Origin of the sequence: Bradyrhizobium sp. WSM2254 (assembly GCF_000472645.1) — a bacterium.
Lineage (GTDB): Bacteria > Pseudomonadota > Alphaproteobacteria > Rhizobiales > Xanthobacteraceae > Bradyrhizobium > Bradyrhizobium niftali.
The window spans coordinates 1-57,671 of sequence record NZ_AXAB01000018.1 but is presented as its reverse complement, the minus strand read 5'-3'; the positions used below and the strand labels follow the sequence as shown (position 1 = coordinate 57,671).

44 protein-coding genes and 4 pseudogenes (1 of these 48 running past the window's edge) are annotated in these 57,671 nt (G+C 57.8%); 23 read left to right on the top strand and 25 right to left on the bottom strand.

Annotated elements, in window-relative coordinates; genetic code table 11:
• The 3 genes from A3M7_RS0113275 to A3M7_RS51035 all read left to right on the top strand — a co-directional run.
• On the top strand, nt 1–444 hold the 3' portion of the coding sequence (locus A3M7_RS0113275; RefSeq protein ID WP_027544391.1) for an outer membrane protein. 300 nt of this gene lie to the left of the window's left edge; 444 of the gene's 744 nt are visible here — the last part of the coding sequence; its start codon lies beyond the left edge, outside the window; its stop codon occupies nt 442–444.
• A 128-nt stretch (nt 445–572) separates the two neighbouring features.
• The gene (locus A3M7_RS48470; RefSeq protein WP_371090183.1) at nt 573–680 is read left to right on the top strand and encodes a hypothetical protein; all 108 of its coding nucleotides are present in this window, start codon (nt 573–575) and stop codon (nt 678–680) included.
• A gap of 14 nt (nt 681–694) precedes the next feature.
• Nucleotides 695–829, top strand: coding sequence for a hypothetical protein (locus A3M7_RS51035; protein ID WP_256374867.1), 135 nt, complete (start codon nt 695–697; stop codon nt 827–829).
• A 658-nt stretch (nt 830–1,487) separates the two neighbouring features.
• Here A3M7_RS51035 and A3M7_RS0113260 read toward each other — a convergent pair.
• The 4 genes and pseudogenes from A3M7_RS0113260 to A3M7_RS0113250 form a co-directional block, all read right to left on the bottom strand.
• A complete protein-coding gene (locus A3M7_RS0113260) occupies nt 1,488–2,315 on the bottom strand; it encodes a YopT-type cysteine protease domain-containing protein (RefSeq protein WP_049823358.1) in 828 nt (275 codons plus the stop codon).
• Between the two features lie 787 nt (nt 2,316–3,102).
• Nucleotides 3,103–3,345 (bottom strand): annotated as a pseudogene (locus tag A3M7_RS50430) (type IV secretory system conjugative DNA transfer family protein); the annotation flags it as partial.
• A 297-nt stretch (nt 3,346–3,642) separates the two neighbouring features.
• Nucleotides 3,643–3,888, bottom strand: coding sequence for a hypothetical protein (locus A3M7_RS0113255; RefSeq protein ID WP_245284233.1), 246 nt, complete (start codon nt 3,886–3,888; stop codon nt 3,643–3,645).
• A gap of 226 nt (nt 3,889–4,114) precedes the next feature.
• Nucleotides 4,115–5,284, bottom strand: coding sequence for a hypothetical protein (locus A3M7_RS0113250; protein WP_156936861.1), 1,170 nt, complete (start codon nt 5,282–5,284; stop codon nt 4,115–4,117).
• A gap of 996 nt (nt 5,285–6,280) precedes the next feature.
• On the opposite strand from A3M7_RS0113250, the gene A3M7_RS0113245 reads away from it, so the two are divergent.
• The 4 genes from A3M7_RS0113245 to A3M7_RS0113230 all read left to right on the top strand — a co-directional run bounded on the left by A3M7_RS0113245 (nt 6,281) and on the right by A3M7_RS0113230 (nt 12,148).
• On the top strand, nt 6,281–7,219 hold the full coding sequence (locus tag A3M7_RS0113245) for a hypothetical protein (RefSeq protein WP_027544386.1): 939 nt from the start codon (nt 6,281–6,283) through the stop codon (nt 7,217–7,219).
• 1,339 nt (nt 7,220–8,558) lie between these two features.
• Nucleotides 8,559–10,034, top strand: coding sequence for an acetyl/propionyl/methylcrotonyl-CoA carboxylase subunit alpha (locus A3M7_RS0113240; protein WP_027544385.1), 1,476 nt, complete (start codon nt 8,559–8,561; stop codon nt 10,032–10,034).
• A gap of 1 nt (nt 10,035) precedes the next feature.
• Complete coding sequence (locus A3M7_RS44005) at nt 10,036–10,539, top strand: acetyl-CoA carboxylase biotin carboxyl carrier protein subunit (RefSeq protein ID WP_049823357.1); 504 nt, start codon at nt 10,036–10,038, stop codon at nt 10,537–10,539.
• Nucleotide 10,540: 1 nt separating this feature from the next.
• The gene (locus tag A3M7_RS0113230) at nt 10,541–12,148 is read left to right on the top strand and encodes an acyl-CoA carboxylase subunit beta (RefSeq protein WP_027544384.1); all 1,608 of its coding nucleotides are present in this window, start codon (nt 10,541–10,543) and stop codon (nt 12,146–12,148) included.
• Nucleotides 12,149–12,388: 240 nt separating this feature from the next.
• Here A3M7_RS0113230 and A3M7_RS0113225 read toward each other — a convergent pair whose 3' ends face one another.
• From A3M7_RS0113225 to A3M7_RS0113190, 8 genes and pseudogenes are all read right to left on the bottom strand, one after another.
• Entirely contained in the window at nt 12,389–13,585 is a 1,197-nt protein-coding gene (locus A3M7_RS0113225; RefSeq protein ID WP_027544383.1) for an acyl-CoA dehydrogenase family protein, read from the bottom strand.
• Between the two features lie 21 nt (nt 13,586–13,606).
• Nucleotides 13,607–14,401 (bottom strand): ABC transporter ATP-binding protein, encoded by a 795-nt coding sequence (locus A3M7_RS0113220; protein WP_027544382.1) that lies wholly within the window; start codon nt 14,399–14,401, stop codon nt 13,607–13,609.
• Between the two features lie 66 nt (nt 14,402–14,467).
• Entirely contained in the window at nt 14,468–15,799 is a 1,332-nt protein-coding gene (locus tag A3M7_RS0113215; protein WP_027544381.1) for an ABC transporter substrate-binding protein, read from the bottom strand.
• Nucleotides 15,800–15,826: 27 nt separating this feature from the next.
• Nucleotides 15,827–16,873, bottom strand: a complete 1,047-nt coding sequence (locus A3M7_RS0113210; RefSeq protein WP_027544380.1) for a branched-chain amino acid ABC transporter permease — start codon at nt 16,871–16,873, stop codon at nt 15,827–15,829.
• Between the two features lie 3 nt (nt 16,874–16,876).
• Nucleotides 16,877–17,831, bottom strand: a pseudogene (locus A3M7_RS0113205) (branched-chain amino acid ABC transporter permease).
• A complete protein-coding gene (locus A3M7_RS0113200) occupies nt 17,831–18,658 on the bottom strand; it encodes an ABC transporter ATP-binding protein (protein ID WP_371090186.1) in 828 nt (275 codons plus the stop codon). Before A3M7_RS0113200 ends, A3M7_RS0113205 begins: the two are co-directional and overlap by 1 nt.
• 116 nt (nt 18,659–18,774) lie before the next feature.
• Nucleotides 18,775–19,881, bottom strand: coding sequence for a dimethylsulfone monooxygenase SfnG (gene sfnG, locus A3M7_RS0113195; protein ID WP_027544378.1), 1,107 nt, complete (start codon nt 19,879–19,881; stop codon nt 18,775–18,777).
• Nucleotides 19,882–20,550: 669 nt separating this feature from the next.
• Nucleotides 20,551–20,751 (bottom strand): hypothetical protein, encoded by a 201-nt coding sequence (locus A3M7_RS0113190; protein ID WP_027544377.1) that lies wholly within the window; start codon nt 20,749–20,751, stop codon nt 20,551–20,553.
• Between the two features lie 1,506 nt (nt 20,752–22,257).
• On the opposite strand from A3M7_RS0113190, the gene A3M7_RS44000 reads away from it, so the two are divergent.
• The 8 genes from A3M7_RS44000 (at nt 22,258) to A3M7_RS0113145 (ending at nt 30,769) form a co-directional block, all read left to right on the top strand.
• The gene (locus A3M7_RS44000) at nt 22,258–23,574 is read left to right on the top strand and encodes a lysine N(6)-hydroxylase/L-ornithine N(5)-oxygenase family protein (RefSeq protein ID WP_084302114.1); all 1,317 of its coding nucleotides are present in this window, start codon (nt 22,258–22,260) and stop codon (nt 23,572–23,574) included.
• Between the two features lie 152 nt (nt 23,575–23,726).
• The gene (locus tag A3M7_RS0113180; RefSeq protein WP_245284232.1) at nt 23,727–24,824 is read left to right on the top strand and encodes an MFS transporter; all 1,098 of its coding nucleotides are present in this window, start codon (nt 23,727–23,729) and stop codon (nt 24,822–24,824) included.
• 21 nt (nt 24,825–24,845) lie between these two features.
• Nucleotides 24,846–25,625 carry a phytanoyl-CoA dioxygenase family protein gene (locus A3M7_RS0113175; RefSeq protein WP_027544375.1) on the top strand — a complete coding sequence of 260 codons (780 nt, stop codon included), beginning with the start codon at nt 24,846–24,848 and terminating at the stop codon, nt 25,623–25,625.
• A 25-nt stretch (nt 25,626–25,650) separates the two neighbouring features.
• Nucleotides 25,651–25,980, top strand: a complete 330-nt coding sequence (locus A3M7_RS0113170) for a cupin domain-containing protein (RefSeq protein WP_027544374.1) — start codon at nt 25,651–25,653, stop codon at nt 25,978–25,980.
• Between the two features lies 1 nt (nt 25,981).
• On the top strand, nt 25,982–27,565 hold the full coding sequence (locus A3M7_RS0113165; RefSeq protein WP_027544373.1) for a class I tRNA ligase family protein: 1,584 nt from the start codon (nt 25,982–25,984) through the stop codon (nt 27,563–27,565).
• A gap of 11 nt (nt 27,566–27,576) precedes the next feature.
• Nucleotides 27,577–28,707: a PLP-dependent aminotransferase family protein gene (locus tag A3M7_RS0113160; protein ID WP_027544372.1), complete on the top strand. Its 1,131-nt coding sequence runs from the start codon at nt 27,577–27,579 to the stop codon at nt 28,705–28,707.
• 566 nt (nt 28,708–29,273) lie between these two features.
• A complete protein-coding gene (locus A3M7_RS0113150) occupies nt 29,274–30,047 on the top strand; it encodes a phosphoribosylaminoimidazolesuccinocarboxamide synthase (RefSeq protein WP_027544370.1) in 774 nt (257 codons plus the stop codon).
• On the top strand, nt 30,044–30,769 hold the full coding sequence (locus A3M7_RS0113145) for an HAD family hydrolase (RefSeq protein WP_027544369.1): 726 nt from the start codon (nt 30,044–30,046) through the stop codon (nt 30,767–30,769). The genes A3M7_RS0113150 and A3M7_RS0113145 overlap by 4 nt, the downstream gene beginning before the upstream one ends.
• 140 nt (nt 30,770–30,909) lie before the next feature.
• Here the strand turns inward: A3M7_RS0113145 and A3M7_RS46440 are convergent.
• Nucleotides 30,910–31,128, bottom strand: a pseudogene (locus A3M7_RS46440) (IS110 family transposase); the annotation flags it as partial.
• 446 nt (nt 31,129–31,574) lie between these two features.
• On the opposite strand from A3M7_RS46440, the gene A3M7_RS0113140 reads away from it, so the two are divergent.
• Nucleotides 31,575–32,816, top strand: coding sequence for a cytochrome P450 (locus A3M7_RS0113140; protein ID WP_027544368.1), 1,242 nt, complete (start codon nt 31,575–31,577; stop codon nt 32,814–32,816).
• A 239-nt stretch (nt 32,817–33,055) separates the two neighbouring features.
• Here the strand turns inward: A3M7_RS0113140 and A3M7_RS0113135 are convergent, their stop codons facing one another.
• Nucleotides 33,056–33,562 carry an avidin/streptavidin family protein gene (locus A3M7_RS0113135; protein ID WP_049823387.1) on the bottom strand — a complete coding sequence of 169 codons (507 nt, stop codon included), beginning with the start codon at nt 33,560–33,562 and terminating at the stop codon, nt 33,056–33,058.
• A gap of 376 nt (nt 33,563–33,938) precedes the next feature.
• Complete coding sequence (locus A3M7_RS0113130) at nt 33,939–35,021, bottom strand: cytochrome-c peroxidase (protein ID WP_049823354.1); 1,083 nt, start codon at nt 35,019–35,021, stop codon at nt 33,939–33,941.
• A gap of 1,166 nt (nt 35,022–36,187) precedes the next feature.
• Here A3M7_RS0113130 and aepX point away from each other — a divergent pair.
• The 4 genes from aepX to A3M7_RS0113100 all read left to right on the top strand — a co-directional run bounded on the left by aepX (nt 36,188) and on the right by A3M7_RS0113100 (nt 42,053).
• The gene (gene aepX / locus A3M7_RS0113125; RefSeq protein WP_049823353.1) at nt 36,188–37,045 is read left to right on the top strand and encodes a phosphoenolpyruvate mutase; all 858 of its coding nucleotides are present in this window, start codon (nt 36,188–36,190) and stop codon (nt 37,043–37,045) included.
• 160 nt (nt 37,046–37,205) lie between these two features.
• Nucleotides 37,206–38,396, top strand: coding sequence for an aminotransferase class I/II-fold pyridoxal phosphate-dependent enzyme (locus A3M7_RS0113120; RefSeq protein ID WP_027544364.1), 1,191 nt, complete (start codon nt 37,206–37,208; stop codon nt 38,394–38,396).
• A 659-nt stretch (nt 38,397–39,055) separates the two neighbouring features.
• On the top strand, nt 39,056–39,832 hold the full coding sequence (locus A3M7_RS0113115) for a phosphocholine cytidylyltransferase family protein (protein WP_027544363.1): 777 nt from the start codon (nt 39,056–39,058) through the stop codon (nt 39,830–39,832).
• A gap of 1,612 nt (nt 39,833–41,444) precedes the next feature.
• Entirely contained in the window at nt 41,445–42,053 is a 609-nt protein-coding gene (locus tag A3M7_RS0113100; RefSeq protein ID WP_027544360.1) for a CDP-alcohol phosphatidyltransferase family protein, read from the top strand.
• 837 nt (nt 42,054–42,890) lie between these two features.
• Here A3M7_RS0113100 and A3M7_RS0113095 read toward each other — a convergent pair.
• On the bottom strand, nt 42,891–43,595 hold the full coding sequence (locus tag A3M7_RS0113095) for a LuxR family transcriptional regulator (RefSeq protein WP_245284230.1): 705 nt from the start codon (nt 43,593–43,595) through the stop codon (nt 42,891–42,893).
• A gap of 1,298 nt (nt 43,596–44,893) precedes the next feature.
• On the opposite strand from A3M7_RS0113095, the gene A3M7_RS0113090 reads away from it, so the two are divergent.
• From A3M7_RS0113090 to A3M7_RS43995, 3 genes are all read left to right on the top strand, one after another.
• Nucleotides 44,894–45,988: a histidinol-phosphate transaminase gene (locus A3M7_RS0113090; RefSeq protein WP_027544358.1), complete on the top strand. Its 1,095-nt coding sequence runs from the start codon at nt 44,894–44,896 to the stop codon at nt 45,986–45,988.
• Between the two features lie 33 nt (nt 45,989–46,021).
• Nucleotides 46,022–47,191 carry an NAD/NADP octopine/nopaline dehydrogenase family protein gene (locus A3M7_RS0113085; protein WP_027544357.1) on the top strand — a complete coding sequence of 390 codons (1,170 nt, stop codon included), beginning with the start codon at nt 46,022–46,024 and terminating at the stop codon, nt 47,189–47,191.
• A 292-nt stretch (nt 47,192–47,483) separates the two neighbouring features.
• Entirely contained in the window at nt 47,484–48,263 is a 780-nt protein-coding gene (locus A3M7_RS43995; RefSeq protein ID WP_049823352.1) for a class I SAM-dependent methyltransferase, read from the top strand.
• Nucleotides 48,264–48,388: 125 nt separating this feature from the next.
• On the opposite strand, the gene A3M7_RS0113075 is transcribed toward A3M7_RS43995, so the two are convergent.
• From A3M7_RS0113075 to A3M7_RS0113040, 9 genes and pseudogenes are all read right to left on the bottom strand, one after another.
• Nucleotides 48,389–49,273, bottom strand: coding sequence for an ABC transporter permease (locus A3M7_RS0113075; RefSeq protein ID WP_245284229.1), 885 nt, complete (start codon nt 49,271–49,273; stop codon nt 48,389–48,391).
• A complete protein-coding gene (locus A3M7_RS0113070) occupies nt 49,266–50,207 on the bottom strand; it encodes an ABC transporter permease (RefSeq protein WP_027544355.1) in 942 nt (313 codons plus the stop codon). The genes A3M7_RS0113075 and A3M7_RS0113070 overlap by 8 nt, the downstream gene beginning before the upstream one ends.
• Complete coding sequence (locus A3M7_RS46430) at nt 50,207–51,196, bottom strand: ABC transporter ATP-binding protein (RefSeq protein ID WP_084302110.1); 990 nt, start codon at nt 51,194–51,196, stop codon at nt 50,207–50,209. Before A3M7_RS46430 ends, A3M7_RS0113070 begins: the two co-directional genes overlap by 1 nt.
• Nucleotides 51,193–52,257, bottom strand: a complete 1,065-nt coding sequence (locus A3M7_RS0113060) for an ABC transporter ATP-binding protein (RefSeq protein ID WP_084302109.1) — start codon at nt 52,255–52,257, stop codon at nt 51,193–51,195. Before A3M7_RS0113060 ends, A3M7_RS46430 begins: the two co-directional genes overlap by 4 nt.
• Nucleotides 52,254–53,693 (bottom strand): ABC transporter substrate-binding protein, encoded by a 1,440-nt coding sequence (locus A3M7_RS0113055; protein WP_198033738.1) that lies wholly within the window; start codon nt 53,691–53,693, stop codon nt 52,254–52,256. The genes A3M7_RS0113060 and A3M7_RS0113055 overlap by 4 nt, the downstream gene beginning before the upstream one ends.
• 237 nt (nt 53,694–53,930) lie before the next feature.
• Nucleotides 53,931–54,146 carry a hypothetical protein gene (locus A3M7_RS51230; protein WP_084302107.1) on the bottom strand — a complete coding sequence of 72 codons (216 nt, stop codon included), beginning with the start codon at nt 54,144–54,146 and terminating at the stop codon, nt 53,931–53,933.
• 152 nt (nt 54,147–54,298) lie between these two features.
• Nucleotides 54,299–55,201 (bottom strand): metallophosphoesterase, encoded by a 903-nt coding sequence (locus A3M7_RS46420; protein ID WP_084302105.1) that lies wholly within the window; start codon nt 55,199–55,201, stop codon nt 54,299–54,301.
• A 38-nt stretch (nt 55,202–55,239) separates the two neighbouring features.
• Nucleotides 55,240–56,811 carry a porin gene (locus A3M7_RS0113045; protein ID WP_049823384.1) on the bottom strand — a complete coding sequence of 524 codons (1,572 nt, stop codon included), beginning with the start codon at nt 56,809–56,811 and terminating at the stop codon, nt 55,240–55,242.
• Between the two features lie 259 nt (nt 56,812–57,070).
• Nucleotides 57,071–57,595 (bottom strand): annotated as a pseudogene (locus tag A3M7_RS0113040) (phosphonate ABC transporter ATP-binding protein); the annotation flags it as partial.
• Nucleotides 57,596–57,671: the final 76 nt, after the last annotated feature.

Sequence of the window (57,671 nt, the reverse complement as noted above, 5' to 3'; positions counted from 1 at the left end):
GTCGAAGGCCAAGGCAACTGGGCCGATTTCAGCGGCTCCAATGTTAGCGCCGCCTTCCCGACGAACATCAACCAGACCAAGACCGGGTCGTTCGGCCTGCTTACGGGCCAGGTCGGCTACGCCATCAACAACGTGTTGCTCTACGCCAAGGGCGGTGCCGCGGTGACCGGCAATACCTATCAGATCAACACTCTCGCCGGCGCGCCGCTGGCGAGCACCGACAATACCCGCTGGGGCGGCGTGGTCGGGGCGGGCATCGAACTCGGCTTCGCGCCGAATTGGTCGGTCGGCGTCGAGTACGACCATATATTCCGGCACGACGCTAACGTGAACTTCAGCACCCCCGCGGGTGCGGTCGCTAGCGATCGCGTCGGGCAGGATTTCGACCTGCTGACCGCGCGGCTGAACTACAAGTTCTGGGGCCCGGTCGTTCTCAAATACTGACTCCATCGCGCTAGAGCGATGGATCGAGAGCCCCGGCCCCAGGCCGGGGCTTTTTTTATGATCCTGGTGACCCACGAGGTGATCTCGAGGTTTGCTGGCATCTGCCGCGGCACCGGCAGGTGCAGCTCATGGCCGGCCAAGCCATCCGTACTGACCGTGCGACACTCGCCGGCTGGGTGAAGCGTGCCGCCTGGTCGCTAAAGAGCCTACGGGCATCGCCTCATCATAGTCGTTGATGGCGGCAGCCGCGATGCCGATCGAGAGACTCGGGCTATGGCTGCAGACTTATGTGGACCAGCATCCTGCCGCCTCCAGTCTCGCCGTGCTCGGCCGCAACGTCGCCGCAATCGTGGCCAGACCGGTGTCAATGAGCCCGTTCGACTGAATCTGCTCGCTATCGATGCCGATGCTTTCAATCACGGCGACACCACTGCGTGTACACCGACTTGCGAAATTCGATCGGCTGTGCCGCCAGCACCACCTTGAGGTCAGACCGTAGTGCAATCACCGCATGCCCCGATGCGCCGACAGAACCCTCGAAAGCGCCGCCAGCTCCATTTCCGACTTGTCCCGGATGCGCACTCCACTCATCTCGATCGCGACCAACCCGCAGGCCTTGGTCGACGGGCCGCGATCCGACGGCCTCCTCTGTGCCGACGAAATACGCTCGGACTCATGCTGTCCCATTGGCATCAGACGGCGCTGACGGCATGTCGCATCTGTGACAGCAACAGCCGGCTTCAATTTGCGAGGGCTCAAGGTGATTTGTGAACGCTTGCACCTTCCCGTCAGACGAACTGCGAATTGCACCCTGCCACCTACCTTTGGCCGGCGCGACATCGAACGACGCGCTTCTCCGAGAGGCTGAACCGGCGACAAGGGCCTCGCGCGGGAGCGTGAACTCTGCATTCCAGGCGCGCGAGGTTGTTGCGGGATTCGAGTTCGGCAGTCGCCGCCTTTTAGCAAAACACAAAGTGCCAACTCGCGCAGCACGCCGCACCTTCCGATAAGGCGCTCTCCGCCGGCGGCCTGCGGTCTGTATTTCAGCTCATTCTTTGTGTGACGACTGTCACGACATAACGGCCGCTGTCGTTGGTGCAATCATCGGCGAAACTTCTGAGCAAGTCACCCACCTGGTCTGATGCGACAGCGAATTCTCCATAGTTGGGATCGAAGAGAGTGGTCATTCCATTGGAGGTGGACGTTGCGACTAGGTGTCCGGGCCATCCTTCGGGGAAGCGCAAGCTGAGCAAATAGACAGATGGGTCTTCGGTGACTTCATTCACGATCCCGGCGATCTCCGACGACCTGCTAAACTCATATCCTATCCGTCGTTCGGATGGTTGCAAGCCTGCCTCCTGCAACATTATGTCTTTTGGTTGAGGACCTTCCGCCTCATTACTTTGCAATCGATCCTTGAGTTCCTCATACCGCTGCTGCCGCATGGCCGCTGAGGCGTAAGTTTGCGAGCCAGGCCGCAGTGCGCTCATTCGTGATGACGGACTGCTCGGAAGATTGAGGAGCCACTCTGCCGCCAGACCAGCGCAAATGCCGTCTACATTCGCGCCACGCAATGCGGCAGTCCGGTATGCGAAAAGGGGAATGACCGGTCTTTCTGAAGGGGATGGGCTGGATCCGGGCGACGAAGAGGGTGGGGTCGAGCGGAAGGAGCTAGGGGTAGGAATATGCGCATCAGAGGTATGTGGTTTGCTGCAGCAGAGTCCCATTTTGTCGCACGCACCGCCAGGTGACAGCTTGCCCTGAAGTGCTAGATCAGCAAGTCTTCCCGCAAAGTTGCAATCGTCCATCGACTGGCTCGATTCGTCGGCTTGATGAGCACCTGTGGATGAGGCGCTGATTTGGATATGCATGGAGATTCGCCTATCGCTTCGGTCGTACGTTTCCGCACCGTGTGCGCCCCAAGGCCCTGCTGCGAATATATTCAGTCAATCTGACGACAAGCTGACGCTCGTGCGCAGCTGGAGCGGATGAGGAAGGGATCGCCAATCTGACAGCATCTGGAAGTCTGGAGCTGGCAGCAACATTGTCAGGGCGAATGAGGGAAGGCTTGAATGCTTAGGCTGCTCTCTCTCTCTGCAATCCGACCCATATCGCGGGCCCCTTGTCGGTGATCATCAAGCGTAGCGTCATGGCGTTCTCTTGAACAGTTCTGCAGCAGAGACGTGACGGATCTGCACTCTGGTTTTGGCATGCCTCTCATTGCATCAAATCGTGCGCGAGTGTACCTGAACACGTGGTCAGAGCGCTCACAACCTCACCTACGAGTTTGTGACGTCGGAATAGGCGACAGCTTCGGTTCGCACGGAACTGTGGTTAGACGAGGGGTCTCACCTTCATGTCGTCGTCCACGTCGTTCCGGCTAGCTAGCGCAGACGAGCCTCGTGCGGCGTGGCGCCGCCGTGGACAGAACCTTTCAGGCAAGCGCTCAATAGTCCGCTGATAGAAATGGGGCGGAGCACAGCGGTCTCTTGAACGCCATCCACGTCATCCGGATTTCCTGCCTCAGGTTGGGCCCACGGCTTGATCGGCGGCCCAACGCAGCAATGAAATTATCATAACGCCGCCAGCCAGGAGTGGATGAAGAGAGCGACGTCTCGATCGAAATCGCGACATCCCGCTCAAGGCGCGCCGTAGGTCGTTGGGTTTGGTCAGCGTCGGAGGCGCCAGGATGCGCTGCCGGAACCCGTCCTTCCTCGTAATAGCGCCCTCCTGGCGCGGATAGGATGGAGATTCTTCATCCTGACGATCTCATCTGATGGCTGCAGCTGCATCGTCTCACCGGGCGTCAGCAGCGGGCGGGCGGCGGTCTCAGACCCGCGATACCTTGAGGTGACCGAGGCAGGACGCCAGCTGGCTTCCCGCATAGTTTTTCATAGCCTGATCCAGCCTGCTCTAAGCAAACCGGTCATGCGCAGACAGTCGTGAGTATGAGGTTCACGTTGGTTCAGAAGGGCCGATCCGAGATGCAAATCCCAGCAGCCGTTCGCTTCGAAATGCCCGTGGATCAGAAGGTTAGGTCCCGATAGAAGATTGGTGCACAAGTATCCCACGCGATACCCCACCTACACGATTGGTCACGGCTGTTTGCTCAGTCGGTGCGATTGAGCGGGAGATTTCTGGAAGGGGCAGGAAATGCCCCTCGGCTCCGATCAGCTGGTCGCACGTCGATTTTTGGCGTCACGCTTGCTCCAACCTGCGCAGACGAGCTTTGACCCCATTGCTGATGCTGTCAGCGACTTCGCTAGGAAATGCCTTCGGAAGCGACGCGGTGACCTGTTCGATCGCCGCCAGCGCCTGTGTGCGCAGCTCATCAAAGATCGCGGTTACGAGTCCCGCACCAATCCCGGCCTTGGCGGCGGTCTGGACAAAATGTCGAGGTATGATGCTGTCGACGACGTAGTGACGGCTGTTACCGAAGGCCATAGCCAGCTTCATTTGTTACGGTTAATCTGGCCCACGTCGAGACTGGGCTGCGCCGAGATCACATCGCAGAGTGGGGTCGTGCGGAAGCGACCGCCAGGAGAGTGCACCGTTCCCTGGAAAGAGTCTGCCTGCCGCTTTGTGTCCCTCAGGCTGCGATCTGGTCCGGTGCGGAATTCGAGGAGCATCTCCGCCCTTGAGCGGAGGAATAGCATTGCGAAAACTCCGGCTAGCGCACCTTCACGCCGACAACGTAGCCGTCCTCGCGTTTGGCTTTGATCGAAAGACTGAACGGCAACGTCGGGTCATCGAGGATTGATCCTGCGGAGAACGGCGCTTCGAACAATTCCCCGTAGTTGAAGTTCGCCGTCGTTTTGGCCGGCACGATTCTCACCGGGCTCTGTCCAGTCGGGATGACGGCATCAACGCTATAGACAAGGACACCGTCGCCGGTGGTTGTGCCATCGTGGCCTCGAATCGGCTGTGCAAGTTCGATCGCGTACACTTTCGATGGATTCAACGCGCCGTCGGCTGGTACCACAATCATCGAGGTTCCTGTGCTGCCTGGCAATGGTGTGAGGACAGTCTCACACTCACCGTGCGTCAGGTACGCCTTGCGCTCGTCTGCAAGCCAGCCAAGTTTGTGGCGATGCCAGCCGATCAGCGAAGTCCCCCGAAAGATATCGCCCATGATGTCCCAGGAGCCGGTTGTAAATCGCGGTGGCTCGAAGTTATAGAGATCAGGCAACCCGAGGGTGTGGCACATCTCATGACACAGGTTCATGTGGTTGTTGGTATAGCTGTCCTTGCCGAAGGTCACGCCCCAACGAACCGGCCCCGTTGGAGTCATAGCTGCATTGATCGGCGTGGCGATAAATGTTGGTGAAATAGCAATCCCGTCGGTCTTCGCGCTAACGACAAGCAACAGGGGGTGGGTTCGGACATCGAGTTCTGGGAAAAGTGCTGCGGCGTCTGAGATATAGTCCTTCTGCTGCTGGAATGTGAAACGTTTGTTGGCGCCGGTGTAGCTGGTGGAGGGCTTAGGCATGCGCCGCCAGCCAGGAATTCTGGCAATCTCGAAGGTGAGGCGCCCGTACGATTGGTCCCTAAACCATTTCTCGGCCTTACCGTGTCCGGTGAGATGATCTTCTATCCCTTCCGTGCCGCTGACATCGCCGGGTGCGTCAGCGAAGTCTACAAACACCATCATCGCTCTCAGCGCCCCAATAGCTGGGAGGCTTCGAGGGTCCGTCTCTCCTTCGCTCAAATAGATATTCGACTTTCGGTCAAGAACCGGGATTCGGTCCGGCCCGGCGAATCGCGCCGGGCCTCCGGACATCACCGGAAGCCACGCTGAAACTCCAAGGGCTAACACATGACGACGCGTGATCTCTGACATGCTTGTCTCGAAGTCGCCTCCAGTCCGGGCCTGACATCGCCCAGACTTCATTTTGAACCTGTCGAAGGGTAGAGCGTCATCATGAGCACGCTGTTCTGTGCAGCGCGGACGCGAGATTTTTCCGATCTCTCGCGATGAAGCTGCAACAAGCTGAGTGCCTGTGCGAGGAGGGACTATAGAAGTGAACCGAGCTCACGCTCCTCCCAATTATGGTAGGGAGCTGTGACCCGGCTTCCGATATTCTTTCATTCAAACCGATGAATCGCTCGCAACCGAAACCGCCGCAGCGGGTGGAGAATGACGGGTCGGTTCGAAGAATGGCGAGACGCTCTCAGAGCCCCCGTAGGACTTCGCCCAGGCGGGAAGGAAGATGAGAGGTCAAGACCGGAGGGCGATCATGAATACAGTATTGGCAGGTCACGTGCGCGCGGGGGGCATCTGATGTCTCGCTGAACAGTCTGGATGCGAGAGAGGTCAAGCCACTACAAGATGGCAGCAATGGCCTTACTTCGAGCGGTTGCGAAGGGAAGATCGCGGCCACTATTGTAGAGATCGTCTCTACGGTCCGATTGGTCCATGACATTGTCATGCGCTTGAGCTGTTAGCGCATCCGGCTCCTCGACATACAGAGAGACCTAGGCGGAGGGCGAAGCCTAGTGGAACGACTATTGCAGTGGGCGTTATGTCGAGAAGATGCTCGCAGCCCGCCTCGAGCCCGGCCCCAGCATCTTGGAAAGCGTCCTTATGCGCAGCTTGTCGCCACGGATTGGCCATCGCTCTACGTCTTCACCCGCCGCAATGTGCAGCGTCAGCATCAATGCGACGAGCTGCAGGCCTCACGGAGGGAGAATGACTGGCTCACTTTCAAGGAATTGGGGTCAGGCAGAACGCAAAGCACCGTGAGGTTCATAGATCGGCCAACATCTGCAATAAGAGAGTACCGGTCGAGGCAAGAGCCTCGGGCTTACGTGCAAATTGAAATATGGAGACGTGGGGTTGCGAACAGATTTTTCGCGTATCAATCAGGATAAAGCTGTCTTCGATGACATTTATGCTTCGGATGATCCAAGAGCGTATTTCTCCGTCCTGGGAGACTTGGATTACATGATCCCGGATGTGGCTGAGCCGGTCGTGCGTCAGATTCTGGCAGCGAAAGCCTCGACAACCAGCGTTAAGCCGATCGTGCTTGATGTCGGCTGTTCATACGGCATCAACGCGGCGGTGCATCGGTTTCCACTGACCTTCGGCGGCTTGCGTCACCGCTATGCCCGACGCGAGATGAGGGCGATCAGTTCCGAAACACTGGTGCGTCTCGATCGCAATTTTTATTCGGCGTGGCCTGATGTTGGACTTGCGCGGTTTATCGGTCTCGATGTATCAGCACCGGCCGTCAGCTATGCAACGGGCGTTGGTCTCCTTGAGCAAGGTATTGTCGCCGACCTTGAAAAGGAACAGCTTTCGACCGAAAGCGCGCGTATTCTCCGCTCCACCGACGTCATCATGTCAACGGGCTGCATCGGCTACGTCACCGAGAAGACGTTCAGCAAAATTCTCGATGCGACAGAGAAGCGTCCATGGATCATCTCTTTCGTGCTGCGGATGTTTCCTTTTGATTCCTTGGCTGCGACGTTCGCGAAGCGTGGTCTTGTGACGGAACGTCTTCCTGGCGCGACATTTATTCAACGTCGATTTCGCGATGCTGAAGAATTTGAAAGGACTTTGGCCACGTTGGCGGCTCTTGGCATCGATGCGACCGGACTGGAATCGGAAGGTCTGTTCCATGCGGATCTGATCTTGTCCCGCCCTGAGGCGGATGCACGCGCCGCTCCCCTGGAAGACATTGTCACCGTCGCCAGCGGTCGAGGCCGGCCAATCGGGCCGCGTTACGTTCACGTTGGAGGCGACGAGGGCTTGCAGATCGCACTCGAGCCGTGAGAGGTTCGCGTTTTCGAAGATAGCCGCGCGTGCGCCCCGGAACGGCACACCGAAGTGGATCATGCTCCCGTCCTTTCGAGGTGGAGCATGATGAGGCTTGACTGCGCGGCTGCGACAAGCATTTCCGCCATGCACGGCGGTACCGGATCCGGGCGGTAGGCCCGCATCGAACTGCGCGCGAGGAGATGGCCTGCCCCGGTGCAGGCCGCGTTGTGATTCCGCGCACATTTTGCCATTGAGGCGTATGGCGCGCCCCAAGACGCCTTCATTCGCCTGGCGCCTGCACGGGTGTTCTCGCTCTGCATATCCCATGAGCTCGCGGCAACGGCAAATGCGGACCGCCTCAAGCATTGGGCAGGTACTTTGTTCGGCACAGACCCTTCTGGCAGCGTGACGGTCTCGACCTATTCTCGCGAGCGGCTCTCAAGGGGCTTGAATCGCACGTAACGTGAGTTTGTATCATCACGCAGGTAAGGCGGCGGACCACGTCCGACCGTCGGTCACTTCCTGGCGCATGATGAGAATAGTGAACCTCACAGACTCTCTAACCTGCATCGCGACACCCTGTTCTGATGCCCGTGCACTTCCCACACGGCCAAGCGGTCACCACGCGCGGACCGCAGGTCCGACGGCCGCTCGGGTGAACCGGGCACCTGAAATCGGAGCGCGGCATTCTCGCATCACGGCGGGGCTTGAACGCAAGCTCGCCCATCGCACGATTTCCGATGCGAGGGCGGAACATCGGAAGCACGCCAACCGCTCGTGCAGCTGAGAGCGACGTCGGCGTCTCTTACGCGCTGGTGTCGTTTCCGACAGCATGAACAATATCATAGGCCACACCGACAGAGGATAGCCATTGAACCGCAAGCAGCGAACCACCGGGTCGTCGCGCCCCACAGCGCATCGCTCTACGATTGTTCTTTTTGGCGTTGCAATGACGACAGCTCTGTGCTGCGCAAGTGCAGGTGCGCGAGATCGGCCGGTCCCAGCGGAGGCGCGACAGGCGTGCACACCGGATGCGTTTCGCCTCTGCGGCGCCCACATACCTGATGAGGACGCCGTCGCGGCCTGTCTCAAAGCCAATATCCACCGCTTGAGCGTGCCATGTCGCCAAATCATCTCAGTTCGGGACGCTGCCACAGGAAATGGCGGCTCGAGATGAGGTATGCGCGACAGCTGGTTTCGCTCGATCGTATTCGTGCCGCGGCACGAGTGCGTGCCGCAGCCTTAGACCGATCCGATCAACGGTTGTGATACGTGACGCGGGGCTGACAGGACGATCGTCGCGTCCAAGCGCAACGTCTGTCGTCGAGCACACCATGCAGCAGAAGGTACGGACATGCACGAACTGCCTTTTGATACCGTTCTGATCGCCAATAGGGGGGAGATCGCGGTTCGTATCATCAAGACCCTTCGCAAGCTGGGGCTTCGTTCTGCGATCGTCTACCACGACATTGATGCCGGCACGCTTGCCGTCTCCATGGCCGATGCAGCCATCGCGATCGGAGGACGCACGCCGATTGCGGCCTATCTCGACATCCCGCAGATTATCGCCGCCGCCCGAAAAGCGAACGCTGGTGCACTGCATCCAGGTTATGGATTTCTGTCGGAGAACGCGGAGTTCGCCAGGGCCGTTACGAGCGCCGGCATCACGTTCATCGGACCTGCCCCCGAAAGCATCGAACTGATGGGCGACAAAATCCGGGCTCGGAACTTCGTACAGCGGCACGGGTTTCCAGTCGCTCCTTGCACCATCGAGGAAGATGATCCAACGACCTTCGTGCGCAGAGCCCGGGCCCTGGGAGCCCCTTTGGTCGTAAAGCCTTCCGCGGCCGGTGGCGGCAAGGGCATGCAGATTGTGCGCGACACCGGCGCCCTGGAGGATGCAATTGCGCAGGCGCGCAGCGAGGCGCAGCGCTACTTCGCAGATGGGCGGCTTTATGTCGAACGATATATCGAAAGCGCGCGTCATATCGAAGTCCAGGTGCTCGGCGACGCATTCGGAAACGTTACTCATCTGTTCGAGCGGGAGTGCTCGATCCAGCGTCGGTTTCAGAAGGTCATCGAAGAGGCGCCCGCGCCGGGGCTGTCGTCGGAGTTGCGTCAACGGATCTGCGATGCCGCCGTCGGCATCGCCCGCGCAGCCAACTATCACAGTGCAGGCACTGTCGAATTCATCCTTGGCGGAGAAGAGTTCAATTTTCTGGAAATGAACACACGTTTGCAAGTTGAGCATCCGGTGACCGAGATGATCACCGGCGTTGATCTTGTTGCCGAACAGATCCACATCGCTGCGGGCCGCCCACTCAGATTGGCACAATCGGACATTGTGCCGAACGGACACGCCATCGAAGCCAGGTTATGTGCCGAAGCGCCGGAGCGCGGATATGCGCCGACAACAGGTAAGGCCCTTGTGCTCGACTACCCCGACGGCGACGGTATACGCATCGACAGCGGCCTTTCGCGAGGTCAGAGGGTCACGACAGCATTCGACCCCTTGCTCGCCAAGATCATCGTGCATTCCCCCTCCCGTATCGAGACTGCGCAAAAGGCGCATCGCGCGATGCGGGACTTGGTGCTTCTCGGTTGCGCAACCAATGCAAGCTTCCTTGCCCGAATCCTCGCGGACGACGGATTTCTGCGTGGACACATTCACACAGGTTATCTTGAGGAACATCCGCAGATCGCCGCAGGCGACCCCCGGGCCGACTTGTCGGCCTTCCTGGTAGCAGGCGCCCTCCTGACCGGACCGGTCCGCGAATCGGCAGATGCCGTGTCCGACCTTCACGCGGCGCTGGGCAGTTGGAGAAACTAACGTGAATCACTCTTTTGAGGTCGATGGCGTCGAATACCAGCTATGGCTGTCACGATGCCGAGAGGACTACCGTCTCTTCTTGCATGACAGGGTGATTGCCCCGGTCGCGTTCTCCCATCGCGGTGACGGCTGCGGTGTTGTTATTATTGCGGGTGAAAGCCAGCCCGTCAGGTTCGTCATTGATGGCGAAACCATTCACGTGCACATGAGTGGCGAAACGCGCAGTTTGCATTACCGCGACCCATTGCGAACGCTTGCTGCGTCGAAGCAGGAGATAAGCCAAGCCGTCGCTCGCGCGCCAATGCCGGGCGTCGTCATTGGCGCCCGTGTTTCGCCTGGTCAGGCCGTTTTTGCCGGGACGGCCCTGATGACGATCGAGAGCATGAAGTTGGAGACCGTCATACGTTCTCCGCAAGATGGCATTGTCGAGCGAATTCACTTCAAGGAAGGCGAGAGCTTTGAACAGGATGCTGTACTGGTTACGCTCCTAGAGGAGCGGACCTGAAATGCAGCAGCTCTCGTCTCTGGTGGATGTCAATTCGGAAGACTATCGGCTCAACGAAGTTCATAACAGGCGACTTGCAAAAGAATTGGAGGAGCGCCAGCATGCCGCCCGCTTCGCGCGTCCGGTACGGGATCTTGAGCGTCTCAAGCGGCAAAACAAGCTGTTTGTGCGTGATCGGATCGAAGCTTTGCTTGACCCGGAAACCCCGTTCCTCGAGCTTTCGACACTGGCGGCTAACAAAGCCTATGATGGTGAGGTGCCCGGCGCCGCTCAGGTCGTTGGGATCGGCATCGTCGCGGGTCGAGAGGTCGTTATCCACGCAGATGACGCTAGCGTCAAAGGCGGGGCGTGGTATCCGCTATCGGTCAAGAAGATCGTGCGGGCCTTGGACATCGCGATCGAGAATCGCCTGCCGGTCGTTCATTTGTGCGACTGTGCCGGCGGCTTCTTGCCCTTACAGGCGGAGTTCTTTGCTGATCGCTATCACGCGGGTCGAATCCTTCGCAATCAGTCCATTCTTTCAAAGATGGGAGTACCGCAGGTCGGTATAGCCATGGGCCATTGCAGCGCCGGCGGCGCATACGTCCCGGCGCTTAGCGACTACAACATCATTGTTGAGGGCACGGGAGCGATCTTTCTGGGCGGTCCGCCGGTCGTCAAAGCTGCCACCGGTGCAGAGATTTCCGCCGAAGCACTCGGCGGCGCTCACTTGCATACCAGCGTATCGGGGACGAGCGACTATCTTGCAAGTTCGGAGCTGCATGCGATTGCAATTGCCCGAGATATTGTCGCTCGCTTCAGTGATCCTGTAAAAGCCCTGATCAACCGGGCCGCTCCGGAGCCGCCCGCCTATAGTGCATCCGAACTGTACGGTATTCTTCCGAGGGATCCTCGGACGCAATTCGACATGCGGGAGATCATTGCCCGTCTGGTTGATGGCAGCCGGTTCCACGAATATAAGTCACGTTATGGCGAGACTCTTGTGTGCGGCTTCGCGCGTCTGCATGGCTATCAGATTGGTATTCTCGCAAACAACGGTGTGCTGTTGAGCGAAAGCGCTCTGAAAGGCGCTCACTTCATTCAACTGTGCGACAAGTCGCGAACACCTCTGCTCTTTTTGCAGAATACGACCGGCTTTATGGTGGGCCGCGACTACGAACGGCGTGGCATAACCAAGGACGGCGCCAAGCTGATCATGGCTGTCTCCGGGGCGTCGGTGCCAAAATTCACAATCGTCTGTAACGCCTCCCACGGAGCTGGAACCTACGCTATGGCGGGACGGGCTTTCGATCCGCGTTTTGTGTTCACTTGGCCGCAGTCTCAGATTTCGGCGATGGGCGCCGAGCAGGCAGCGGGCGTGCTCACACATGTCAAGGCAAGACAGCTGGCCCGTCACGATGGGCACCTCTCCACGGAGGAGTTGACAGCCATTCGCCAGCCGATCCTGGAAGAATATCGGGAGCGGTCGAGGGCGTACTATGCGACATCCGAGTTGTGGGATGACGGCATTCTTGATCCAGTCGATACCAGAAACGCGCTTGCAATCGTTCTGAGTGCCTCGCTCAACAGCCCAATCACCTCGCCGCATTACGGCGTACTCCGAATGTGACGTCCTGCCGATTTGGATAGGTTGCGAGCACGAGAGAAGACTCGCAAAGGCGCCCCGCCCCGACGAAATTGCCAAAGCGCCTCTGCCGCGAGTAGGTCAAGAGGGCCGGTCGTCGTCTGTGCATCTGCTGGTGGAGTGGCGGTGATCACCGATTCGGTTACCGCGTTCTTCCTGAAAATTCCACTCATTGCACGAGATGTTCGTTCCGCCGATCGGCAGATCAAGTTCGCTGATTTCGATCTATTCGCCCCCCTCGTAGAACAGCTCGAGGGGCAGGCCGACCAGCGATTTGCCGATCCAGTCCCGGGCAATGATGTTCGAGGGTCCCATCGCGATGGCTGCGCGCGCGTCGCGGAACGCGCGCTCGATCGGCCCACGGTGATAGCCGTAGCCACCCGTCACTGTCAGTGCCGTCGCAGCGACTTTGTTCGCGACTTCGGCGGCATGGACTTTGAACTCGGTCAACGGGATCAGGATTTCGCTCTGTGGCTTGCCAGCGCGCCACAGCGCGTCAAGCCTTGCGGCCAGTTCGAGACGCCACGGCCGCAGCGTCTCGACAAGCACCTTGGCCGCACCGAGCTCCTGACGAATTGCTTGGTAGTCCGAGAGACTCTTGTTCCGGTCCTTATGCACGAAGCTCGTGGTGTGCGCGACCGCCGCGCTCAAGGCGCCGCGGGCCACGCCTTCCCAGACCGCGCCGAGCCCGATCAGATAGACTGGTGATACGCCGTTATAGATGATTTCCTTGCCCTGCCCTTCGGCGCCGAGCCGATCTCGTCGCGGTACCCGCACGTTCGTGTAGCGGATGGGGCCCGAGTGATTGCCACGCACGCCGAGGGCATCCCAAGGCTTCGCTTCTAGACCCGGAGACTTGCCGTCAACAATGAAGAAGACGATATCGGCCTGGTCCTTGGCGCCGGGCGTGCGCGTCTGCACCACATAGAAGTCGGCCTGACCGGAACTCGTTGTGAAGGATTTCTCGGCATTGACCCGATAGTCCTCACCGTCACGCGAGGCTTCAGACAAATTATACCACCAGTGTCCGCCGGTGGCGCGTTCACTGGTCGAATAGGTGCCAAGCAGGCCGCCATTGCGGGTCTTGAGCCAGCGCTCCTTCTGATCATCGCTGCCGAACAGATTGATGGTCTGCGCCGCACCGACATGCATGATGTAGACGAGGCCGGTCGACGCGTCAGCTTGCCCGATGCGGTAAGCGGCTTCCGCAAAATCGACATGACCAAGCCCAAGTCCGCCAAACCGCGGCTCGTTCAGCACGCCGGTCCAACCAGCCTCAGCCAACGCCGTTAGATTTTCCCTGGGAAAGCGGCTTTCCAGATCATTACGATCGGCATTGACCTTTACGGTCGCATCGATCGCGGCATCCAGCCGGGAATAGACGTCCTGATCGATCTTGCGCGCCAGATTCTCGTTAGCCATGGTTCTTCTCCCCTGTGTTGATCAATGTCCAGCAATGGCGCGGATGAGCGGTTTCTCGCCGACATCCGTTTGCTGTGAACCGCCGAGGTAAAGTGCCTTGATGTCATCGCGGTTGCGCAACGCGACGGATGCGCCGGACAGCACGCTGCGGCCGTTCTCAAGGACGACCGCATGATCGGAAAAGCGCAGCGCGACCGTCGAATTCTGTTCGGCGACGAGGATCGAGAGGCCCTGTTCGCGGTTGAGCTGCTTCAGCGCACGGAAAATACCTTCGACGACGAGTGGCGCGAGCCCCATCGACGGCTCGTCGAGCACCAGCAGTCGCGGCCGCGACATCAGCGCGCGGCCGACCGCGGTCATCTGCTGCTCGCCACCCGAGGTGAGCCCGGAGATTGTCTTGCGATGGTCCTTCAACCGCGGAAAGAGCTTGTAGATGTCATCGAGATCGGCGCGGATCTCGCGAGATTTTGCGTCGCGGCCGATCGCGCCGGTGATCAGATTCTCTTCCACCGTCAGCGATGGAAAGCAATGCCGGCCTTCAAGGACCGGAACAATCCCGGCTCGGACCAGTTTCGCGGGCGATGCGGATGCAATGTCGCGGCCCTGAAAAACAATGCGTCCGGCGGCCACTTGGCCCCGCCGCGCCGGCAGCAGCGCCGAGACTGCCTGCAGCGTAGTCGACTTGCCGGCGCCGTTTGCGCCGAGCACGGCAACGATCTCACCGGGCCGAACCGCGAACGATACGTCATTCACGGCCCGAATGGCGCGATTGTAGGTTGCGGCCAATCGCTCGACTGAAAGCAGAACGTCACTCATGCCTGACCCATTGATCTGAACCTGCGGGAGCCTCTGCTCCCGCAGGTATTGAGCGTCGCGTTTACGCTACTGGCCCACCGGATCGTCACCGGAGGTACGGATCTTGATGGCGTGCTCCTTCGCATAGGCCGTCGACGATTTCTCGATGATCGGCCGGAGGAACGCCCAGTCGGGCGCGATCCAGTCCGAGACGACCTTCCATTTGCTGCCGTCCCACTGCTGGAAGGTGACACGGCCGTCGCCTTCATGATTGTCCCAGGTGACGTTGATCGAGTGGAACAGGCCCTTCGCGCCCAGCGCCTCCACCCGCGCCGGATCGAGTTGCAGGTGTTCAAAGCCCCAACGGACCTCGTCACCGGTCAAGGTACGCTTACCGAACCTTGCCTGGGCAATCCGGACTGCTTCGACATTGAGGATGCCGTTCACGATCCCGAGGTTGTGATAGACACTGCCGATCCGCTTCTTATCGTCGAGATTGCCCTTGTTCGCGCCATAGACGGTCTTGATCACCTGCTGCAGCACCGGATACTCAGCGCCAGAGGCCTGGGTCGTGATCGCGATGTAGCCCTTGGCCGCATCGCCGGCGGGAATGACGTCCTCCTCGGAATTGGACCAGACATTGCCGATGATGTGGTCAGCGGGGAAGCCGACCTTCTGCGCGGTCTTCAGGGCCACGGGGTTCATCACGCCCCAGCCGCGCAGCACCACATAATCCGGCTTCGCCCGACGGATCGAGAGCCATTGCGATTGCTGCTCGTTGCCCGGATGCGGCACCTCGATCTGCTCGAGGCCAAACCCGTATTTGTCCGCCAGCAGCTTGTAGATCGGAATCGTCTCCTTGCCGTAGGGCGAACCATGATAGAGCACGACGATCTTCTTGCCCTTCAGCTGGTCCGGACCGCCCTCCCTTGAGGCAATGTAGTTCACGATGCCGGAGGTCTCGCTGTAGGGATTGAGCAGCAGCGGAAACACGTAAGGGAATATACGGCCATCAGTCGAATCGGTACGACCGTGATTGATGGTGATCAGCGGCACCTTGTCCTTGGTGATGCGGTCGATCATGGCATAGGCAATGCCGACCGACAGCGGATTCCAGGCCGCGATTCCTGGGCGGCTCTTCAGCCGCTCATAGACTTCGATGCCACGCTCGACCTCGTACTGGGTCTCGCCTTCATCCCAGGTCAGCTTCACGCCGTTGACGCCACCATCCCGGGTGTTGACCAGATTGAGATAGTCGATGAAGCCCCCGAAGAACCCGGTGCCGCCCGCGGCATAGGGGCCAACGCGATAGCTCTGGAGCGGGAAAAACTGTTCGTCGGCGTGCGCCGCCAACGTACCGGTTAGGCCTGCAACGAGCGCCGCGCCCATCGTCACCTTCAAACGTCTCAACATGTTCATTGCAAGCTCCTTTTGATGAAGTCCATCTCAACTCGGGATCGCTGGGCGCCTCATGGGCCGAATGGCGGACCAGGCACGGTCCCACAGGGCGATCAACCCGCGGGGCTCAGCGATCAGAAACGCAATGATGAGCGCACCGATGATGATACGCTGGCTCATCTCCAGCACACCGGAATCGAAGACGCTGCCGAACAAGGCGGCGCCGATCCGCGACAGTAGAAGCGGGAACACGACGATGAAGGCCGCGCCGGCGAAAGATCCGCGCAGCGAGGCCAAGCCGCCGATGATGATGATGAACAGGATCTGGAACGAGCGATCGAGGTTAAAGCCGGCCGGCTCGACCGTGCGCAAATACGCAAACGTCCAGAGCACGCCGGCGACGCCGATGAGGAAGGACGAGGTCGCGAAGGCGAGCAGCTTGGTACGCAGCAGCGGCACGCCGATCACCTTTGCCGCGATCTCGTGGTCGCGCACCGCGACGAAGTTGCGGCCGGACTGGGAGCGTACAAGTCGCAGGGTCAACAGCATCAAGACGACCACGATCGTCAGCGAGAAGACGTAACGTTCGGCGGCGCTGGTAAACGTGACGCCGCCAATATTGAGAACCGGCGCGTCGATCACCCCGGACGGATTGTCGTTGGAGAACCAGCCGAACTTGGTGAGCGCCCACTGCACGAAGAATTGCGCGGCCAGCGTCGATACCGCGAGATAGAAGCCACGCAGCCGCAGGCTCGGCAGCCCGAACACGATGCCGATTGCCGCCGCGGTGCCGCCGGCCAGCACCAGATCGACCAGCAGCGGCAAGGCCGGGACGCGAAGCTGGAGGTTGTAGGCGGCATACGCGCCGACAGCGAGGAAGGCCGCCGAACCAAGCGAAACCTGCCCCGCATAGCCGGTGAGGACGTTGAGCCCGACCGCGGCAAGCGCCAGCGCCAGGAATGGCGTGAGCACGGCATCCAGCACATAGTCCGATCCAGCAAGCGGAACGACGCCGTAGGCGGCCAAGATCGCGATGCCGATCCACAGGGTCTCGGCCGAAGGCCAGCGCAGTCTGGCGGGCGTAAGAGCGGTCATAGCCTACACCCTTTCCACCAGCTTCTGGCCGAACAGGCCAGATGGCCGGATCAGCAAGAGCGCGAGTGCCACGACATAGGCTGCCCACGCTTCGATGCCGCCGCCAAAGAACGGCCCGACATAGACCTCTGCCAGTTTTTCGATGGCGCCGACCAGGAGACCGCCGACGATTGCACCGGCGATCGAATCGAACCCGCCGAGCACCAGCACCGGCAGCGCTTTCAACACGACGAGCGACAGCGAGAACTGCACGCCGAGCCGTGCGCCCCACAAGAGGCCGCTGACGAGAGCAACGATTCCGGCCACCGTCCAGACCGCGGCCCACACCCGCGGCAGGCGGAGGCCCACCGCAAGGAACGATTCCGGCCACCGTCCAGACCGCGGCCCACACCCGCGGCAGGCGGAGGCCCACCGCAAGGGCGGCAAATTGATCATCGGCTACGGCACGAAACGATAGCCCGGTGCGGGTATAGCGAAAGAACAGCGCAAACAGCGCAACCAGGCTGCCCGCGACGGCCGCCGCAAACAGGTCGAACTGACTGATCAGCACGCCCGCCACTTCGAACGGCGTGTCGCTGATGCCGATGTCGAGACCATGCACCTGCGTGCCCCACAGAAGCTGCGCAGCGCCCTCGATCACGTAGGAGAGACCGAGCGTCGCCATGAACAACGTAATCGGTGGCTGGTTGACCAGTGGCCGCAGCACCGCCCGCTCAATGACGATGCCTAACAGGATCATGATCGCCAGCGTTGCCGCCAGCGCCGCGGCAAACGGTGTACCACGCTCGACCAGGCTAACGAAGGTCAGCGCCGCAAACAGCAACATCGCGCCTTGCGCGAAGTTGAGCACGCCGGAAGTCTTGTAGATCAGCACGAACCCGATCGCCACCAGCGAGTACATCACCCCCGAAAGCAGGCCGCCAATCAGAACCTCAATCAGAAATTGATAATCAAACATCAGATCGCAAGCTCCGTATCGTCCTCATGCGCGACGCCGAGATAGGCATCGATTACTACTGGGTCGGCACGGACCTGGTCGGGCGTGCCGTCTGCGATCTTTCGTCCGTAATCGAGCACGGCCACGCGGTCGGACAGCCCCATCACGACGCCGATGTCATGCTCGATCAAGACGATGGTGGCGCCGAAGCTGTCGCGGGCGTTGCGCACATGCTGCGACAACTCCTGTTTCTCCGCGACCGTCACGCCGGCGAACGGCTCGTCCAGCAGCAGGAGTTTTGGCCGCACAACCAGTGCCCGAGCCAGTTCGACCCGCTTCTGGAGCCCGTAAGGCAGCGTTCCGGCCATGCGATCTTGAACCTCGGAGAGGTGCAGGAAAGAGATCACCTCTTCCGCAGCCGCGCGATTCTCTGCCTCGATCCGCCGCGCCCATGGTGAGCCGACGATCTGCCGCAAAAAGCCCGCGCGCACGCGATGCGCCAGCCCCATCAGCACATTGTCGAAAACGGAAAGCCCCTTGAACAGGGCAAGGTTCTGAAACGTCCGGGCCACGCCATGCGCGGCAAGCTTCGACGTCGGCACTTCGCGAAATGAGCGATCGCCGAACCACACCTCGCCCTGATCGGGTCGATAAAGCCCGCTGACGATGTTGAGCAGCGAGCTTTTGCCGGCGCCGTTCGGGCCGATCACCGCCCGGATTTCGCCCTCGGCGACGTGCAGATCGATATCGCGAAGCGCCGCGACCCCGCCGAATGTCAACGAAATATTCGCAAGTCCAAGCACCGGCCGCGCGAGCGTTTGGCCGGCCCGCTCGGTGCGGCTCGCTATCGCCTCATCCCGTTCTCCACGCGACGCACGCACGTCTCCATCCGGAGGCAGCTCCTCCAGCCGAAGTACGCCGGCTCCTGTCGCAATCCCCGCCACCTGGCTGCCTTTCCTTGCGCCTATTCAGCAGCCTGAACGTGCGCGGGCGCTCTCGCCTCGAGCTCGCGGACCAGCGGGATCACATGCTTGCCGAAATATTCGACCTCTTCCTGGAAATGCAGGAACCCCAGCAGAATCAGATCAGCGCCCGCGCGTTTGAGCTCGATGATGCGTTCGGCGACCTGCTGCGGCGTGCCGATCAGATTCGAGCGGAAGCCGTCGTTGTACTGGACGAGATCCTGGAAGGTGGATTTGGCCCAATTGCCCTCACGCTCGGGGCTGGCATTGCCGGCATTCTGGACCTCATGGTGGAAGCCACGCACGGCATCCGGGATCGCTTTGTCGAGAATTTCCTGCAGGACGTCCCTGGCTTCCTTTTCGGTTTGCCGGACGATGCCGAACGCGTTGATGCCGATCTTGGTTCGCCAGCTCTTGCCGAACGCGTTTTCCTTGCTTCTGATGTCGTCGACTTGCGTCTTCAGGCCGTCTGGGGTGTTACCGTTGGTGAAATACCAGTCGGAGACGCGGGCGGCCATGTCGCGGGCAGCGCGCGAGGAACCGCCCTGGAAAATCTCCGGCAGCGGGTCGAGCGGCTTCGGCTTCACGGAGTAGTCGCGAAATCGGTAGAAGTCGCCGTTGAAGGTGAAGCTCTCCTCGTTCCAGATCCCACGCAGCGCGTTGATGAACTCTTCCGAGCGGCGGTAGCGCTCGTCATGATCCAGCCAGGGTTCGCCGATCGCATGGAATTCACCGCGGAACCAGCCCGAGACGATATTGACCGCGACCCGGGCATTGGTCAGGTGGCTGATCGTCGCAATCTGCTTTGCGGCCAGCGCCGGATTCCATGGGCCGGGAAGGATGGCGGCGATGACGTTGAGCTTTTCGGTGGCTGCGAGAAGTGCGTGCGAGAAGCTAACGGATTCGTGCTGCTTGTCGGCACCATAGCCTGCGGTGAAGCGGATCTGGCTCAATGCGTAGTCGAAGCCGGCCTTCTCGGCGATCTGGGCCAGTTTGCGATTGTAATCGATTTCCCAACTGGTGCGCTGTTCGATCGAGGAAATGACGAGGCCGCCCGACACGTTCGGCACCCAATAGGCGAATTTGATGGCATTGTTGTTCGTGGTCATGCTGTCACCTCACGTGATTGGCTTGTGTTGGGCGAACGGCGGGTTAAGGCAGGCAGCACAGTGCATTCACGCCGCTCGGGACAAGCGGGTGCATACCCAATTCAATCCGACGCTAAGCTAGAAGTCGTAGAACTCGTGGCGATCTGCGGTGCAGGTGCGTTGACGCAGGATGGTCTCATCAACAGAGCCGCGCGCCCACCATAAGACGCGAAGTACTCCGCGTGGCGGAACGATCGGCCTCCTCGACGAGATCATTGCAAACCATCAGCGCTTCCCTTTCTCAAGCACCATTGATTGATGGTCGATAGTCCCAGAGAACCCATGAGCGCGCGAGTCTAAGACCAACTCTTTTTTGAGGTATCCGGGAAACTCGTTTTTTTAGATTCGCAACAAGCGGCTTGTTTGTTGCTGCACGAGCAAGATTCGCGTCGCACAATCACCGATGCCGACACTCCCTGGTCGCGACCGTCTGAAGCGGACGACTCCCGCGTTGGGAGCGCAACCATTCATCTTCAAGCGGTCAGCGTTGCCTCCAACCGTTTTGTGGTGCTTTCACCTGGCCCTGACCCGCGCCGACGGCCGACGCCGCGCCCCTCAGCCGTGGGAGCGCGAGCGCTCGACGGGTCCCACCGCCCCCACACAAGCCGAAACCTCTGTCTACCCTGGGCTTTATGGCGCTTGATTGCCGGCGCCGCGGCGTTGCTCGACAAGTGCCCTCGCCGCGCGTTCCGCAGCGCGGGCGGAGCCGAAATGACCGCCGTCGAGGCTGTCAAAGACCCGCTCCGATGAGAAGAAGCGATAGCCACGTCCGTCGCTGACGACGATACCAGCGGTTCGATCGAATACTTCGATGACATAGGCTTGGGACATGTCTGCTCGATCGCCGGCATCCGGCGCTCCTGCCTGATTGTTGATCAATTCGGATTTGTTGGTACGATCAGCTACAGACGCCGGTCGCAGCCGAGACGGCGCGATGTGGCATGCGGCTTCGCATGTCGAACATCAACCTACCGTTGGTCGTTGGCATTGTGGCGACCCTGAGCAGCACGATCTACTGCTGACGACTATCCGGCAGGACAGCACGATGGTCAATGAAATGGCGATCCAAAGTTGACGAATTGGCGCGGCGCCGCATTCATCTCAGACTCGAAAGGAGCAAAGTTATAGCGACGCCGGCTGCAGAAGGTCGTTGCGGCGCGATGCCTCCTGATCGACACTGGCTCGACGCGCGGCCCCAAGCCCCGCATTCGCACTCGGGCACATGGATCATTACGCGTCTCCCAACCTGCAAGCATCGACACTATGTTGCTGAAATGAATTGTCCTGCTCGCGTTTTTCGAGAGAATTTCCTTTCTGCCAGTCTACCCCCTCACACGCACAAGGTTGAATCGGTTCCCGTCGAGACCGCCGGGTGACGCCGCAACGTTTCGTCCGTTCGACCGAAATCGGCCCACAGTGTTGGCGAGGTCATCACCGTGACGACGACGCCGCCCGCGACGGCATGTGACTTCGATCGACCGCTGGTGCCGGATTGCGGCGCGGCGCGCGCAAAGCAGTGACGTGTCCGTTATGAGCTCGAGTGTGCTTCATCCCGATCGTGCCGATGCACAACGCGCCTGGATCGGGACAACATCGTCTCCAGGCCGCTCGGCAAATATCTGCCGGCGGCAACGCGTCACCCCCCTCGCAAACACCCCCCGTGAGATCATTTGGATGCGTACCTCCCCGCCGATGCACGGCAGATCCGCAAGCTGTCCATGGTGGCGAGCGTTGATTTGGCGTGAAAGCATCCCGCACAACGAGCAGTTGGCCGCCGCCATCTCCGAACGCGCTGTCAGAATTATCTGCGTCGGTCGACTCGCTTGGGCTGTTAAACGCCAACCCACGAGGCAGAAGTGACGAAATTCGAAAGCCGGTTCGCAGGGCGTTGATACCTATGGAGAACCCGAGGTCGCCGGCGACACTCGTCGGAGTCCCACGAGGCCTCCGCGTTCCAATGTCGATTTGAGTATGATGTGAGCACCTCGAATGGCTAACCCCGTGCGTCCGGCCGCGCTCATACAGCTCGTCCATCACGAAATTGCGCAAAGAGTGCTTCCGCGTGCGGGTGCCGGTGGATGCTGACAGATCTATACAAAATCACGAGCTTGCCCGAGCTGGGCCGGCGACGCCTGATGACCGTGGCTGCGGCCGGCTTCACGGCGCGTCTTTGTTGCGGCCACTCTCCTCACGGCAGAATGGCATGCGGTCCAGCTGGATCAGCTGAAGGCGCTTGTATCGCACGTGACGTCAGGTTGTAGGCTGCCAATTCGAGTAGGCGACTTCCTTCGTTCTCCGGATAGGTTTTACACGAGCGTGACAGAGGCCTCTGTGGATATGCTTGATGTCATTGGCATCGGGATCGGCCCGTTCAACCTCAGCCTGGCGGCACTGATTGAACCTACCCCGCTACGCGCGCTCTTTTTAGAGAAACGCGAGGGATTTTGTTGGCATCCGGGACTGGCGTTGCCAAACAGCCGGCTACAAGTGTCGCCACTCAAGGATTGCGTGACCCTGGTAGACCCTACCAGCCCCTATTCTTTCCTCAACTACCTGGCACTACACGGGCGGCTCTACAGCTTCGTCAACAGACGCGACGCCTCAACCTCGCGGCGGGAATTTACCGGCTATTACCAGTGGGTCGCACGACGGCTCAAGACGCTCCGCTTTGGCGAAGAGGTTGTCGACGTAGCGCCCTTCAGGGACGGCTACCGCGTCAACACGAGCACAACCACATACCTCGCGCGCGCTGTGGTGATAGGAGTTGGCGTAGAGCCGAAGATTCCCGCGTGTGCTAGGCCCCTGATCGGCAACGCCGTCTATCATGCGGCCGAGTATCTCGAGCGGGATCCACCTTACGTCGGCGAGCATGTGCTCGTGGTGGGAGGTGGTCAGAGCGGCGCTGAGATTGTTGAGCACATGCTTAGTCGTCCCGTAGCGGCGCGGATTACGTGGGTGACGTCGCGGACAAACCTGTTTGCAATGGACGACAACAGTTTCGTAAACGAGGCTTACATGCCGGGGTACAGCCGGCGTTTTCACGCTCTCCCGCTCCACCAACGTCGTGCCATCGTGGAGCACGAGAAGCTCACAAGCGACGGCATTTCCGTCGAGTTGTGCAATCGCCTCTATGACCTGTTGTACGAGCGCGGCGTGGAGGGCACGCTGGATGACAGTTTTCGTTTGTTGTCCAGCATTGTCCTAACGGACATCACATCCCACAACAAACGTTGGCAAGTCGATCTGAGTGAGATCGCGGCGCCGCGAAATCACAGCATCCTGGTTGATCGCATAGTGCTCGCCACAGGCTTCCAGCCGCGCACCCCGCCCTTCTTGCGAACGCTCCTCCGGGGTGCGCGCATGGAGGATAGCCTGCCTGTCGTCGGCCCGGACTACGCGGTCCGGTTCGATCAACACATGCCAGGGCCGGTATATTTGCAGAACCAAAGCCGCCTGCAGCATGGGCTGCAGAGCGTCAATTTATCACTGGTCGCATACCGCAGCAGCCTCATCATCAATAGCCTGCTCGGACAACCGTTTTATCTGGATACGTCAGATCGGCAGATCCTGGACGGTTATGACACATCAGACATGCCCGAACCATGCGGTCGGGATGCGATGCCGTCCACGCAACACATGGCCGCAATCACATGAGCCGAGCGTCGTTCTCCCCCCTCCACAACCGTCGTGTTGATGCGTCCGCTACAGCTGCGGACGAGCTATCTGTCAGGCTACATCACCGCGCCTTTGGACCATTTCTGGTCGCATCGATTGTTATTGCAGCAGCTTACGGCACGAGCTTCCTATTGCCGGACTACATGCAGGCGCTCGGTAAGAGTAGTGAAACCGCAGGCTTTCTGATCTCCAGCGCCATGGTTGTGACGATCGTGTGCTGCTGCTCGGCAGGCTGGGTCGCGCAGCGCATCGGCATTATGCCGACGGTGGCCGCCGCCTCGATCACCATGGCGCTAGCCATGCTGCTCGTTGCCGGCGCAGTCCTCGATGAGCGAGCAGCTTATGCTGGCGCTATGCTGATGGGCGCGGGATGGTCGGTGGCCTTCATCTTGTCGCCGCTGCAGATCATTCGCCATCTACGGCCCGCCGCACGTATCCAATCTTTGACCATTTTGTCCGGCTCACAAATGACCGGGCTCGGTTTAGCCGCTCCACTCGGTCACTTCCTGGCAAACGTCACCGGCTCTCTGGCCATGGTCTATGTACTGTTCGCGATAGCATGCGTCATCGCGACCATCTGCGTAGAGGTCGCACGACGTGCCATGTCGGGCCTGCCCGCAGTGCCGATGCCACATATCGAAATCACGGTAACTGCGACCGTAGCGCTCGTTCGAAAATCCACAGCTGCCCCCATCGCTATGATTGCGGTTGCCGCCTGCACTTTCTCGGGACTGTCGACGTATCAGAGCGCCTATGCCGCATCACGTCACCTGAATTCCGACTTGTTCTTTTTGATATTTACCGCGTCCAGCGTAGCGCTGCGCTTCTCTCTCGCCCACGTGATGGGCCGCCTGCCGATACACCGACTTGCGCTCATGCTCTTCGCAGCTACTGGTGCGTCACTGGTACTGTTCATTGTCAATACAGGCAGCACCCCGCTCTATATGGTGGCCACGGCAATTTTCGCGACAGGCTATGGGCTCACCTACTCCACCCTCAACGGAATGGCCGTCAATCTTGCTGGCGACCACGAGGTGTCCGTGCCCGTCACCTCACAAATCTTCACGCTGGCATATTTCCTCGGATTGTTCGGCTTTCCATTGCTCGCCGGGCAGTTGATCCGCGGATTTGGTCCCGACGTGATGTTGCTGACGCTACTGGGCGCGACGGCCTTGAATGTGCTGCTGGTAGCTGCGCTTCGAGGGAAGGCTACAACTGGTTACCTGTAATCTTGAGAAAGGAGCTCGCCTATGCTGACCGAGGCGCAAAAAGAGAAATGGCAACAGGACGGATATCTCCGGCTCGAAGGCTTCTTCGATCCAGCCGCTCGCGACGGGATTTCCAATTTCGTGGACGACGTCGCGCGCTGGGATGTAAGCGTCGACAAATGGATGATGTGGTTCGAGAAGACATCCGGCAATCGCAAGATTATCTCAAAGGTGGAGAACTTCCTGGATTACCATGACGCTCTGCGCGCGGCACTGTTGGCCGACGGCCGCATTCGCACGACTGTCGAGACGCTACTCGATGAGGACACGCGGATGTTAAAGGAGCTGCTGATCTTCAAGTATCCTGATAGCGGCGGCTACCGCCCGCACCAGGATATTTATCATATCCCGCACAAGATACCGGAACGCATGGTGCATGCAGTGGCAGCCATTGCCATCGACGATTCGGAGCCTGACAACGGCGGTCTTTTCTTCACGCCAGGTCACCATAAGGAGGGAGTGTTTCCAATGGATGCCGGCGGCGTGATCAATCCAGAGGTCGCCGAGACCTTCACATGGGAACCGGTGTCATGGAAAGCCGGCGATGTGTTTATTTTCGACGACTACGCCCCCCACTACTCACTGCCAAACAAGAGCAATCGCCCCCGCCGCGCGCTTTATCTGGTGTTCCAGCGCGCATCTACAGGAGGTCCAACGCGTGCCGATTATATGCGCATGAAGCGCGCCTACAACCCACCGGAAGGCAAGCTATCAGATCCGGAAAACCTGAACGCGCCTAACGGCATATTCTATCGCGATTGAGCGCCAATTCGGAGGAAGGACCGTCGTGCACACCAAGCAGATCGATCATTCATTGATGCGAACGGAATATGGCGTGCTGGTCTGCCGCCTGTTGGAGCATCTTCCGGATGGTCTCAGCCCCGGGTTCGGCGCCTCGGTGGTGGAGGTCGCACCCGGCGGTGCGGTCGATCTGCACGGGCACCACGAGCACGAACTGTGGGTGGTGATTACCGGGCATGGAGAGTTCGAAGCTGACGGTCAGATGAGGCCGGTGAGCGAGACAACGTTGTGTTACATGCGACCATACCAGCAGCACACTATCCGCAACGTCAGTCAGGACAGTCCTCTCAAATTTCTATCTATTTGGTGGGACTGACATGCGCACTTATTTTGTCTGTCCCGCCCCCCCCTGCCCCAACGGCAAGCTGCATCTCGGTCACGTCGGCGGCGTATACTTACTCGCCGATATGTTTACGCGCTTTCAGCGTATGGCCGGCCATCGCGCATACTATATTACGGGTGCGGATGAGCACGGCACGTACACGCTGGTGAAAGCACGAAAACTCGGCCAACCGGTTAGCGACGTCGCACAGAAGCACATTCACGAGATCTTGCAGTGCTTGCGCGCGGTGCAAATCACGCCTGATGCGTTTGTGCGTACATCTAGCGAGATCCACAAAGAGAATGCGCTGGCGATTTTCCGCGAGCTGCAGGAGGCCGGCTATGTCGACGTGCGCGACGGTGTCCAGCTCTATTGCGAACACTGCGACGAATTCGTGGCCGACTCGCTGGCAGTTGGCACCTGTCCGGCATGCGATGCGACTACCGACAGTAATTTGTGCGAAAACTGTGGCCTAGCTGTCCAGCACGACACCCTACGCGACGCGCGGCACACCACGTGCGGCAGCACACTTGGGCTAAGGCCGATCAAGCAGGCCGTGTTTGATATGCCCCGGCTGGCTCAGGTGCTGGACAAAGCCATCGGACAAAGCGCCTGGCCCGGGGTTATCCGCGACAAGGCGCGGACTTGGTTAGCCGGCGCCGTACATGGCTTGCCGATGTCGCGCCACTTCAGTCATGGCGTCAAGCTAACACAGCCTGAACATTTGATTGGCCAAACCCTACTCACATGGTTTGAAGGCCTGTGGAGTTTCGACACTGGGATTCGCGAGCTATGCGACCGTGACAATCTGGACGCCCACTCTGCATTGCACGATCCGAACACCCAGCTTTTGTTTTTCATGGGCCAAGATAACCGTTTTTACTACACGGTAGGTGTGACAGGCACCCTGCTCGCGCGCGGCTACCCAATTCCCAAAAATCATTCCGTCCAGGACTTCTACAAGCTCGAGGGCGAAAAGTTTTCGACCAGTCGTGACCATGCCCTTTGGACCGATGAAGTGACGCGTGAGGTCGACGCCAGTGTACTCCGCTACGCGCTGGTGCGAGTGGCCAAGCCATTCGACAGCAATAAGAACGACTTCGATGTCGAGAGCCTGATCATGGCAGCGTCACGCCTTCGGATCTGGGAGGATGCGTTACGCCACTCAGCCAACAACGCACGCATAGTCGACAGCAAGCACGTCTGCCCTACTCTCCGCAGCCTGGTTCAACGTTATGCCGATGCGATCGAGTCGCTGCGTTTCTGGGATGCGCTTGATATCATCGACACGTATCTGGAGGCGGCCGACTTTGCGCGCGAGGATAATGGTAAGTGGAGTGCTGCGAAGGTCTCATTGTTCCTGAGTCTGCTTTATCCCGTGGTACCTGAGCTAGCGATACGCTACGGTCAGCATTTCTTCGGCGCAGCCTGGCAGCCGTCCCTCAAGAAGCCTGCTGCAGCAGCTGCCTTGCCGGGCGCGAGGGTGGACTTCCCTTATTTCAGTGCGGCGGTATCTGCGAACTTCATTGCAGCGTACAACACGCGTTTTCGCACAGAACAGGTGAGGCAATCTGTTTGAGAGACAAAACCATGACTTCGCGGGCCTCCAACCGCAGCGCCCTCGCTCAGGGCTTTGCCCCGTTCTCCTACTCAGGTGCGAAGCACGCCATCAATTTCGGTTACGGCCTGCCCGATCCGGTGATGTTTACAGAGCTGGCCTGGCCGGATGCATTTAACCGGGATACCGGGGTCGCATCCGCCGATCTGCCGCAGTATACGGATGCGCTCGGTTTACCCGAGCTCCGTACAAAGCTCGCAGGGCGCTACGGTGTGCGCCATGACCAAGTTGTCCTTACGGGTGGCGCTTCGCAGGCTTTACAATTGATTGCCGACGCTTGGATCGACCCAAGCGATGTCGTCCTGACCGAGGACCCGTGCTATTTGGGCGCACTGCGCACCTTTTCGATAGTGGGTGCGAACGTCCTCCAGCTCGGTATGTGCGCAGAGGGGGTCGATCTGAATGAACTCGAAGCAATGTTGCATAGTCATACCCGCGTCAAGCTTTTCTATACGACGCCAGCATTTCATAACCCGACTGGGCGCCGGATGTCGCGCACCCATATGGCCCGGGTCGCAGCGCTGCTGGACCACTATGGCGTGGCGTTGGTACAGGATCTTGTGTATGCGGAGCTGCCCTATAACGGCACGGTTGATTGGCTGGCACCAGGCGGCAACGTGATCAACATCCATAGCGTCTCCAAGGTCGCCGGACCGGGGTTACGGGTAGGCTGGGTGCTTGCGGAGTCGGACATCATCAACAGGCTTGCACGGCTAAAATGCGATGGCGGCGTAAGCCCCATCGTCAGTAATATCGTTCTAGCGTTGTTGCAATCTGGCGCCATTGATGCGCACATTGCGCGCCTGCGCCAGCATTATCGTGCCAAGCGGGATATCCTGCATACGCTCTTGCAGTCCAGCCGCTTTTGCGAGCCAGAGTATGTCGTACCACGCGGTGGTTTCTCGTTTTGGGTGCGGTTGGCCGCTGGCATCGAGGCTGAGACTTTCATTGAGGCTGCGCGTCGCGAGCACGCCGTTCACCTCATAAATGGTCGCAATTATGGCCCACGAAGCGGCGATCATGTACGCCTGTGTTTCAGCTATCTCCCCACATCGCTCATTGAGCAGGGCCTGGCGCGATTGGGGACCTTGCACGCGACCTAACTAAGCTCCACACACATAACGTCGCCTGCTCCCGCACGGCTTCCAGCGCGATCTTTGCCTTCAAGGTCGCGTCGATCTTGCGCCTGGTCTTCGTCGTCATCATGGGCTCCGCCTATCAAACGGAGCGGCCCCTTCCAATCAAGTCCGTGGCCCGAAAATCGGGGTACATTACAATCCAGCTGATCTTGTCGGATATCATTCAGTGTCGATTGTCGGTGTTGAGACAGTTCGAGCAATGTGACGCGACGCACGGCTCTTGAAGATGCTTGGATCAAGGGCTTGCAGAAGCGCCAGTTTCAGTTCGGCACGCCATTTGCGTATGCCAAGGACATCACTGAGCAATCGGTGATGTAGGGGCGGATCCAGCGCCTGACAATACCCGACGTTGGGCCATCCGTTTGTAATCGGACCGAGGTGGCATGCAACGGTACGCCTGGGCGGTTGCGGCGCGGTCGCGGTCGCTCACGGCCTCGTCGGGATGCCCTGGTTGTACGAACACGAAACCCCGTGCGTACGACAGGACGGTGTCCCTGTACGCAGAAACATTGTGAATAGATGGAAATCCAATGCAGCCTATTGAACGAGCCGCGTTTCCACATCCGGACCACTGGCGCTCCAGGTTCGAAGATTTGCCTTTGCTGATAGAGGGCGAATCGAAGGTGATCCGCGCTATGGACGATCAGAACGTCATCGTGCGTTTAAAGCCCACGTTGTTTTCGTACTCCGCAAATCGCGCTGCCACAGTTGAGGGCACCGACTGGTTACGCCTACGCATCAGCGAGCGGCTTTGGCGGATGCTAGAGACTGAGGGTGTGCCTTCCACGGTCGTTCACGTCGGTGAAGACTATTACATCAGTCGGCGAGTTGCGGCTCCGCCTATCGAGGTCATCGTGAAGGCGGCCTATGTCGGGACACCAAAACATATATACCTCGGGTTGGAGACTTTCCCGACGCGTCATGGCGGATACCTCCGACCCGATCAGCGACACGAACCCTATGTACGCTTCGACTGGCGCAACCCACTACCGCATCGGGACGAATGCATGCCGAATTGGCTCGCGGACCGCTTCATCGATACGGATGCTGCCAGGCATTTGGCTTTGCGAGCCTTCAAGGCGCTGGCGAGAGTCTTGGCATCGTGCGAAATCGAACTCCTCGATATTTGCTTTTTTATCACCGCCGAAGGCGATGCGATATTTGGCGAGGTTTCACCAGACTGCATGCGAGCGAAGCACGCGTCAAATGATCTCGACAAGGACCTTTGGCGTAAGGGCAAAGACCCAGAGACTATCCTCCGCCAGTGGCGAGCGTTTCTGGATCGGCTGAAAGCGCTTCCATGAAGATGAGCCATCCTGGAGCCGTCATCTTCGACTGGGGGAATACCCTTTGCGACTATCCATTGCGAACCGAGGCCGAACAGGTTGAGTTCTTGCATGATTTCCTCACCGATCCGTCCAGCTTTACAGATTTGGCCACTGTCACAGCGCCGAGATCCATCGCTGGCGTAGCGTTGCAGGCGCTCAACAGAGAGCGCGAGGATTGTTGTGTGGTTTCTTTCTCCGACCGGTTGAGATGCGTACTGGCACCCGACATGGATGACGCGGATGCAGCGCTACTCGAGCTGCGCCTCTGCAAACGAATTTTTGCTAGTGGCCAGCTCATGCCAGAAGCGGAGACAGTCATTGCTACAGTTCGCCGAATGGGCTACCGGACGGCGATCTTGTCTAATACGCCTTGGGGAACGAGCCACAGGTTGTGGCGAGCCGAGGTAGGTCGGCACACAAACGTCAGCCGCAACTGCGATCTTGTCATGTTCTGCGGCGATTGCGGTTATCGCAAGCCCAGCCAAGCCGCTTTTGAAGCCTGTTTAGACCTTTTGCGTGAGGCGCCAGACGGGGTCGTCATGGTAGGTGATAGCTTTCGCTCGGATGTTCTGGGCGCACGCGGCGCGGGATGCCGAGCAGTGTGGTTTTGCCGTGACGCCTCGTTGCCAAAAGACGAATCGGTCGCTGTCATGACGACGCTCGATGACATCATTTCGCTCCTCGGCAAGGGCGCGTAAGCAGTATCGGTAATTTTCATTTCTAAGAAGCGTTTGTGACCCGGATGCCCCTGCGCGCACCCAGATTGAGCACTACAGTTGGTGCGCCGGGAAACCGGGAAGGAGTAGGTGGTGGGTCCACTGCGAAGAGGGAGTAGGTGCTGCTCTTCGCTCTTCACCGGCACGAAGCGCATGCACAGTTGCGTCACCGCCTCGCAGATTGCTTCTGCATCGGCCGCGTCGTTCTTGCCGCGCCTGAGGTAGGCCTTGACGTAGCTCGGTGCTCTAGCCGGACCTGTTGGCCGAGCGCGATCAATTCGCGCGCCCAATGGTGCGCACGCCTCGATACCGATCAGGCACCGAGCGAGCCCGGCTAAGAACGACGGCAGATCGATCGGTCGCGCAGAAACGCTGGCGTCGTCTTGATGGCCACGATCACTTGCCAAAACTCGTTCTCGGTCTGACATTCAGCGACGGGATCGAGGTCAGTCAAGCCCCAGTTGCCGCCTCCTGACCGGCCAAGTCGTCACCAGAATTCAGCTATAGCTCGCGATGACGCGGCAACCAGCTGAGCGGTTGGGCGAGGAACGATTATAGCAGTGAACGCAAGCTCACGCGCCTCCCAATCATGATAGGGGAGCTGCGCTCCGGCTTGCGATATTGTTCGACCATTCAAACCGTTCAATCGCTCGCAACCGAAAGCCCCGCAGCGGGCGGAAAATGATCGGTCGGTCCATTCAAAAATCGTGGAAAGCTCTCAGAGCCGCCGTGGGAGTTCGCCCAGGCGAGCTGAGGCAAGATGAGAGGTTAAGGCCGGAGGGCGATCATGAATACAAGATTGGCAGGTCATGCGCGCCAGAGCGCATATGATGTTCTTCTGAGCGATCTGGATGTCAGCGACGTCAAGCGCTTTCAGGATGACAGCATTTGGCCCTATTTCGAGCGGTTACGAAAGGAAGATCCCATCCACTACTGTAACGATAGCCCGTACGGTCCCTATTGGTCCATAACAAAATACCACGACATCGTTGCAGTCAACATGACTCACGGAGTGTTCTCGTCAGAGCAAGGCGTCACGATCGTCGATTTGCCGGAGGAGTATTGGACTCCGAGTTTCATCAAGATGAGTCCTCCGAAACATGGCGAGCAGCGCAATACGATCAGCCCGATAGTGGCACCGGAGAATCTGGCCAAGCTCGAGGGCTTGATCCGTCGGCGGGTCAATGCCATTCTGGATGGCTTGCCGCGCAATGAAACCTTCGACTGGGTCGATAAGGTCTCGATCGAGTTGACGACGCAAATGTTGGCGACGCTGTTTGATTTTCCATTTGAGGATCGGCGGCTGCTGACCTATTGGTCTGACGTCGCCGCCACAACTCCGCGAACTGGCCACGAGATCGACACCTGGGAGAAGCGACGGACAGTCCTGTCCGGGTGCCTGGACTATTTCACAAGACTTTGGAACGAGCGCAAAAATGCCGAGCCCCACGTGGACTTGATTTCGATGATGGCGCACTCACCGGCGACTCGGAATATGGAGCCACGCGAGTTCCTGGGCAACCTCATCCTGCTGATCGTGGGCGGGAACGACACCACGCGCAATTCGATGAGTGGAAGCGTATTGTTCATGAATCAGAATCCGTCCGAGCTCCGGAAACTACGCGGGAATCCTGTGCTCGTGTCGAGTGCCGTCTCCGAGATCATACGCTACCAGACGCCGATCGCACACATGCGCCGTACCGCCGTGGTCGATATCGTGATTGGCAACAAGCATATCAGACGAGGCGATAAGGTCGTCATGTGGTACATTTCCGGGAACCGGGACGATGAGGTCATCGACCAGGCCGACAGCTTCGTCATCGATCGGAAGAACCCACGGCAACATCTCTCGTTCGGATTCGGCATCCATCGCTGCGTCGGAAGACACCTTGCGGAACTGCAGCTGAAGATCCTTTGGGAGGAAATGCTGAATAGGCGCCTCGACATCAAGGTGGTCGGCGAGCCGGAACGAGTCGCATCTAACTTCGTGCACGGTTATTCCGCCCTCCCAGTGCAGATGGTCGCTTAGGGAATAGGCTCCTCCTTGCAATCGATCTGAGATGAGCCGGAGCTTGCAACCGTGAGCCGGTCCGGGCAGCCCCCACGCTGCGAGAGGTGTTCTCGCGATCTTCGAAAGCACCGGCGGATGTCCAGGCACTTGTCGAATATTCGATGAGTGCACTCCCGCCAACGCCGTCGGCGCAAAAGCGAGTTCATTAGGCAATGTCGGCGTGACGACGCTCAACGTCGTCACCCGAGAAGATCGTGCTATTTGCGGTTTTTCGTGTTGGAGAGTTTCTCGCCTGGCCCGTCCTTGGCCTCCCCTTTACCAGCGGATATCAATTTCGACTTGTCGCCGCTGCCGAACGTGAAAGTGTCAGCGCCGGCGCTGATCCCATTCCATACCACGGGCTCGGCGAGCGAGAGGAGCCAAAGCCCTTGAAAACCCGATGCGGCATTGAGCTGTCCCGTCCATACGGTCGTTGAGCCGCAGCCGCCGAAGTTGACTGTAAAGCTGATCGCTGTGCCGCTATTGGTTTGGGCCAGCCAGCCTGTCATCGACTGAGGAGCGCCTTCGTCGCAGCTATTCGTTGCGTTATTTGTATAGGTGCCGGAAATGGCGCCCGTGCTCCGGTCGTAGCTGTTGACCGCCAGAACCGAGCCGTATTGGTTGTTCCAGGTCCAGATGGGCTGCGCCCGTGCGGGTGCCGCCATTAGCAGCCCAAGGCCAGCCAAAGCCATCCATCTTGTGAGTGTCCGTTTATCTTGATGCATCACCGACTCCATATCGCTTCAGAAAGATCGCGCTTTGCCTATAAACCTTTCTTTCAAGTTTACAATCACAGCGAGCATTCTATTAAACCGCCCTTAAGAGTTGCTTTATTCGATATGCCGTTTAGGTTTGGGCCAATCGTGCTTTTCATTCAGCACGGCGAGGGACAACTTCCTCCACAATGTCGGTCGGCGCCGACGCATCGGTCTAACCCATATGTGGGAACGGCCTAGGCCGCGAGATCTTTCCTCGTTGAACAAGAGATGACTGTGCAGTCATGAGTTCGGCGTCGAGTAAGGCACTTGGCCGCTGGCGAACGCCCAGCTCCCTGCGCCATGCTTTCATCAAACAAAACGGCCACTGTAGTAGTGGAACATATTATCTTCCTGTAGACGGCAGTGGCGTCGTCTCGGTCCGAGCGGGCAATATCGGATACTCAATCTTGGGCAGCTGCCCGGTCAGCGAATTCAGAAACGCGACAATATCGTTCTGTTCTTTATCGCTAAGCTTGGCGCCAAGCTGAACTTCTGCCATCACGCCGACAGCTTGCTTAAGGCTCCAAACCTGACCCGAATGGAAGTATGGCGGTCGCAACGCGACGTTGCGCAACGGTGCTGCACGAAAAACGTATTCGTCGCTGGCCATCTTTGTGACGGCGGATCGGCCTTTGTCGGCGGTCGGAAGCAGGCTTGTGCTTGGTCTTTCGACGGCGCCAAATGGAAAATAACCCTGTCCGCCGACGTTGATTCCATTGTGACAGGAGGAGCATCCTGTTTCCATAAAGAGCTTCAATCCTGCTTTCTGCTGATCATTGAGAGCATTTGGATCGCCTTCAAGGTACTGATCGAAAGGAGCTGCGGGCGTAATGAGAATCGCTTCAAAGGCCTCAATCGACTTCGCGAAGTTGTCAAAGGAGACTGGCGATGCCTCGCTTGGAAATGCCTTTTTGAACATGACCACATAGTCGCTCATCGAGTTCAGCGTGTTGATCACATGCTCTGGGGTTGCGTTCATTTCAGCACTCGCCTGCACGGGACCCTTTGCTTGCGTCTTGAGATCCGGCGCCCGCCCATCCCAGAACTGCGCCACATTGAAGACTGCGTTATAGACGGTTGGGGCTCGACGTGGCCCTAGTTGCCAGCCGTGACCAACCGACGTCGGCCCCGCATCAACTCCGCCTGCACCAAGATTGTGACAGGTATTGCAGCTAATGATCCCGCTAGCCGACATTCGCGGATCGAAGAACAGCATCTTACCGAGTTCGATCTTATCGTGGGTGACCGGGTTGTCCTTCACCGCGGGAACGACCGAGGGGATCGGCTTGAACGTCCGCCTAGCAGCCTTCATCAAATCATCTTCTGCACCAGCATCTGACGAGACCAGTATCGCAATGGCCGCAACACACAACTTGCGTACAAAGTGGAATTCCGGGATCGCGGACTTCTTTCTAATAAGTATCATCGGGTACCAGTTCTCATTGATGCTCTGGGGAATTGGAAGGCATGACGCCGCGTTCGGCGCCCCCTCGCGCTAGCGCGCTGCAACCCCACTCGATATTCACGCTTCACGCCCGCAGTAAGCCTTTACAAGAAAGCAAAACGCTTCAGTGTTCGTTCACGCATAGTCGATTCGAGAAGCTGCCCATCTTTCCAACTATGCGCTGGCGTCCGGTGCGGCCGACCTGCGCTTGCCTGCGCGGCTCCTGCGGCCGTACCTTTATCCTGCAAGGCAAAATCCGGTCGCGCGAAAACGCGTCAAGCCTGACCGACGTCGTAGGTTTGCGGTATTCTATCTGATCGTGGGGATCAGGTCGGCGTCTTTTAGACGGACTGCACCGCACGGGAATTCGAGCTGCGACAAATCTGGTAATGGTTCCCTTCCTTCTGGCCGCCGGGTTATAGTTTGCGGGCGCACACGGATCTGCGAAATCGGCAGCCTGCTTGATCGAGACGATACCGGTGCACACAGCCCTCCGTAACTTCCGAGGACCTGGGACGAGGATAGCAAGTCCCGTACCAGTTGCGGCGCTCGCGAAATCAGCGCAAAACACGCGATTGAGACCATCGGCGATCGATCACGTCGCGTCACGCGATCGAAGCAATTACGACCGATGTCGGAAATGGGACACCCCAGCCTCGAGCAGCCGGGGCACTAGCTGAAATCGAACGAGCCTGACCGGGGATGAATTTGCTCAAGCATCTGCGCAAGGGCGAGAAACACGAACGCCCGCAACTTCTACCAGGGGTGCTTCTACCCGATTTGCCTAGATCGCGATTGGCAACGCCACGACTACGCCGAGACGTCAAACGCGCACGATCTTCGACTTTCCGCCAACCAATGATCAATATCTTGCAATTGCTGGGGTTCGCCCCAACTGCCGCGTCCTTTAGAACACGTTGCTACCCGGTCAACTACCAACGCTGGTAATTGATCAAGATGACAGATGCATGTCACCTGTTGATTGAGCCGTGGGATTGCCCGAACGCCCTGGTCATCGACAGCCGGAGCAAGCACGTGCTGAACGCCCGACAAGTCAAATGCTCGTGCAAGGAGTCAGCATGCAACATCAACCAAAATCGGCGGTCACCAATGTCTCTGAGCGACGTTCGGGCCCCGTACTTTCGCAAATGCTGCGTGCTGAGGTTTGCTCGAAGAGCACCCTCACCTTCCTCATGGAGGCTCATGATGCGCTTTCCGGCGCGATTGCCAAACGCGCAGGCTTCAAAGGCCTCTGGGCCTCAGGCCTATCCATTGCCAGCTCTCTCGGCTACCGCGATGCCAACGAAGCTTCCTGGAGCCAACTCGTCGACGTCGTCGAGCGAATAGTGGACTCGACCGAATTGCCTGTGCTCGTTGACGGCGATGGGGGTTTTGGCAACTTTAACAATGCACGCCTTGTGGCACGCAAACTTCGTCAGCGTGGCGCTGCCGGGATTGCGCTGGAGGACAGCTGTTTTCCGAAAATGAACTCATTTGTTGGCGAGCGGCATCCTCTAGCGGATATCGATGAATTTTCCGGCCGACTGCGCGCAGTGAAAGATACAGTCGCGGAAGACTTGGTCCTAGTGGCGCGGATCGAAGCGCTGATAGCCGGCCATGGAATCGACGAAGCCGTTCAACGCGCCAGTGCCTACGCTGCGGCGGGTGCCGATGCGATCCTCATTCACTCGCGCAAGAGCACCGCGGAGGAGATCCTCTCCTTCTCGACTGCCTGGGAACACCGCCTTCCTGTCGTGATCGTTCCAACGAAATACTATCGAACCCCTGTCTCTGCATACCGCGACGCCGGCATCTCCACAGTGATCTGGGCCAACCACTCCATGCGAGCTGCAATAGAGGCAATGGGCCGCATATGCGGACGCATTCTAGCCGAGGAAAGCATTGCTGGCATTGAGCCAGACGTTGCGACGCTCGACGAGGTCTTCGAATTGTTGAAGTACGACGAGCTTGCCCGTGCGGAAGCGCTATATGTCCACCCCCACTGAGCTACGACAAGAGGTTCTGCTCCACACACTACAACAATGCGCGCCCTTACCGAGCCATTGCATGCGCGAACTGCACCCGCTTCGTAGTCCACGAAAAATTTCGGCCGACTTCACGCAAGTGGCAGACGCATAAAGGATCGCTTGGAAAGGAAAAGTGTCGATGTTAGCGCAACGGACAAGCTTATTGAAGTTTTCGGGGACCGCCGCGGCAAAGATGGCAGCTAACGCAGCTGCCTCGAACGGAAACGAAATCATCGACTTGACCGCCGGAGAAATATGGAGCGATCTCGCTTCATCAGTTCGTGATGGTGCGATCGCCGCGATCAATCGCAACCTCAATCGCTACACGGACACGATCGGTTTGATAGAGTTGCGACGGGCGCTTGCTTGCAAGATTGCTGCCGAGACTGCGCAACCCTGGACGGCTGATGAAATCGCGGTGACGCACGGTGCCAAACAGGCTCTCTTCAATGCGGCCATGGTACTTCTCGATCCCGGCGACGAAGTCCTGATCCCCACTCCCCACTGGACCACGTTCCCGGCGCAGATCCTCGTTGCTGGTGGCACGCCGGTCTTTGTTGACACCAGGCATAGCAACTTTGTGCCGAGGGTTACCGACTTGGTGGCGGCCCTTACATCCAAGACTAAAGCAATCGTGGTCAACACACCGAACAATCCCACGGGCACGATCTACGACCGCGACACTCTTGCTAGCATTGCCCAACTCGCCATAGATCAGGATCTCTGGATCATTTTCGACGAATGCTACGGGACTTTCGCCCATGCCCCACATAGCCATCATCCCATGGTCTCGGTGGCGCCCGACGCACGCGACCGTACTTTGACTGTCAATTCCTTCTCCAAATCATTGGCCGTTACCGGCTGGCGCATTGGCTACCTCGCTGGTCCGAAAACGGTCATCACCGCGGTCAGGGCGCTACAGAGCCACACGACTTCGAACCCCAACGTAATTGCACAGCATGGACTGCTCAATTACCTGGAGCGTCGCGATCCAGTGTTCGAACTAAATTTGGGACGCCAGGTTGCCAATGCGCGAGCGCTCGGGCTTCAGATCCTCTCAGAACTGAGATCGGTACCTCAGCCTAGTGCCCAAGGTGGATTTTACTTCTATCTCGATCTCGGCGAACTGCAGCGGCGCGCCAAGGCCGATGGTCGAAAACTCGACGCAGATGACGTCGCCAACAAATTGTTGGCCAAGGCCGGTGTCGCAACGGTTTCGGGCACAGCTTTTGGCGATCCCGCTGGGCTCCGCCTTTCCTACGGCATTGATCTCGAATTGCTGAACAAAGGGCTACGGCGCCTGACAGCAACGCTGAACGGGTGCAGCTGATGCTTTTCTCCGAAGCATACCAGCGATTTAACGTGAGTCGCCATATGCCCGACGCATTCCACACAACTCAACCTTGCGACGGAAGTCGCACTACGGGATTAGCAATCCTTTCCGCCTCAGCAGGCAGGCGTTGATGGAGAATGTCCTCTCGTAGCCTGACCAACTTTTTCTTCTCTGATACTTCTATCGCCGCACTCGCTGTATTTCGGGCTAAGCACTGTTGGCGTCACGGAGATTGGATGGAATGCGCGACGCCCCTCTCTTTCTACGCATTGCTTTCGTAGCTCGACCATTCAGAGATTTGGCAGCAAAGCCCGGAAGAAGAGTGAAGAGCATCTCTTTCGGAGTAACCCACCCCGACTTAAATGCGAATGAGGACTCTAGGCTCCAGACTTCTCTCGAACGGAATACCGTGACACCATCTCCGCATTCCGACCAAGCCAGCGCGTCCTTGTGGGAAGCCGCTTACTTGCACCTCCTCGCCCGAAGCCGCAATTCGCGTACGCGGCAGGCGGCTTGCTCAGCTCATTCAGAATTCTAAGCGTCATCCTGTTGCCAAGAGCCTTTTCAAGACCTGTAAAAGACGGATCGATATATCTACGGCCTCACATGCGGGAGCCCCAGCGGGGCGATATGCCGCCACGAAGAAGGGAAGTGAAATGACTACCAATGCTCCCAAAAGAGCCGTGATTCTCGCCGCCGGTCTCGGCTCTCGCTTGGGTACTCTGACGGATTTGCGACCGAAGCCTCTCGTCGAGGTGAATGGCACACCAATCCTCTACAACGCTCTGCGAAACTTGGAGGCGGTCGAGGTGGAGGAGGTGACGATCGTCGTCGGCTATCGCAAGGACGCCATTCAATATGCCTGCGGCCGCCGTTTCGGTGGTGTCCAAATCAACTATGTCGAGTCCGCTGTCTTCGACCGCACCGGCAGCGCCTATTCCCTCTGGCTGGCGCGCGACACACTGCTTTCGGGAGATTGCTACATCCTAGAAGGAGACGTCTTCTTCGATAAAGACGCGCTTTACCGCGTCACTTTTGCCGACACTCCTGACGTTGCGGCAGTTGCGCCGTTCAATCCGAACATGCAGGGTTCCGCTGTACTTGTTGCAGAGAGTGGATTCATCTCTGCGTTCCGGCTGAAGCAGACGTCAGCGGATCTCAACCGAAGCGGTCCCACGCTTTTCAAGACGATGAATATACTGCGGCTTGACTCTATCACGCTGAGGAAGACGATCGTTCCTTTGCTTGATGACTTCATCCGTTCCGGCGCCACACAAGCGTACATCGAGGAACTGCTCGCCGTGCTCGTCGAAAGCCGCGGGCTACAGCTTGCCGCAGCGCGCTGTGACGATCTCCGTTGGTGTGAGATTGATAGCGCGGACGATCTGCAGGTCGCTGAGAGACTCTTCGCAAGTGGATCGCCGCCGTCTTGATCGCCCCGTTTGAGCATCACGAGACGCCCCAATGACAGATAGCCTGTCGTTCCTATGTACAGCGCCTTGATTGTCGGGCCGTAGAGAAGATCGGACTGCCTTCACACAATTGGTGGAAACGATACGTTACGAAAATCAATCGAACGGCGCATAGAACCCCGATATCGGCGTTGCGACTTTTACATGCCTAATGGCATTGAGCCCATGGGACAAAGTGACAGCTGCGCCCGCAGGAGGCTGCAACCGGTGTTGCCCGCCTTCTTCGAAGAAGACGACGGTGGCTAGCCCGAAGACCTCATTCTGCTCGAGCGGCTTCTTAATCAGAAAGCGGGGGAGCCGAGGCAACCGGCGCTCGCTCTGCGTTAATGACATAGCGAGGAACAACGATTTCGCCGCAGTCAACTACCAACGTTGGTAATTGACCTAGATGGCAAATATGTCAACTATTGCTCAATGAACGTCGGGTCTGTCAATGGTCACCAAAGTCCGGCATGCGACATCAATCAAAATCTATTCGCGCCAGCGGCACCGATGAACGCTGACTTGCCGCGTGCAGATATACCACGTGCTCTGGACTGCTCCGACAGCGACCTCCCCTTCGATGTGGAAGCGCATGATGCCCTCACCGACATCGACGAGTTCTTCGGTCGTCTCCAGATAGTGAAGGATCCTTTCGCGGAGGACCTGGTCCTCGTACCTAGGATCGATGCATGGATCGGCGGCCTTGGAATGGACGAAGCAATTTTGCGCGGCCACCCTTTCGGTGATGCAGGAGCCGACGCTATCCTCTTTTCATCGGCAAAAAGAGCGCCGCGGACAAGACAACTTGCGCGCACGCATCGTTCCGTGACTGCGCGACTCGTTCGCCTCCGGCGGTAGCAAGGCCGATGTCAAATGGGCTCTTGCCCGCCTGTTCGACGGGGTTGAACTGAGGATTAGGGGTGCGCCCTGCGATGACCTCAGAAGGTTCAGGATCGACAGCACGGCAGAGCTCGTACACCGCGAAGACGCTATTCAATATGGCCAGTGGCAATCAATTTGGAAGGCTAGAAATCGACGGTGTCGAGCTTTCGTCTCGAGCGAACCGGAAACGCCTATTCCCCGCAATTGGCCCGAGACGCCCTGTTTTACGGAGACTGCTCGATGGCGATATGGCTTTTTCGAGGACAATGGCGCTTCGCAATCCGTCTCTCGTCGACGCTCTCGACGTTGCGGCGGTGGCGCCCCTTGAATCGACAATGCGGGTGCAGTCGCGCGGCTTTCGGACCGCGGATCAGTTGCCGGTTTAGCGCGAACCAAACGCCAAGAAACCTCGGAGAGCGGCGCCAGGTCGTTCAAGACGATGACGCTCTTGCGACTGGCGCTCGGACGCTAGGGTTCGCAATCGTTCCAGCCCCTTGGATATCATCATCCGCTCTTGTCCGGTCAGTGCCTGTACAGAGGGGCTACTCGCACATCTAGTTAAAAAGCGAGTTTTCTTACTCGCAGCCGCACGATGTGAGGGCCTCACGTGGCGTGAAAGCCTGGGCGACCTGCGCATCGCGGAGCAGACAATAACGAGAGAGACGCCAATCGGCGTCCGTCGCATCGGCGGCAGAATGAGGAGGGGCAATTGCTTAAATATCTTTGGGATCCAGCAAACGCTATAACAATGAGTGGTATTCTCTTCTCGTCCGTCAGCCTCTTCTTCGCTGTCTTGGGGCGCCTCGAACTCGCCGTGGCCGTGGCGCTATGGGCCGTGCTGGCAGATCACCTAGATGGGGTTGTTGCAACGCGAACTAAGGATCGCGATCAAAGCGTCGCGAAAATGGGCAAGAGCCTCGATGGCTTCGGGGACATACTCTATGGAGGAGTAGTGCCAGCCGTTATCGTGATGCAGGTTGGTCACGCCTCGCTAGTTGGCGCGCCAACCGCGACCGTGCTGCTCATCGCGGCTGCGACTCGGCTTAGTTATTTCGCGAATTTCGGCAGATCACCCGACGGACGTTTCTTAGGGGTACCGCTATCATACGACGTTCCACTAATGGCTATCGTCTTTCTGGCCCGACCCTTGTTACCGGATGAGCTCTTTGTAACGTTTACACTCGGCATCTTTCTTGCACTTGCGGGATTGCACGTCGCATCTATTCGTGTGCCATCCCCGAATACGGAAATGTACGTCGCAATTTCAATCTTCGCTATCGTCGCTTCGACCACCCTAGCCTCGAGAGGTCTGAACTAGACTAAACCGGCCTGGAGCGCGCGGCATCCGCTACTGGCTCCGCATAGTTATTTTGACCTGTTGTGGCCGGCGAGGTCAGATTGGCTCCGGTAGGATTTTGGGATCAACGAGGACCTGGATGCCGCGAGGTCGGCCGGGCATGCGATGCAGCCGGGTATAGAGGTGGATACCGGCGTTCGACCATTTGCAGCAGCTCACGGCCAGACTTTTGGACTGGTCCGGTGGGGAACGACTATCGTTTATCAACGAGCAGGAGGTTAGCATGACGGGCATTCCCCTGCGCCCCTTTCGCAAACAACATGGACCACTCCGCATCTAGTCGATCATTTGCTCGTCACAGCCAGCTCATTTCTCCTCGCCCGTCCATTGTCGCCGCCAGCATTCTCCGGTGACCACCTCTACGCGAGGATACGAAGCACCTTCCTGCCCGAAATCAAGCATGGATTTGCCATCGCTCCACTTCCAACAATTAGCTCATGCCAACTGTCTGCAACGCAAGCTTAGCCATGATGATGTACGGCCGCATGTCGCTTTCGAACCGCGACCACGTCGCGGGCGCTGCCGCTCCGCATGGCAGCCTAACCCCGGCAGACGCTCCACTTATCGACGCGGAGATGCTGTTTAGACAACCGGGACCAGGTCATTCGTAGGCAGAAAGTGAGAGGCGCTGGCTCGGATGGTGACGCTAAACAATGCTAATTTCACCAGAGCTTTAAGCCGCGATCAAATGGCGGCCTATCCTGAAACCCCATCCTGGGAAGTCATCATCCCAATACCGATCGCAGCCACTTATCGGGAGTGAAATTGAACTCTCGCTGCCTCAATATAGCCGAGAGTTCAGAGGACGCCACGGCTCTGACTTTTTATGCCCAGCTTTCGTATCGCATTCTTAACGTAAAACCTGACTGCATTTTCGCTGATGTCCAGTATCATCCCAATATTCTTGGACGATTTGCCTTCCAAGACCCAGCGCACGCATTTTTTTTCGCGCTCGGATAGCGCCACTTTTGTATTGTCGCTACAAGCCGACGGCCGCGCGATCTCCGCGAGTGCAATATGAAAGTGCCAGCCCAGTGCTTTCAGGTGACTCATATGATACTGAGGATCGGCATCGTCGAACCGAGATGCAAAAGATACGACAGATAGCTGGCCCAAGGGTCCGAACAATGGGATGCTCATTCCATGCTTCAGACCAGCCTCTCTGGCCTCGTCTAGTACACGTTTCTCGCCCGGATGCAGCTGATATCGCTCTGCGAGTTGGTCCCACAGAAACGGCCGCGACAACATTGGCGTCCGCCGGACCACCGGATCGATAGTATGGTATTTGCGTTCAAAATATCGGTCGCGCCACTCGGGCGGCCATTTCACGGCCACTGCAGGCGGGGGGTATTCCGGTAAACGAAGCGGTTCAACGAAGTTGAGCGCTGCGTAAGCGACTTCAGTGAAGCCCTCCTCGCCTGCGCAGCTCACAAGAAGCTCGAAAAGCGCTCTGAGGGATTTCGTTCGAGTCGCACATTCGGTAAAGCTAAATAAATCCATCATGGCGCCTTAGTTTGGAGCCTGGCCCCGGTCAGACGTGTTCAGGCTTTCTGGAACCAACTGACGCGAGCAGCCATTTTCGGCGCCGAGCGCCGAGGTGAGTTGTTGCACCAACTGAAACTTTTCCGGCGGCGCCGACGGCCATGACCTCAGCATCGAAAAGATTGGGTTTTACGGAGCCGCTGTCGTCCTCGAGTGGAACGTCGCTCCGCCTCAATCGCGCGTTGGGCAAGATCCTGCGCCCTGCGCTTGGCAACGCAGCTAGGCTACAGGCCCGAGGAGGGCTTAGCGATTCCAGGCTCCCAACACCAGTGTCGATGGTATGCTTGTGATTGATGAGATCAGGTACACCATATTCACTCTGAGCTTGCGGGCGCCGCTGGCCGCATCGTTCGTCGCAAGCGAGCCAGGGCCACTGAAGACCCGAACTGCGTGCCGCACAGCGTGACCCACGTCCAATGTCAGTGCCTTGTGTAGGAGAGTCCGCGGCGTACAGATGGCTCATGGTGGGAATGGTGATCACGCCCCAAGATTCTCGCGCGGCGAGCGCTTGATAATCGGCAGCCGGCCCGCGCTAGCGTTGGTCACGGACTAGAGGTGGATTTGCGCCGAGTCGAAGCCCTGCCTGATGAAGAGGACACGGGCCGCTCCACAACTTGCGAGGACCTAGGATGAAGACAGCAAGCGTTGTACCAGTCGCCGCGCTCGCGAATACAACAAGTCAATACAAGGACTTAATTGAATAGAGATCGACTGTGGTACGTCAGGTAGGATCGAAGCGATTGCGACATTCGTCGGAAGTACAACATGCTTTTGTACCAGCCGCGGCATTAGTTGAGTTGATATAGATCAAAAACGACGCGTCGAACACGGGATGCATTTTGATCGCCGCATGGGAACAGCCCGGCGCATAGCGTAGGTGACCGGCTGCAGCGCCCACAATCGATGAGGAACCCTCATCCGATTTGTGCTATCGTGACTGCATTCCAGTACCAAGCCGAGCGCTCGTACCCGAGAAGCACAGTATCCGCGACTGCTCTTCTGGTCCCTTCGCGCAACCGGCCTAGTCCCAATCAACTACCAACGTTAGTAATTGATCGAGACGACAGCACATGACTATTAGTCTGAGCTATCGCTAGTCACACCTCACCAACAAGAAGTTCGGCATGCAACATCATCAACAATCTGTTGGCGTGTATCGACGCGCTGACGAGTCGCCGCCAGAAACGCTGCACCGTGAATAAATACAGCCGCGAGCCCCGCGCTAACCGATAGCGACCCTCCAATGATGAGCATCGCAAATGAGTCGCAAGGTAACGCCCGACCACAAGGATGACCTCGTCAATCGGTTCCCCGGCGGCTATTGGAAGTATGACATCAAAGACTTCGTCCTTCTGGTCAATCCTTATTTTCCGCCGCAGGCATTCCTTGACGAACTTAAAGACGCTTTTCCGAGGCTTATTGCCTGCTATCCCTCTCCTAATGCACAGATGGTTCAGCTTCTTGCGGACGCGATTCGAATACCAGCGAGCAATCTTATCGTTTGTAACGGCGTAGCCGAACTGATTCCCATTCTCCTCGGTCGACTGCGTATGAAGATTGCGGTCCCGGTCCCATCGTTCAACCCCTACGAAACGTTCGCCCTACCGGGTCGGCTGTCACGCTTTATTCTACCACCGCCGGATTTCGAACTCGACGTGCACCGTTACGCAGCATTCGCGCGCACACACGGTGTCGATGGCGCGATCGTGATATCGCCGAATAATCCGACCTCAAGAATGGTTCCCTGCGAGGATTTGCTGTATCTCGCGTCAGCGCTTCGCACTCAACAGCAACTCCTGCTGCTCGATGAGTCATTCATCGAATTCAGCGAGGCCGGACGAAGTGCGAGTCTAGAAAATCATCTCTTCAAGTTTCCCAACGTGATCATCCTAAAAAGTCTGGGAAAGATTTACGGAACATGCGGCCTACGGATCGGGTACGCGGCATCCGCAAATACTGAATTGATGCAGGATATGAGATCCGCCCTTCCCACGTGGAATGTCAATACGTTCGCTGAATTCTTTCTGAGCAAGCTTCCTCACCTGACGCAGGAAGCGGAGCAGAGTTGGGCTAGAGTAGGTAGCGACAGGGATAAACTATACAGGGATCTTCTCAGCATCGATGGAATGAGAGTGCTGAAGCCGGACGCAAATTTCGTATTCTGCAAACTTCCGCCCAATTGGCCTGACGGGGGTGTGATCGCCGAAAATATCCTGAAGAACAAACGCATGTTGATCAGGCACAACGGCGGAAAGACGCTTAAAGATGGCAAGCGATTCCTGCGTATCGCAAGCCGTACTGCGGACGACAATCGGCTCTTAGTCGAGGCGCTGAAAGAGACGTCGCTAGTTTAAACGCAAGCAGATGACCTTGGCTGGAGAACGAGCATGAGCGACATCCATGTTTGCATATGTGGCGGCGGAAGGATCGGCCACTTGAGCGCCGTTCTATTCAAAGGAAGCGGCGCGAGGGTGACCGTCTTGACCTCGGATGTTGTGGGAATGACCAATCGGATGCCTTGCGCAGGAATTTGCGCGGCTTTCTCTGACGGCACTCAGATGTTTCAGCGGCCCGACACGATAACCTCGGAGGCGCGTCAAGGGGTCCTCGGTGCAAACATTATTGCCCTGACAGTACCGGCCCATGTCCGTCCGTCCGTCCTCCGCGCCATCGCGCCTTATCTGCATGGCCGTCGGAGACTCTATGTCGGCTCCATTCCGGGAAATGGCGGCTTCGACTGGATGGCGCGTAGGCTTTTGCCCGACAACTGTATCATTTTCGGGCTGCGTGATACGCCGAACAATGCCTACAATCTGCGGCGTGGAGTCCGAGTCGACGTGGGTATCGGATCGGAGACGATTGAGGTCGCCTATGCAGACGGAACGCCGACGACAGAACAAGACATTGGCGATCACTTGCTCTCGGTCCTCTTTGCAAGACCCATCGTTCGCCTCGAATCCTTCCTTGAGGTTACGCTGTCACTGGGAAATCCGATCCTCCATGTTCCCGCCCTTTATTCGCTAATCGGACCGGCTGGTCCCTTTAAGACGAGCGCATTTCCAAAACGCCTGCACTGGTGGCATGATCTGTCTATCGCCGGAGCGCGCTACATCGAACAGTGTGTGGCAGAGCAGCTCTTGCTCGTCGACGCCTATCGATCACGGACTGGGGCGCGCCTTCGCAGCGTCAAGGATATCACTGTCTCAATGAGAGAGCGCTATGGTGGTCAGATCGGGGATTCATCAACACTTTATTCAATGTTGCGGACCAACAAAGCCCTTAAGGGGATGGTGCCATTGAAGCGCGAGGGATCTCACCTTTTGCTTGATCAGACCAATCGCATCTTCACCGAAGATACCCAGTTCGGCATCCGCATTTTGAGGGAGCTCGCAGATCGTGCGGGTATCACCGTTGCTCTGATTGAGGAAATAGATGACTGGTCTCGAGAACTTGCCGATCCAACCTTCGGGAGTGCAGTTGACTATCTTGAGCCGCCGGGGACTTTTGCTGGAGCGACGGATCCATCGCAGGGAGGCGTATCATCGAGCGTAGTGTAAACCTCCAGCGGGGACACGTTATCAGCTGCAACATGCCACCGCATGACTGTGACGGAAGCCTCCGGATTGCCAAACTGGCTGATAGTTAAGGCTGTGGCCATGTAAGGGCTGTGGAAGCACTACTTGCACTCCTGCAGGAAAATATGTCGATGCGGGAGAGTTATAGATTTATTGATTGGACCGCACCTGCGACGCCTGGACTCTGCAGGAGTCGTCCTGACTGGAGCATTGCCGCGCCATGATTCTCGCAAAAGCCAGTGGACAGACGTCACGCACATAGGACCGGATCAACATGTCGACTTCGCAAGCTAACAGTGCTGCGTTCACCGCGGTTGCGGCTGCCTATCAGCACCGTTACGGGCACAACGAAAGACTTATGGAGCAGGTCGCCACTCTCGTCAGAGATTCGGCTCCAGATTGTAGTGTTGCAGACATTGGTGCTGGTACCGGTACGCTCACGGCCATCTTAGACCGCCTTGGCTTCAAGGGGTGGGCCATTGAGCCGAATAGTGCAATGCGCGATATCGGAAAAGGTCGAAAGGACATTAATCAATTCACCTGGATTCAGGCAACGGCAGAAAACACAGATCTATCCGATTCATCGGTGGGATGGGTCACGATGGCTGATGCCTTCCATTGGACAGAGCCCGAGCCATCGCTCCGGGAGTTTCGGCGCATATTGAAGCCCAGAGGCTATTTCGCGGCAATTTGGTCTTTGCGTGATTTTCAACACGATCCACTACAGCGCTCAATCGATGCACTTATTCGTTCTGCTGTTCCTGGCATAAAGCGAGTATATGAGCGCATAGGTGAGGTCATGGCATCGATGCCAAGCTCGTTCGCCACGGCTCAGGGCTTCTCAGAGCCAACCCACTTGCAAGCGTGGCACCGCGAGACGACATCGAAACAGAAATATATGGACATGTGGCAGATGTCGCATGATATCCGCGACCAGGTATCCCTTGAAAAATGGGAGGAGATTTGCCAGGCGATAGAGCAAGAGATCTCGCCGCTTCCCGTCCTCAACCTTGGCTACACGACACATATTTGGCTTTTTCGATCCATCCAATAGCCAGGATAGTCACGCCGATATTTTCACTTTTGATTTTCTGAGCATTCGGGCCGCGATGCTCATTTTCACACTTTTGAGTAGCCACTGTAGTCGCCTGCTCGACTAAGGACGAGATTGTTGACAGGTCAGAAAGAAGCCTTCCCGCCGACCCGGTCTCGTAACCAGTCGCCGGCTATGGCAGTAGACCATGCGGTCAGAAAGATCGCCAAGCCCGGAACGAGCGTTAACCACCAAGCGGTTTCCATATAAAGACGGCTTTGACCAATCATAAGTCCGAGGCTCGCAAGCGGCGGCTGAATTCCTAGCCCGAGAAAGCTGAGACTGCTTTCCAACAGAATGATGCCCGGTAAACTCATTGTAGTCTGGACGAGCAAAGGTCCTACAATATTAGGCAACACATGAAGGCAGTATATCCGCAGAGGATGAAATCCCAGCCCGCGTAGCGCTTCTACATAGATTTGTCCCTGGGCGGACAAAACCATACTTCGAACAAGCCGCGCATAGGTTTCCCATCCGTACAATCCGAGGACGATCGTAAACAGCAGGAGACTATTCCCGAAAAGCGCAAGAGCGGCCAGCGCAAACAGCATGAAGGGAATGGCGGCTTGGAAATCGATGATGAGAAGGAGTGCTTCCTCTACTAGTCCCCCACGATGTGCTGCAAGAACCCCAAGGAGGCTGCCAAACACTGCGCCGATAGCCGTTCCGAGAAGTCCCACCCCGAGGCTAATCCTCAGGGCGTACAGCAGCCGACTCAGAACATCCCGTCCGAGTTCGTCGGTCCCAAGTAGATGGGTTGTGGTCCCGTCGGCGAATAGCGGTGGCTTTAATCGCGCCAATAAATTCTGATCGTTGAAATCGGCCGGCGCAATCCAAGGGCCCAGAATCGCGATCAGCACTGTAGACGCCAAGCACAGCAAAGCTAACATGGTGAGCAGATCCGGCTTTCGCTGCCAGAGTCGCCGCTCAATTCGCAAGCCAGATATTTCGGCAGCCATATCTCTAGCCATTTCGAGCTCCGATGCTCCGGCCACCTATGCGCGGATCTAAGAAACCATATGCCACATCAACGAGCAGGTTCGCAGTTATCACGGTTGACGCCGCCAAAATCACAACCGTCTGGACAACCGAAATCTCGCGTGCAGCAACAGCTGCAACCGTCAGTCGTCCGACACCGGGCCAAGCGAATACTGTTTCGACCACAACGGCACCACCTAGGACTTGACCGGTCAGTAGCCCGACAATGGTGACAATTGGAATGGCGGCGTTCGGCAGAGCGTGGCTTCGCAAGCGCATCCAGAAAGGGATGCCATTCGCGATCGCCGTTCTCATATACGATTTTTCGAGAGCATCGACCATCGCGGAGCGTGTGAATCTGGCAACGGTTGCCCCGTTCCAGGTTCCCACAGTGATGGCCGGCATGATCAGATTGCTCCAGCCGGCACTACCTGCGCTCGGCAGCAATCGCAACCACGATCCGAAAACAAGGATAAGCAATATTCCTAGAAAAAACGTCGGAATGCTATGTCCCATAACGGCAAGAGACATCACCGCACGGTCGATCAGTCGTCCACGGTTGATGGCGGCAACGCACCCCGCCGGGATGCCTATCACCAAGGCCACCAGAAGTCCGGCAAGACCTAACTCGAGAGTCTTGGGGATCCGCTCAACGACAATGCCAAAAGCTGGCCGCCCTTCTCTAAAGGACGTTCCGAAGTCACCGTGAAGGAGTCCGCTTAGGTAGGTGAGATACTGAGTAGATAGCGATTGATCTAGTCCCCACCGCGTACGGTAGGCCGTTACAACATCTAGTGGTGTCTCGCTTGGGAGCAGCATTTGTATAGGGTCGCCCGCCAGCCGGAGCACGCCGAAAGCAAATGTTACCACGAAGAGTAAGGTGGCAAACGCTCGACAAAGCTTCGTCAGAATATATCTTACGCTCATTATCGGTCCTTAGGCGGTTCGCTTCCAACGTGATGGCATGCGACCATATGGCCGTTCGCGATCGTTTTGAGCTGAGGCACAGAGTGAGCGCATGAAGCGAGAGCGGCGCGGCACCGGGAACGATATGCGCAGCCTTGTAAGTCGGTCGCCGGTCCTGTGGGTGCTGTTGCGATCGCGGTCGACTCTCCACTTGTAACGATCAGAGAAGGCACAGCTCTAAGAAGGTCCAGGCTGTAGGGATGGGACGGAGCGTGAAAGAATCGTTCGGTGGGGGCGATCTCAACAATTCGGCCCAAATACATGACAACGACACGATCGCTTATGTGCCGCACCACTCGGAGGTCATGAGAAATAAACAGGTAGCTTAGCTTGTATCGGCGCTGCAAATCGACAAGAAGATTGACTATCTGCCCTTGAATTGAGACGTCCAGAGCCGAGACCGGTTCGTCGCAGACGATAAATTTGGGATTGAGAGTTAAGGCTCTTGCGATGACCACGCGCTGTCGCTGCCCACCGGACAGTTCACCTGGCAACCGTGCGGCAAACGCGTGGCCTCCAAGGCCGACTGCTTCGAGCGCTTCCGTCGCGAGGCGTCGTCGATCTGCTCGTGTAGCAGCAAGACCATGCACTAAGATGACTTCTTCAATCTGCTGGCCGATCGTCAGTTTTGGATTGAGCGCCGCAGTCGGATCCTGGAAGATCATTTGCATGTCGCGCCGGGCAGCCCGCAACCGACGCTGGTTGAGCGAAGCAAGATCCGTTCCCTGAAATTCGACGCAACCAGTCGAAGGCTTCAACAGTCCGAGCGCCAAACGTCCTGTTGTTGACTTTCCTGAACCGCTTTCCCCCACAAGAGCCAGCGTCTCAGCCGATTTGATCGCGATGGTAACATCGCTGACCGCATGTGTGATGCGATGGCTAAAGAATGAAGCCCTCGATGCAAATAACTTCGATACCGATTTGAGCTCGACGAGATTGCCCTCGGTCATTGTATGGCCGTCGAAAGTGGAAAATGACAAGCGACACCACGGTTGATGGGTAAGTCCGCAAGTTGGGGTTCGCTTATCGTGCATTTGAACTGCCGGAAGCCGCATCTATCTACGAACGGGCAGTCACCCCGATCCAAGGTCGGAGGCGGGGCTCGGCCCTCAATAGTCGCCATCCTCGATCGGTCGCCATCGATCCGTGGCATGCAGTCCAGCAACGCCTTGGTATATGGATGCGCCGGGCTGTGAATCAGAACCGACGCGGAACCCTGCTCAATGATGCGGCCAGCATACATGACTAGTATGCGCTGGGAATGACGCGCCACTACCGCCAGGTCGTGGGAGACGAGGATCATTGACATAGCCAGTTCGTCGCGCAACCTTGCAAGCAGGGATAGGATCTCTGCCTGTGTCGTCACATCGAGAGCGGTAGTTGGTTCATCGGCGATCAATAGGCTCGGAGAACAAGCCAATGCCATTGCAATCAGAACCCTCTGGCAAATCCCCCCGGACAATTCGTGCGGGTACTGGAGAAGCCTTTGCGCTGCGCCGGAGATCTGAACCATCTCCAACAACCTCGCAGATTCCAGCATTGCTTGTCGATGAGATAAGCCTTTGTGCAGCACCAGTTTCTCCGACAGCTGCGACCCAATCCGCCGAACCGGATTTAGGGCTTGTGTAGGGTTTTGAAATATGATCCCGATGTCCCGGCCTCGCATCTTCTGCAAATCGGAATCACGCAAAGATAGGACATCGCGACCCTTGAGTAAGATCTTGCCTTCGATATGGCTAGCACCCGTTGTGAGTGCGGCTATCGCGTGACAGAGCGAACTCTTACCGCACCCGCTTTCGCCGACGATTGAAACGCATTCCGCCTTTTGGATCGCAAAGGACACATTTCGGACCGAGGCGGACTGCGCCGCCTCTCCTTTGCCGAAATGGACGCTCAGGTTTTGGACCTCCAGGAGCGGAACGGGACCAGGAGATGCCTGTTCGGCAACAACTGGGTGAACGCGCCTCCTCGATCGAACGGATCTTATCCGATGCAGAACATCGAGGGTCATTGACTCGCTCCAGTGAGCGCAAAACTATCCGGTCGGAAATCGGTTCTGAAGTCGGAGGATGGCTTCCAAACGATCGTGCGTTTTGCCGCAAAGAACTGGGGTGTCCTATAGAGTGGAATGGCAGGAACCTCCTCCTGCAATATAGTGACGATCCTTTGGAAAATCCATCGTCGCGCGTCAACATCCGTCGTGGTGAGCTGCTTTGCTAGCGCATCAACGCCGGCAATGCCGTCAGGGAATCCACGCTGCCGGGTCAATGCTCGTTCGCCGAAAAAGCAGGAGCCGAGCGCTTCCGGAGCAGCATACTCGAAGCCACAGCCGCCCATAACAGCCGCGGCGCCTGGTGCGAATGCTTGCGACCAGTTGTTGACGATTTCCAGCTTTGCGTTTAGGCCGACTTTCTGCCACATCGCTTGAATTGCCTGAGCCACCGCTTCTCCGTTGACGTAATAGTTCGCTAGCACGCGGATCGTAACTGGTTGCCCTTCATAGTGTGCCTCCTTAAGAAGGCTGCGTGCTTCTTCGGGAGTGTAGCTAAATCCAGTGCGCGAAGGGTCGTAGAGAGAACCAAGCGCGGGAAGTTGGAACTGATCTGCAACTTCGGTATAACCGCTCCACAGGGCCTTAACGATCGTCAGACGATCAATGGATTTTGCCATGGCTTGTCGGACCCGCTTATCGGCAATAGCGGGATTGTTGCCAACTACCCACAAAATCTGCATCTGGTCCAACAAAGACGGCAGAACCTTGAGGTCGCGATCCGCTTCGATCTGCGAGATTTGATCGGGGCTGACTTGAGTAATCAGATCGTAATCCCCGGAGACCAAACCGGCTACGCGTGCGGCGGCTTCTGGAACCTCGCGGAATGTGATGTCTCGGAACGCTGGCCTGCCACCGAAGTAGTCGTCGAACGCAGCAAACTTGATGAAATTCCCGTCCTGCCATTGAACGAACTTCAGGGGCCCGGTACCGATGGGCGCTCTCTTGAACGCTGCCTGACCAATTGCGAGATAGCTACGTTTGTTGACGATGCCGGCTGAATAGTGTGCCAGCTTCAGCTCGAGGGTCGCGTCATCGCTGCAGCTTCGGATTTGCACCTTGTAGGGATCGAGTACTTTGACGGGTTCGAAGCAGCCGAAGAAGTTTTTGGCTCCCGGCAGGATAGCGTTGTCGGCGAAAACTCTTTCCGGTGAAAATGTGAAGGCGACGTCGTCCGCTGTCATCTCGTCGCCATTGTGAAATCTCACACCTTTGCGAAGGTCCAGTTCGACGGTTCGTCCGTCTAGGCGACGCCACGCGGTGGCCAATGATGGCGCCAGTATAACGCCGCTTCCAGGTGTCTTTGCCTCGGCTGCATAGTCTCGCTTTATGAGTGTATCAAAGACAGATCCGTACACTCGGAGTTCGGTCGCGAGCGGCATATCGGCGGGATCCATCTTCGCGCCAAGGGAATTTACTGCAACCTCCACATTGGGTTTGGCAGCCGCTAGGGCCAGGCTCGTGGAGAAAAAGACGGCCGACGCTGCCATCATTGCAACGGCACATAAGGGGCTTCGTAAGGAGGTCACGGAAGTTCCTTTCGTATTAGAGAAGCTGAAAGAATCGTTGGGCTCGCGCGGGCAACTACGCAACACTCGTCAGAGCAAGGGTACGCGTCATCTCGTTACACTGGATCATGAACACTCATCGCTGCCCAAACCAGGTTTCGAGAGCACAGAGTCCGATTCCGTGGCGGTGGCAATCTGATCACAGCATCGGGTGGAAAGGTCTGTCTCGTTCGCATTGCCGGCTGGGCAGCCCCCATCCGCTTCTGCAGAGAGGGATCGCTTCGATTGGATTTTGTCTGCACAATCAGCCACCGCCAACTCGCCGCCCTCCGGGATGACCATGAATGATGGTGATGATATCGGCCGGCTACACGACACTCCGGAATCCTGGCGATTTGGCTCGACCACCGTAAATACGAAGCCTTTTTTCGGCTACGCCAAGTCATCTGGAAGCATCTCGCGATGCCTTTAGGGGGCGACAACATCGACGATCATCATTGTCCGATCGCAATATTGACACCAGTTGATCTCAATGGAATCTGTCCGGCTTGCCATGGCAACAGAGGCGCCGATCGCATCGCATGGTATCGGTCTAGCATGTCCGTAATGTCGGAGGCTTCCATTCCTGGAGGCTGCTCGAGCCCGAATTCGATCGAGCCATTGTCGTCGAGCCAGTATCGAACCAAGCCGGGTATCATGAGTGCCCGGAACGCCCGCGGTATCCTGAGGATCTGGGCGGTGCTAGGAGCCCAGACGAATTGAACGCCGTCGACCATGAGAGTGCGATAATGATGATTGTGCCCTGAAGCTACCAGACGCAGGTTCACGCCGTCCAAATCCTTCAGCAGTCGGTCTCGGCCATAGGCGGTGACGCAGATGTCTGGCACATCAGGCTCTGCGCGCTGCTCAACGAAAAGCGGTTTGTGAAGAAAGACGGCAGTCGGCCGGGAGTTTTCGGTTTGAATGGTCTCCAGCATCCAGGATCTTTGCGCTTGCTCTTCGGCAAGGCCGGAGCCGAGAAGCATCGAGTTCAATCCTAATAAGCGCCAGTCGCCAACTTCACGTGACCACCAGTCAGGTCCGAATATGCGACGATAACGCGCCAAGCGGATGCGATTCACGTGCTGCCCTAGGTACGGAGCCGGGTTACAGTCACCAATGTCATGATTTCCCGGCAAAGCGACGAATGGTGTTCTTAGTCGCGACAGTTGCCGGAACGCGAATTCATGATCGTCTTCGACGTCTGGGTCGTCGAGAACATGGTCTCCGGTGCAAATGACGAGCTCGGGCTCGTCATTTGCGATGTATCGGAGGCAAGCTTCCCATCCGACCTGATTGTAGGCTCGGCTCTCGCTGAGATGAAGATCAGAGATCTGTATGATATAATGGCGGCCCACGCGCGAACCCTTCTGTCCTTTCGTTGCCTAAGAGCACTTCACCAATTTCGCTGAATGCGAAGGAGCATACTCAACGCTGCCTGGTTTTTGAGTTCATACGCAGCAGCTGGCTTAGCAACTACTGCAACAGTCGGCGCCGTGATTGTGCCAGAGTATTTTTGATCGAGGAAACTGGCGAACACGTCAGCCGAGAAAGTCAGATTCTTTACTGGCGTCCAGCGTGTGATGGTGCCGACCGCTGCGATGTTGAAATCAGGGTTACAGACACCCGTCAGCCCAAGGGCAACCATACCAGCACTGCCGCAAATCTGAGCCTTGGCCGCACCGCTGTAGCGGACAGCTGCCCACCCGCCGTAGACGCCGCTGCTCCAGTGAGCATTCCAATTGTGATTGTAACCAGCGTTGAAACCGTACGTCGTGGTAAGATCAAGAGCCGTACCGTTTGTCGCTGCTATGCCAGAGTAAACGGCATCGGAAACGCCAGCGAAGCCGATGCTCTGGTACGCACCAACGCGGCGGGTGCCGCCGTACATAGCCCACGTGTTCGGCATGTTTTCCTGGATATCGTACATGCTTGCGCCGTTGGTGTACACGCCCTGTAAGTTGATCGAGTCACCCGCGCCGGTCGGAATATTCTTGATGGACAACGCCAACTGAGCAGCCCAGCCCCACTTGTCACCGGGGGCCCCGCTGGTTTCTGTCGCTCCATAGTACGCCGCATGGTTATTGTGGGCCGCGACCGACGCCTGGAAGAGACCCCAAGCCTGGTCGACGCGCACCATGCCGACGATGTCAGGAGCCCGGCTGCCACCGAAATTCTGCGTCCCGTAAGCACCCGTCAGGATACCGGTAGCGGTAGCACCTGTCGTGTTCCAGATGTTAGTCTGGTAGTATGCAGTTGGGTCTTGAGCCGAAATCGTCGCGGCAATTCCCTGGCCGAAATCAGCAGTATAGCTAATCTGGTTGACGCCTGTAACGGCGCTGCCGCTGCCTGGAAGTCCGTCGAAGATGTTGGCCGGATAATTGGTCCAAGGAGAGCTGAACTGGGAGATCGCCTTCCCCACCGTGAAGCCGGCGAACTGGATGAAGGCAAAGTAGACACCAAGCGCACCACCAGCAATTGAGCCAGAACCGCTCGTTCCGGCCGGAGCACCAGTATAAGCCGTCGAGCCGTTCAAAGCAGTTGTGCCGGCACCCGCATAGCCACCCGCCGTCCAAGTAAACGTCGCATCGAAGAATGTGCGGACGACTCCGTACTCGGTCGCGGTCCGCGTATCGATGTTTAGGTCTTCTCTGGATCGCGTCGTGTAGTAGTTGCTCAGGCGGTTGTGCGCAGCGCCGACACCGGAAACCGGGTTCACGACATAGCTGTTGCTGCCCAGCAGCAAATCAGCGCGCAGGTAACCACCCAACTTGATGCAGGTGTCAGCGCCAGGGATGTAGTAGAATCCAGCACCATACGGCGAGCAGATCTTCACGTACTCGACCGGCCTGACCTTGACGGGAATGTCAGCCGCTTGCGCTCCACCCAGAGCGACTAATCCTGCCGTCGACGTCAGTATGGCTTGCCTAATCGCCTTCGCGCAATATGCACTCGCACCATATCTCACGCCACTCAATGCAGAGCACGGCCGGATCTTGGCCAATCTCGCGATCGGGGTGGACCGACCCTCATCACGGCTAGCCAAAGACCGCCGTGAGGTCGATGTCAGGTCGCGGGCTCCCTTATCCAACATCAACCCGACCGGATTCTCCAACACTGACGACTTCACATTCTTTAACACTGACGACTCCTCAAAGATGCGCAAACATAGACCGCCACGCTTTTTGTGTTCGGAAAAAAGGTAAAATACTCAACCGAGAGCGACCCGGCTCGTCGGCCAGAATGAAGTCCGGCGACTGAACGAGCGCACGGGCGATCGCCACGCGCTGCTGCTGGCCGCCCGAAAGGGTGTCGGCGCGTTGCAAGGCATGCGATAGAAGCCCGAGCCGGTCCAGCGCCTTCGCGGCCGCAAGTCGTCGCTCTGCTGAGAACTGTTTGAACAGCACCGGCACCGTCGCACAGTCGGCGACCGTGCCGATCAACACATTGGTAAGGACGTCGAGCTGGCCCGTGAGGTTGAAGTGCTGAAAGATCATGGCGCAGCGTGATCGCCACTGACGCAGCGCCCGCCCTTTGAGCGCGCTGACTTCGGTGTCGCCAAAGAGGATGCGCCCGGCGGTCGGCTCAACGAGACGGTTGATGAGCCGCAGCAGCGTCGATTTGCCCGCACCGGAACTGCCGATTACGCCCACGAACTGGCCGGGCGGAATGGTGAGAGTGATTCCGTTAACGGCAAGCCTAGAGCCAAAGTGGCGGCTAATCTTGGCGAGGAGAAGTGGTTGCCTGTCCATGTCGGAACCGTGCCAGCCCCCTGTTACGATCAGGATTCATTCGAATGAATTTTTGATGACATTCGAATGATTCCCC

What these genes read in the sequence shown, in the direction of transcription:
- A3M7_RS0113060 (WP_084302109.1), bottom strand. Translation starts at nt 52,257, where the DNA reads ATGACCCTCGATGTTCTGCATCGGATAAGATCCGTTCGATCGAGGAGG.
- A3M7_RS0113075 (WP_245284229.1), bottom strand. Translation starts at nt 49,273, where the DNA reads ATGGCTAGAGATATGGCTGCCGAAATATCTGGCTTGCGAATTGAGCGG.
- A3M7_RS0113145 (WP_027544369.1), top strand. Translation starts at nt 30,044, where the DNA reads ATGAAGATGAGCCATCCTGGAGCCGTCATCTTCGACTGGGGGAATACC.
- A3M7_RS0113240 (WP_027544385.1), top strand. Translation starts at nt 8,559, where the DNA reads ATGCACGAACTGCCTTTTGATACCGTTCTGATCGCCAATAGGGGGGAG.
- A3M7_RS0113160 (WP_027544372.1), top strand. Translation starts at nt 27,577, where the DNA reads ATGACTTCGCGGGCCTCCAACCGCAGCGCCCTCGCTCAGGGCTTTGCC.
- A3M7_RS48470 (WP_371090183.1), top strand. Translation starts at nt 573, where the DNA reads ATGGCCGGCCAAGCCATCCGTACTGACCGTGCGACACTCGCCGGCTGG.
- A3M7_RS0113225 (WP_027544383.1), bottom strand. Translation starts at nt 13,585, where the DNA reads ATGGCTAACGAGAATCTGGCGCGCAAGATCGATCAGGACGTCTATTCC.
- A3M7_RS0113215 (WP_027544381.1), bottom strand. Translation starts at nt 15,799, where the DNA reads ATGAACATGTTGAGACGTTTGAAGGTGACGATGGGCGCGGCGCTCGTT.
- A3M7_RS0113255 (WP_245284233.1), bottom strand. Translation starts at nt 3,888, where the DNA reads ATGGCCTTCGGTAACAGCCGTCACTACGTCGTCGACAGCATCATACCT.
- A3M7_RS0113115 (WP_027544363.1), top strand. Translation starts at nt 39,056, where the DNA reads ATGACTACCAATGCTCCCAAAAGAGCCGTGATTCTCGCCGCCGGTCTC.
- A3M7_RS0113140 (WP_027544368.1), top strand. Translation starts at nt 31,575, where the DNA reads ATGAATACAAGATTGGCAGGTCATGCGCGCCAGAGCGCATATGATGTT.
- A3M7_RS0113090 (WP_027544358.1), top strand. Translation starts at nt 44,894, where the DNA reads ATGAGTCGCAAGGTAACGCCCGACCACAAGGATGACCTCGTCAATCGG.
- A3M7_RS0113230 (WP_027544384.1), top strand. Translation starts at nt 10,541, where the DNA reads ATGCAGCAGCTCTCGTCTCTGGTGGATGTCAATTCGGAAGACTATCGG.
- A3M7_RS0113150 (WP_027544370.1), top strand. Translation starts at nt 29,274, where the DNA reads ATGCAGCCTATTGAACGAGCCGCGTTTCCACATCCGGACCACTGGCGC.
- sfnG (WP_027544378.1), bottom strand. Translation starts at nt 19,881, where the DNA reads ATGACCACGAACAACAATGCCATCAAATTCGCCTATTGGGTGCCGAAC.
- A3M7_RS0113165 (WP_027544373.1), top strand. Translation starts at nt 25,982, where the DNA reads ATGCGCACTTATTTTGTCTGTCCCGCCCCCCCCTGCCCCAACGGCAAG.
- A3M7_RS0113095 (WP_245284230.1), bottom strand. Translation starts at nt 43,595, where the DNA reads ATGATGGATTTATTTAGCTTTACCGAATGTGCGACTCGAACGAAATCC.
- A3M7_RS46430 (WP_084302110.1), bottom strand. Translation starts at nt 51,196, where the DNA reads ATGACCGAGGGCAATCTCGTCGAGCTCAAATCGGTATCGAAGTTATTT.
- A3M7_RS0113070 (WP_027544355.1), bottom strand. Translation starts at nt 50,207, where the DNA reads ATGAGCGTAAGATATATTCTGACGAAGCTTTGTCGAGCGTTTGCCACC.
- A3M7_RS43995 (WP_049823352.1), top strand. Translation starts at nt 47,484, where the DNA reads ATGTCGACTTCGCAAGCTAACAGTGCTGCGTTCACCGCGGTTGCGGCT.
- A3M7_RS0113220 (WP_027544382.1), bottom strand. Translation starts at nt 14,401, where the DNA reads ATGAGTGACGTTCTGCTTTCAGTCGAGCGATTGGCCGCAACCTACAAT.
- A3M7_RS44000 (WP_084302114.1), top strand. Translation starts at nt 22,258, where the DNA reads ATGCTTGATGTCATTGGCATCGGGATCGGCCCGTTCAACCTCAGCCTG.
- aepX (WP_049823353.1), top strand. Translation starts at nt 36,188, where the DNA reads ATGCTGCGTGCTGAGGTTTGCTCGAAGAGCACCCTCACCTTCCTCATG.
- A3M7_RS51230 (WP_084302107.1), bottom strand. Translation starts at nt 54,146, where the DNA reads ATGGTCATCCCGGAGGGCGGCGAGTTGGCGGTGGCTGATTGTGCAGAC.
- A3M7_RS0113085 (WP_027544357.1), top strand. Translation starts at nt 46,022, where the DNA reads ATGAGCGACATCCATGTTTGCATATGTGGCGGCGGAAGGATCGGCCAC.
- A3M7_RS51035 (WP_256374867.1), top strand. Translation starts at nt 695, where the DNA reads ATGCCGATCGAGAGACTCGGGCTATGGCTGCAGACTTATGTGGACCAG.
- A3M7_RS0113210 (WP_027544380.1), bottom strand. Translation starts at nt 16,873, where the DNA reads ATGACCGCTCTTACGCCCGCCAGACTGCGCTGGCCTTCGGCCGAGACC.
- A3M7_RS0113260 (WP_049823358.1), bottom strand. Translation starts at nt 2,315, where the DNA reads ATGCATATCCAAATCAGCGCCTCATCCACAGGTGCTCATCAAGCCGAC.
- A3M7_RS0113130 (WP_049823354.1), bottom strand. Translation starts at nt 35,021, where the DNA reads ATGATACTTATTAGAAAGAAGTCCGCGATCCCGGAATTCCACTTTGTA.
- A3M7_RS0113190 (WP_027544377.1), bottom strand. Translation starts at nt 20,751, where the DNA reads ATGTCCCAAGCCTATGTCATCGAAGTATTCGATCGAACCGCTGGTATC.
- A3M7_RS0113120 (WP_027544364.1), top strand. Translation starts at nt 37,206, where the DNA reads ATGTTAGCGCAACGGACAAGCTTATTGAAGTTTTCGGGGACCGCCGCG.
- A3M7_RS0113250 (WP_156936861.1), bottom strand. Translation starts at nt 5,284, where the DNA reads ATGTCAGAGATCACGCGTCGTCATGTGTTAGCCCTTGGAGTTTCAGCG.
- A3M7_RS0113055 (WP_198033738.1), bottom strand. Translation starts at nt 53,693, where the DNA reads ATGGATCCCGCCGATATGCCGCTCGCGACCGAACTCCGAGTGTACGGA.
- A3M7_RS0113135 (WP_049823387.1), bottom strand. Translation starts at nt 33,562, where the DNA reads ATGCATCAAGATAAACGGACACTCACAAGATGGATGGCTTTGGCTGGC.
- A3M7_RS0113175 (WP_027544375.1), top strand. Translation starts at nt 24,846, where the DNA reads ATGCTGACCGAGGCGCAAAAAGAGAAATGGCAACAGGACGGATATCTC.